59 protein-coding genes (2 of these 59 only partly in view) are annotated in these 57671 nt (G+C 53.3%); 25 read left to right on the forward strand and 34 right to left on the reverse strand.

Translation table 11 applies throughout. The features are described from left to right. Together manY and manX are read right to left on the reverse strand one after the other, a co-directional pair. Positions 1-4, reverse strand: the 5' end (the start) of a protein-coding gene (gene manY / locus ACLJPE_RS02085) for a PTS mannose transporter subunit IIC (RefSeq protein WP_000406918.1). The gene continues 797 nt to the left of window position 1, outside the view; the window shows 4 of its 801 coding nt (coding positions 1-4); its start codon is at positions 2-4; its stop codon lies off the left edge, out of view. 52 nt (positions 5-56) lie between these two features. After that, positions 57-1025 (reverse strand): PTS mannose transporter subunit IIAB, encoded by a 969-nt coding sequence (gene manX, locus ACLJPE_RS02090; protein ID WP_000150523.1) that lies wholly within the window; start codon positions 1023-1025, stop codon positions 57-59. A 317-nt stretch (positions 1026-1342) separates the two neighbouring features. Between manX and ACLJPE_RS02095 the strand changes: the two genes are divergently transcribed. Beyond that, positions 1343-1510, forward strand: coding sequence for a protein YoaL (locus ACLJPE_RS02095; RefSeq protein WP_370739650.1), 168 nt, complete (start codon positions 1343-1345; stop codon positions 1508-1510). Next, complete coding sequence (yoaE, locus tag ACLJPE_RS02100; RefSeq protein WP_000421815.1) at positions 1498-3057, forward strand: CNNM family cation transport protein YoaE; 1560 nt, start codon at positions 1498-1500, stop codon at positions 3055-3057. The genes ACLJPE_RS02095 and yoaE overlap by 13 nt, the downstream gene beginning before the upstream one ends. A gap of 21 nt (positions 3058-3078) precedes the next feature. Here the strand turns inward: yoaE and ACLJPE_RS02105 are convergent, their stop codons facing one another. From ACLJPE_RS02105 to pabB, 4 genes are all read right to left on the reverse strand, one after another. After that, positions 3079-4680, reverse strand: a complete 1602-nt coding sequence (locus ACLJPE_RS02105; RefSeq protein WP_001192519.1) for an EAL domain-containing protein — start codon at positions 4678-4680, stop codon at positions 3079-3081. Between the two features lie 137 nt (positions 4681-4817). Further along, positions 4818-6182: an L-serine ammonia-lyase gene (sdaA, locus tag ACLJPE_RS02110; protein ID WP_001530748.1), complete on the reverse strand. Its 1365-nt coding sequence runs from the start codon at positions 6180-6182 to the stop codon at positions 4818-4820. 263 nt (positions 6183-6445) lie between these two features. Continuing rightward, on the reverse strand, positions 6446-7024 hold the full coding sequence (locus tag ACLJPE_RS02115) for a CoA pyrophosphatase (RefSeq protein ID WP_000381544.1): 579 nt from the start codon (positions 7022-7024) through the stop codon (positions 6446-6448). A gap of 3 nt (positions 7025-7027) precedes the next feature. Next, complete coding sequence (gene pabB, locus ACLJPE_RS02120; protein ID WP_000978466.1) at positions 7028-8392, reverse strand: aminodeoxychorismate synthase component 1; 1365 nt, start codon at positions 8390-8392, stop codon at positions 7028-7030. Between the two features lie 80 nt (positions 8393-8472). Between pabB and ACLJPE_RS02125 the strand changes: the two genes are divergently transcribed. Further along, positions 8473-8652 (forward strand): YoaH family protein, encoded by a 180-nt coding sequence (locus ACLJPE_RS02125; protein ID WP_000457328.1) that lies wholly within the window; start codon positions 8473-8475, stop codon positions 8650-8652. A gap of 5 nt (positions 8653-8657) precedes the next feature. Here the strand turns inward: ACLJPE_RS02125 and ACLJPE_RS02130 are convergent, their stop codons facing one another. After that, positions 8658-9002 (reverse strand): RidA family protein, encoded by a 345-nt coding sequence (locus ACLJPE_RS02130; RefSeq protein ID WP_000029550.1) that lies wholly within the window; start codon positions 9000-9002, stop codon positions 8658-8660. 131 nt (positions 9003-9133) lie between these two features. Between ACLJPE_RS02130 and ACLJPE_RS02135 the strand changes: the two genes are divergently transcribed. The 5 genes from ACLJPE_RS02135 to rnd all read left to right on the forward strand — a co-directional run bounded on the left by ACLJPE_RS02135 (position 9134) and on the right by rnd (position 15540). Continuing rightward, entirely contained in the window at positions 9134-11044 is a 1911-nt protein-coding gene (locus tag ACLJPE_RS02135; RefSeq protein ID WP_000128807.1) for an ATP-dependent DNA helicase, read from the forward strand. 57 nt (positions 11045-11101) lie between these two features. Then, complete coding sequence (tsaB, locus tag ACLJPE_RS02140; protein WP_001221017.1) at positions 11102-11797, forward strand: tRNA (adenosine(37)-N6)-threonylcarbamoyltransferase complex dimerization subunit type 1 TsaB; 696 nt, start codon at positions 11102-11104, stop codon at positions 11795-11797. 71 nt (positions 11798-11868) lie between these two features. Beyond that, the gene (locus ACLJPE_RS02145) at positions 11869-12450 is read left to right on the forward strand and encodes a Slp family lipoprotein (protein ID WP_000290595.1); all 582 of its coding nucleotides are present in this window, start codon (positions 11869-11871) and stop codon (positions 12448-12450) included. 204 nt (positions 12451-12654) lie between these two features. Next, a complete protein-coding gene (gene fadD, locus ACLJPE_RS02150) occupies positions 12655-14340 on the forward strand; it encodes a long-chain-fatty-acid--CoA ligase FadD (protein WP_000758418.1) in 1686 nt (561 codons plus the stop codon). 72 nt (positions 14341-14412) lie between these two features. Further along, entirely contained in the window at positions 14413-15540 is a 1128-nt protein-coding gene (rnd, locus tag ACLJPE_RS02155) for a ribonuclease D (protein WP_001109124.1), read from the forward strand. A 121-nt stretch (positions 15541-15661) separates the two neighbouring features. Here rnd and minE read toward each other — a convergent pair whose 3' ends face one another. The 3 genes from minE to minC are packed head-to-tail and all read right to left on the reverse strand — an operon-like array spanning position 15662 to position 17475. Continuing rightward, complete coding sequence (minE, locus tag ACLJPE_RS02160; protein WP_001185666.1) at positions 15662-15928, reverse strand: cell division topological specificity factor MinE; 267 nt, start codon at positions 15926-15928, stop codon at positions 15662-15664. 3 nt (positions 15929-15931) lie between these two features. Further along, positions 15932-16744: a septum site-determining protein MinD gene (gene minD, locus ACLJPE_RS02165; RefSeq protein ID WP_000101047.1), complete on the reverse strand. Its 813-nt coding sequence runs from the start codon at positions 16742-16744 to the stop codon at positions 15932-15934. Between the two features lie 23 nt (positions 16745-16767). Continuing rightward, entirely contained in the window at positions 16768-17475 is a 708-nt protein-coding gene (gene minC / locus ACLJPE_RS02170) for a septum site-determining protein MinC (protein WP_000072527.1), read from the reverse strand. Between the two features lie 125 nt (positions 17476-17600). Here minC and ACLJPE_RS02175 point away from each other — a divergent pair, with 125 nt between their 5' ends. The 5 genes from ACLJPE_RS02175 to ACLJPE_RS02195 all read left to right on the forward strand — a co-directional run bounded on the left by ACLJPE_RS02175 (position 17601) and on the right by ACLJPE_RS02195 (position 19997). Continuing rightward, positions 17601-17894 carry a YcgL domain-containing protein gene (locus ACLJPE_RS02175; RefSeq protein WP_001537109.1) on the forward strand — a complete coding sequence of 98 codons (294 nt, stop codon included), beginning with the start codon at positions 17601-17603 and terminating at the stop codon, positions 17892-17894. Positions 17895-17943: 49 nt separating this feature from the next. Next, positions 17944-18603, forward strand: a complete 660-nt coding sequence (locus ACLJPE_RS02180; RefSeq protein WP_001519895.1) for a fumarylacetoacetate hydrolase family protein — start codon at positions 17944-17946, stop codon at positions 18601-18603. 92 nt (positions 18604-18695) lie between these two features. Further along, the gene (locus ACLJPE_RS02185) at positions 18696-19142 is read left to right on the forward strand and encodes a YcgN family cysteine cluster protein (RefSeq protein WP_001285703.1); all 447 of its coding nucleotides are present in this window, start codon (positions 18696-18698) and stop codon (positions 19140-19142) included. 351 nt (positions 19143-19493) lie between these two features. Beyond that, positions 19494-19631, forward strand: coding sequence for a hypothetical protein (locus tag ACLJPE_RS02190; protein ID WP_001519337.1), 138 nt, complete (start codon positions 19494-19496; stop codon positions 19629-19631). A gap of 192 nt (positions 19632-19823) precedes the next feature. Further along, complete coding sequence (locus ACLJPE_RS02195) at positions 19824-19997, forward strand: GnsA/GnsB family addiction module toxin (protein WP_001083582.1); 174 nt, start codon at positions 19824-19826, stop codon at positions 19995-19997. Between the two features lie 71 nt (positions 19998-20068). Here ACLJPE_RS02195 and ACLJPE_RS02200 read toward each other — a convergent pair whose 3' ends face one another. The 3 genes from ACLJPE_RS02200 to nhaB form a co-directional block, all read right to left on the reverse strand. After that, entirely contained in the window at positions 20069-20410 is a 342-nt protein-coding gene (locus ACLJPE_RS02200; protein WP_000018967.1) for a DUF1971 domain-containing protein, read from the reverse strand. Between the two features lie 109 nt (positions 20411-20519). Next, a complete protein-coding gene (gene dsbB, locus ACLJPE_RS02205) occupies positions 20520-21050 on the reverse strand; it encodes a disulfide bond formation protein DsbB (protein WP_000943475.1) in 531 nt (176 codons plus the stop codon). Positions 21051-21191: 141 nt separating this feature from the next. Further along, positions 21192-22736: a Na(+)/H(+) antiporter NhaB gene (gene nhaB, locus ACLJPE_RS02210; protein WP_000406443.1), complete on the reverse strand. Its 1545-nt coding sequence runs from the start codon at positions 22734-22736 to the stop codon at positions 21192-21194. Positions 22737-22955: 219 nt separating this feature from the next. Between nhaB and fadR the strand changes: the two genes are divergently transcribed. After that, positions 22956-23675: a fatty acid metabolism transcriptional regulator FadR gene (gene fadR, locus ACLJPE_RS02215; protein WP_000234826.1), complete on the forward strand. Its 720-nt coding sequence runs from the start codon at positions 22956-22958 to the stop codon at positions 23673-23675. Between the two features lie 46 nt (positions 23676-23721). Here fadR and ACLJPE_RS02220 read toward each other — a convergent pair whose 3' ends face one another. After that, complete coding sequence (locus ACLJPE_RS02220; protein WP_000190831.1) at positions 23722-25254, reverse strand: SpoVR family protein; 1533 nt, start codon at positions 25252-25254, stop codon at positions 23722-23724. Between the two features lie 322 nt (positions 25255-25576). On the opposite strand from ACLJPE_RS02220, the gene ACLJPE_RS02225 reads away from it, so the two are divergent. Both ACLJPE_RS02225 and dadX read left to right on the forward strand, forming a co-directional pair. Continuing rightward, complete coding sequence (locus tag ACLJPE_RS02225; protein WP_001266935.1) at positions 25577-26875, forward strand: D-amino acid dehydrogenase; 1299 nt, start codon at positions 25577-25579, stop codon at positions 26873-26875. A 13-nt stretch (positions 26876-26888) separates the two neighbouring features. Next, complete coding sequence (gene dadX / locus ACLJPE_RS02230) at positions 26889-27959, forward strand: catabolic alanine racemase DadX (protein ID WP_000197909.1); 1071 nt, start codon at positions 26889-26891, stop codon at positions 27957-27959. A 62-nt stretch (positions 27960-28021) separates the two neighbouring features. Here dadX and ACLJPE_RS02235 read toward each other — a convergent pair whose 3' ends face one another. Continuing rightward, complete coding sequence (locus ACLJPE_RS02235; RefSeq protein WP_000338376.1) at positions 28022-29755, reverse strand: potassium/proton antiporter; 1734 nt, start codon at positions 29753-29755, stop codon at positions 28022-28024. A 96-nt stretch (positions 29756-29851) separates the two neighbouring features. Further along, on the reverse strand, positions 29852-30766 hold the full coding sequence (gene ldcA, locus ACLJPE_RS02240; RefSeq protein ID WP_000051617.1) for a muramoyltetrapeptide carboxypeptidase: 915 nt from the start codon (positions 30764-30766) through the stop codon (positions 29852-29854). Positions 30767-30936: 170 nt separating this feature from the next. On the opposite strand from ldcA, the gene emtA reads away from it, so the two are divergent. Then, entirely contained in the window at positions 30937-31548 is a 612-nt protein-coding gene (gene emtA / locus ACLJPE_RS02245) for a membrane-bound lytic murein transglycosylase EmtA (protein ID WP_000776974.1), read from the forward strand. 13 nt (positions 31549-31561) lie between these two features. Here emtA and ycgR read toward each other — a convergent pair whose 3' ends face one another. Next, the gene (gene ycgR / locus ACLJPE_RS02250; protein ID WP_000017411.1) at positions 31562-32296 is read right to left on the reverse strand and encodes a flagellar brake protein YcgR; all 735 of its coding nucleotides are present in this window, start codon (positions 32294-32296) and stop codon (positions 31562-31564) included. Positions 32297-32464: 168 nt separating this feature from the next. On the opposite strand from ycgR, the gene ACLJPE_RS02255 reads away from it, so the two are divergent. Then, positions 32465-32719, forward strand: a complete 255-nt coding sequence (locus tag ACLJPE_RS02255) for a GlsB/YeaQ/YmgE family stress response membrane protein (protein WP_000511320.1) — start codon at positions 32465-32467, stop codon at positions 32717-32719. 62 nt (positions 32720-32781) lie between these two features. Here the strand turns inward: ACLJPE_RS02255 and ACLJPE_RS02260 are convergent, their stop codons facing one another. From ACLJPE_RS02260 to hyaA, 11 genes are all read right to left on the reverse strand, one after another. After that, on the reverse strand, positions 32782-34494 hold the full coding sequence (locus tag ACLJPE_RS02260; RefSeq protein ID WP_000612818.1) for an alpha,alpha-trehalase: 1713 nt from the start codon (positions 34492-34494) through the stop codon (positions 32782-32784). Positions 34495-34707: 213 nt separating this feature from the next. Beyond that, positions 34708-35982: a Glu/Leu/Phe/Val family dehydrogenase gene (locus ACLJPE_RS02265; RefSeq protein ID WP_001519734.1), complete on the reverse strand. Its 1275-nt coding sequence runs from the start codon at positions 35980-35982 to the stop codon at positions 34708-34710. Between the two features lie 394 nt (positions 35983-36376). Beyond that, positions 36377-36466: a cytochrome bd-II oxidase subunit CbdX gene (gene cbdX / locus ACLJPE_RS02270; protein WP_000270306.1), complete on the reverse strand. Its 90-nt coding sequence runs from the start codon at positions 36464-36466 to the stop codon at positions 36377-36379. 12 nt (positions 36467-36478) lie between these two features. Beyond that, a complete protein-coding gene (gene appB, locus ACLJPE_RS02275; protein ID WP_000888110.1) occupies positions 36479-37615 on the reverse strand; it encodes a cytochrome d ubiquinol oxidase subunit II in 1137 nt (378 codons plus the stop codon). An 11-nt stretch (positions 37616-37626) separates the two neighbouring features. Further along, entirely contained in the window at positions 37627-39171 is a 1545-nt protein-coding gene (gene appC, locus ACLJPE_RS02280; protein WP_000263601.1) for a cytochrome bd-II oxidase subunit 1, read from the reverse strand. A gap of 74 nt (positions 39172-39245) precedes the next feature. Then, a complete protein-coding gene (locus ACLJPE_RS02285) occupies positions 39246-40094 on the reverse strand; it encodes a hydrogenase expression/formation protein (RefSeq protein WP_000063367.1) in 849 nt (282 codons plus the stop codon). Then, entirely contained in the window at positions 40091-40495 is a 405-nt protein-coding gene (gene hyaE, locus ACLJPE_RS02290; RefSeq protein WP_001262570.1) for a hydrogenase-1 operon protein HyaE, read from the reverse strand. The genes ACLJPE_RS02285 and hyaE overlap by 4 nt, the downstream gene beginning before the upstream one ends. Beyond that, positions 40485-41081 (reverse strand): hydrogenase 1 maturation protease, encoded by a 597-nt coding sequence (gene hyaD, locus ACLJPE_RS02295; protein WP_000993804.1) that lies wholly within the window; start codon positions 41079-41081, stop codon positions 40485-40487. Before hyaD ends, hyaE begins: the two co-directional genes overlap by 11 nt. Further along, positions 41078-41809 (reverse strand): Ni/Fe-hydrogenase b-type cytochrome subunit, encoded by a 732-nt coding sequence (hyaC, locus tag ACLJPE_RS02300; RefSeq protein WP_000147031.1) that lies wholly within the window; start codon positions 41807-41809, stop codon positions 41078-41080. Before hyaC ends, hyaD begins: the two co-directional genes overlap by 4 nt. Positions 41810-41827: 18 nt before the next feature. Then, positions 41828-43621 carry a Ni/Fe-hydrogenase large subunit gene (gene hyaB / locus ACLJPE_RS02305; RefSeq protein WP_000070982.1) on the reverse strand — a complete coding sequence of 598 codons (1794 nt, stop codon included), beginning with the start codon at positions 43619-43621 and terminating at the stop codon, positions 41828-41830. After that, a complete protein-coding gene (gene hyaA / locus ACLJPE_RS02310) occupies positions 43618-44736 on the reverse strand; it encodes a hydrogenase 1 small subunit (RefSeq protein WP_001058312.1) in 1119 nt (372 codons plus the stop codon). Before hyaA ends, hyaB begins: the two co-directional genes overlap by 4 nt. A gap of 493 nt (positions 44737-45229) precedes the next feature. Between hyaA and ACLJPE_RS02315 the strand changes: the two genes are divergently transcribed. Beyond that, a complete protein-coding gene (locus ACLJPE_RS02315) occupies positions 45230-46495 on the forward strand; it encodes a DUF4427 domain-containing protein (protein ID WP_039514070.1) in 1266 nt (421 codons plus the stop codon). A gap of 158 nt (positions 46496-46653) precedes the next feature. Here the strand turns inward: ACLJPE_RS02315 and ychF are convergent, their stop codons facing one another. Beyond that, a complete protein-coding gene (gene ychF, locus ACLJPE_RS02320; RefSeq protein WP_023251757.1) occupies positions 46654-47745 on the reverse strand; it encodes a redox-regulated ATPase YchF in 1092 nt (363 codons plus the stop codon). A 116-nt stretch (positions 47746-47861) separates the two neighbouring features. Beyond that, positions 47862-48446, reverse strand: a complete 585-nt coding sequence (pth, locus tag ACLJPE_RS02325; RefSeq protein WP_000985595.1) for an aminoacyl-tRNA hydrolase — start codon at positions 48444-48446, stop codon at positions 47862-47864. Positions 48447-48721: 275 nt separating this feature from the next. Between pth and ychH the strand changes: the two genes are divergently transcribed. Continuing rightward, positions 48722-49000 (forward strand): stress-induced protein YchH, encoded by a 279-nt coding sequence (gene ychH / locus ACLJPE_RS02330; protein ID WP_000823878.1) that lies wholly within the window; start codon positions 48722-48724, stop codon positions 48998-49000. 44 nt (positions 49001-49044) lie between these two features. On the opposite strand, the gene dauA is transcribed toward ychH, so the two are convergent. The 4 genes from dauA to lolB all read right to left on the reverse strand — a co-directional run bounded on the left by dauA (position 49045) and on the right by lolB (position 53539). Beyond that, positions 49045-50730, reverse strand: a complete 1686-nt coding sequence (gene dauA / locus ACLJPE_RS02335; protein ID WP_023251758.1) for a C4-dicarboxylic acid transporter DauA — start codon at positions 50728-50730, stop codon at positions 49045-49047. Positions 50731-50854: 124 nt separating this feature from the next. Beyond that, positions 50855-51802 (reverse strand): ribose-phosphate diphosphokinase, encoded by a 948-nt coding sequence (prs, locus tag ACLJPE_RS02340; protein WP_001518537.1) that lies wholly within the window; start codon positions 51800-51802, stop codon positions 50855-50857. Between the two features lie 265 nt (positions 51803-52067). Then, positions 52068-52919: a 4-(cytidine 5'-diphospho)-2-C-methyl-D-erythritol kinase gene (ispE, locus tag ACLJPE_RS02345; RefSeq protein ID WP_023212657.1), complete on the reverse strand. Its 852-nt coding sequence runs from the start codon at positions 52917-52919 to the stop codon at positions 52068-52070. Continuing rightward, entirely contained in the window at positions 52916-53539 is a 624-nt protein-coding gene (gene lolB / locus ACLJPE_RS02350) for a lipoprotein insertase outer membrane protein LolB (protein ID WP_000174484.1), read from the reverse strand. Before lolB ends, ispE begins: the two co-directional genes overlap by 4 nt. Before the next feature lie 313 nt (positions 53540-53852). On the opposite strand from lolB, the gene hemA reads away from it, so the two are divergent. The 5 genes in view from hemA to sirB1 are tightly spaced (at most 40 nt apart) and all read left to right on the forward strand, a layout consistent with a single transcriptional unit that may run on beyond the window. Beyond that, a complete protein-coding gene (hemA, locus tag ACLJPE_RS02355; protein WP_000173208.1) occupies positions 53853-55109 on the forward strand; it encodes a glutamyl-tRNA reductase in 1257 nt (418 codons plus the stop codon). A gap of 40 nt (positions 55110-55149) precedes the next feature. After that, positions 55150-56232 carry a peptide chain release factor 1 gene (gene prfA / locus ACLJPE_RS02360; RefSeq protein WP_000804708.1) on the forward strand — a complete coding sequence of 361 codons (1083 nt, stop codon included), beginning with the start codon at positions 55150-55152 and terminating at the stop codon, positions 56230-56232. Continuing rightward, entirely contained in the window at positions 56232-57065 is an 834-nt protein-coding gene (gene prmC / locus ACLJPE_RS02365; protein ID WP_000347310.1) for a peptide chain release factor N(5)-glutamine methyltransferase, read from the forward strand. Before prfA ends, prmC begins: the two co-directional genes overlap by 1 nt. Continuing rightward, positions 57062-57451, forward strand: a complete 390-nt coding sequence (gene sirB2, locus ACLJPE_RS02370; protein ID WP_000150667.1) for an invasion regulator SirB2 — start codon at positions 57062-57064, stop codon at positions 57449-57451. The genes prmC and sirB2 overlap by 4 nt, the downstream gene beginning before the upstream one ends. 3 nt (positions 57452-57454) lie before the next feature. After that, on the forward strand, positions 57455-57671 hold the 5' portion of the coding sequence (gene sirB1 / locus ACLJPE_RS02375; protein ID WP_023232890.1) for an invasion regulator SirB1. Its footprint extends 593 nt past the window's final position; the window shows 217 of its 810 coding nt (coding positions 1-217); its start codon is at positions 57455-57457; its stop codon lies beyond the right edge, outside the window.

Here is a 57671-nt window from a genome sequence, read left to right on the forward strand (position 1 = left end):
CCATTGTACTTCTCCTATTGCTATCTTAAGTGTGAAAGCTAATTAAATGCCGGCGGTTATTTCGCCACTTTGGCAATTAAATCCATCATTTTCAGTTTCGGATCGGTGGAAACTTTACGCACCTCAAGCTCGATGCCGCGCTCGTTGAGCTTTTTAAAGGCTTCGATATCCTTTTCATCGACGGAAACGGCGTTGTTCACCTGCGTTTTACCTTGACGATAGGCCATACCGCCAATGTTCACGGAAGTGACTTTCACGCCGCCCTCAACGATGCGCTCGACGTCGGTAGGATTGGTAAACAGAAGCATCACGCGTTCACCGGCGTATTTCGGGTTATTGTAGACGCGAATCATCTTCGCGACGTCAACCACATGCGCCGTAACGCCCGGCGGCGCAACTTGCGTCAGCAGCGTTTTACGTACGGTATCCGCCGCGACTTCATCGCTCACAACAATAATACGGCTGACATTGGTCTCTTTGGTCCAGCGGGTAGCGACCTGACCGTGAATGAGGCGGTCATCAATACGGGCAAGCCCGATAACCATATAATCATTCGGGCCCATCGGTTTTGCCGGCGTGGCCGCTTTTGGCGCGGCGGCGACTGGCGCTGGCGCGGCTTTTTCTACCGGTTTCGCTTTCAGCGCTTTTACGCCTTCACGACCGGTTTCTACCGCCAGTGCGACCAGCTCGTCAAAGCTCGGATCGTCGTCACGAGCCATAAACGTTTCGACCAGCATCGGGATGTTGACGCCGGCAATAACTTCATAGCGCTCTTTATCGACGACAATGCGGCTGGCAGCATTAAACGGACTGCCTCCCCATGTATCAACGAGAAATAGCACGCCTTTACTGGTATCGAGTTTAGCCAACTGAGCGTTGTACTTTTCGATCAGCGTTTCGGCATTTTCGCCTGGAACGAAATCGATCCAGCCGACGTTTTCCTGCTCGCCTAACAGCATTTCGGCTGTTTTAAGTAACTGCTCTGCAGCCCAACCATGTGTGCCTATAACAATAGCAATGGTCACTTGCTACCTCCTTTATTATTGTCAACACATCAACTTGACAGATGTATTTTTTGAATCGCCGTCCGCAAGCGAATCGATTCAGATGAGGGTTACAACGAAAAACGCATGATTTTCGTGAATTATTTTAGATATCGAAAAAAATATTTTGTGTGATGGAGATCCGTAATTTTGTTTTCGATAATGAGAAATTTCGAAGTGTAAAATATCCTGGTTACATCTCTTTGCAAAGGAAGGTAAATCTTTGCCAAAAACCAGTTGTCTCTGTTATGTTTAGCTTCCGTTTAATTAGAATGGGGTATAGGGCAGCAGCCCGTTGTATGGATCGTCACCGACGTCATTTCACTCTTTGGCCGTTTTGCGCCTGTCAATCTGGCATATCTTGCCATAGCCTTACTTTGTTTATTGCGTTACCGCCTGCATCCTTTGAGATGTTGTGGGCGCCGTTTAGTCATTCCTTAAGCAGGAGCTTGTCATGGAATTATTAATGGATCCCTCAATTTGGGTGGGTTTACTCACGCTCGTCGTCCTGGAAATTGTCCTGGGTATCGATAACCTGGTCTTTATCGCGATCCTCGCCGATAAATTGCCGCCAAAGCAGCGTGACAAAGCGCGTCTTATCGGGCTCTCGCTGGCGCTGATTATGCGTCTGGCGCTGCTGTCCATTATTTCGTGGCTGGTGACCTTAACAAAGCCACTCTTTACCGTCTGGGATTTTACCTTCTCCGGCCGCGATTTAATTATGCTGCTGGGCGGTATATTCCTGCTGTTTAAAGCGACCACCGAGCTGCATGAACGTCTGGAAAACCGCGAGCATGACACCGGACACGGTAAAGGCTATGCGAGCTTCTGGGTGGTAGTCACGCAGATTGTCATCCTGGATGCGGTCTTCTCGCTGGACGCCGTGATTACGGCGGTAGGTATGGTAAACCATCTGCCGGTTATGATGGCGGCGGTGGTGATTGCGATGGCGGTGATGCTACTGGCGTCAAAACCGCTGACCCGTTTTGTCAACCAGCATCCGACGGTGGTGGTGCTCTGTCTGAGCTTCCTGCTGATGATCGGCCTGAGCCTGGTGGCGGAAGGGTTTGGTTTCCATATTCCGAAAGGCTACCTGTACGCGGCAATTGGTTTCTCGATCGTTATCGAGGTGTTTAACCAGATTGCGCGCCGCAACTTTATTCGTCATCAGTCCACGTTGCCGCTGCGCGCGCGTACTGCGGACGCTATCCTGCGTCTGATGGGCGGTAAACGTCAGGCGAGTACACAACATGAGACGGATAGCCCGGCCGCGATATCGGTGTCGGAAGGCGCCTTCGCCGAAGAAGAACGCTACATGATTAACGGCGTACTGACTCTGGCGTCGCGCTCCCTGCGCGGCATTATGACGCCGCGAGGCGAAATTAGTTGGGTGGATGCGAATCTCAGCGTAGCTGAAATCCGTCAGCAGTTACTCTCTTCTCCGCATAGCCTGTTCCCGGTATGTCGGGGCGAGCTGGATGAAATTATCGGTATCGTTCGCGCGAAAGAGTTGCTGGTGGCGCTGGAAGAGGGCGCGGACGTTGCGGCTATCGCCGCGTCTTCCCCGGCGATAGTGGTGCCGGAAACGCTTGATCCTATCAATCTGTTAGGCGTTTTGCGTCGTGCGCGCGGCAGTTTCGTTATCGTCACTAACGAGTTCGGCGTGGTGCAGGGGCTGGTTACGCCGCTGGATGTGCTGGAAGCGATTGCCGGTGAGTTCCCGGATGCCGATGAAACGCCGGAAATCGTTGCCGATGCCGAGGGCTGGATAGTGAAGGGCGGCACCGATCTCCATGCGCTACAGCAGGCGCTGGAAGTTGACCATCTGGTGAACGAAGAGGGCGATATTGCGACGGTCGCGGGGTTAGTGATCGCCGCTAATGGCCATATTCCTCGTGTTGGCGATGTCATTGATGTTCCGCCCCTGCGGATCACCATTGTCGAGGCCAACGACTATCGTGTCGATCTGGTTCGGATTGTTAAAGAACAGCCTGCCCACGACGAAGAGGAATAACGTCACACGCAGGAACCAAGTCTATAGATGCGGCATCGCGGACATAATCTGTCCGTTATGCCGGGCGGGCGGCGGCGCGCTGCCCGCCAGCCACTGTGGAAATTCGCTAATGGGCATCGGCTTCGCATAGAGATAGCCCTGTAACATTTGCACGCCATGCTGGCGCAAATGCTGTGCCTGCGTCTGGTTTTCGACCCCTTCCGCCACCAGTTCAATATTCAGTCTCTGCCCTAGCGCGATAATAATATCGGTCACCGTTGAATTGACCGCATCGGTACCGATGGCCGCGGTGAAGGATTTATCGATTTTCAAAATATCCGGCCGCAGTTTTTCCAGCCAGGAGAGCGAGCTGTTTCCTGTGCCAAAATCATCGATGGCTAACTTCACGCCTTTACGATGCAGTTCGCGCATCAGGCGGTAATCAACGTCAAGCAACGCGTCGCGTTCCGTGAGCTCCAGCACCAGTTGCTGAACAGGTTCCGCACTAAACCAGTACTGATTAAGATCCTTGAGAAGCACGCCGTGTCGGAAATGGCTTGCCGCCACATTGATGCCGATATGAAACTGATGGTTGATGGGGAAGTAGTGCCGCTGCCGAATGGTTTCCGCAATCACATAGCGGGTCAGCGGCGCTATCAGGTTATGCTCCTCGGCGATAGGAATAAAAACATCCGGTGAGATCCAGCCCTGGCGCGGGTTATTCCAGCGTAACAGGATCTCAACGCCGGTACACTGCTGCGTGCGGGCATTAAGCAACGGCTGACAAAATAGCTCAAACTCCCGTTCGGCAAGGGCCAGATTAATCTCCCAGGAAAAGCTCATTCTGCTGGCCGTTGCCAGCCAGGCGATATAACCGATCAACAGGCTAAGCAATACGGCCAGCGGTAACTGCGTCGGGAGATGTTTGAACGCCAGTACGCCTGCCGACGGCCCGCTGACGCTGATAGTAAAAGGGAAATGCCGCGATGAAAGCTGGTAACGCTCTTCATCTTTTTTTAATTCCGGAAGAGTATCGACCACGCCCCGACCATATAACAGGTGCCGTTTGCCGACCGTCAGGCTGGCGCTGGTAATTTGCGGCTGCTGCGGCTCAAGTAGCATAGTCGCCAGCAAGTCAATATTCACAATTTCCATCACGCCATCCTGGCCATCGGCAGAGGCGGGATACCACTGAATGAGGATCGGGCTTCCCTTGAGTAACGATTGGTCCGTGGAAAGTAGCAGCAGATCGCCAGCTGCGGGAAGATCGGGCTGAAGCTGGCGTATGGGAGTGTTACGGGCGCCAAAAATGCTTGAGCAGTAGAGAATTCCCTCTTTTACCAGCCCGATAGAACGAATGGTTTGCAGGCGGGCGGCTTGCTTACGCAACGGCAAATGCGCGGTCGCGCACGGAAGCTCAAGTAAGGGTAGCAGTATGTTTCGTCCGACCAGGAGAGGATGCAGCACATTATCCAGCGCATCAACGGCATGATTCGCGAATGCAACCGTGCGATGGTGATTTAAGTTCCGCTCCGAAATAAATCGGATGCTCAGCGTAAGAATGAGCGTGACCAGTGCACAAATCGTGCAAACAATGAAACGATTACGGCGATAATGATTGATGATCCGTTGTGCTGTTTGCATGCGGGCCGCCCAATAAGCGTTGGCGACAAAAGCCAACCGCGACACAGCAAGTGTAGTGGGGAAACGTGGAGTCGACGAGGAAGAGATAAAAATTTCGCCCATCCGTAGCAGATGGGCGAAGGGAGGGGAAACGGCGTTTAATCACACTGGACTTTAATGGCCAACCCGCCGCGCGATGTTTCGCGGTATTTTGCGTTCATGTCTTTTCCGGTCTCGTACATCGTTTCGATGACTTTATCCAGCGAGACGCGCGGCGCGCTGGTTCGACGCATAGCCATACGCGCAGCATTGATCGCTTTAACTGAAGCAATGGCGTTACGCTCGATACACGGTACCTGCACCTGACCGGCAACCGGGTCGCAGGTCAGCCCCAGGTTATGCTCCATGCCGATTTCAGCGGCAACGCAAACCTGTTCCGGGCTGGCGCCCAACAGTTCAGCAAGGCCTGCCGCCGCCATCGAACAGGCGACCCCGACTTCACCCTGACAGCCGACTTCCGCGCCGGAAATAGACGCGTTCATCTTATACAGCGCGCCAATAGCGCCTGCCGCCAGGAAGTAGCGGGTGTAAATATCCGGGCTGACAGACTCAATAAAATGGTCGTAGTAAGCCAGTACCGCAGGAACGATGCCGCATGCGCCGTTGGTTGGCGCCGTCACGACGCGACCGCCTGCGGCGTTCTCTTCGTTCACCGCCAGAGCAAACATGTTCACCCAGTCAATGACGTTCATCGGATCGTTGGAAAGCTTATCGCTGGAAACCAGCATACGACGCAGCGCAGAGGCGCGACGCGGTACGCGCAGCGGCCCCGGCAGAACGCCTTCGGTATTCATACCGCGATCAATACAGGCCTGCATGGTCTGCCAGACGTGACCGAAATACTCTTCAATCTCTTTCTTGCTATGTAGCGCCAGTTCGTTTTGCATCACCATGCCGGAGAGTGAAAGGCCGGTGCTGTTGCAATACTCCAGCATTTCTTTCGCCGATTTAAACGGATAAGGTACAGTAACCTCATTCGTCGCTTCTTGGCCGAAATGCGCTTCATCAACGATAAAGCCGCCGCCGATGGAATAGTACGTCTTGCTATAAATGACCGTGTCGTTATGCCAGGCGTGGATCTGCATCCCGTTTTCATGCAGCGGCAAATTGCCGTTGTGAAAACGCATTCCGTCATCTTTCGGGAAGTCGACTTCGTGACGTCCCTGGGCCAGTAACAGACGCCCGCGCGTTTCGACGTCGCGAATAAAACCGGGGATACTATCAATATCCACGGTAGCGGGTTCATTACCCGCCAGACCCATAATAATGGCGATATCGGTATGGTGACCTTTCCCCGTCAGCGACAGCGAGCCGTAGACATCGACAGCGACGCGGGTAACGTTATCCAGTAATCCTTTTTCGACCAGGTCATCGACGAACTGTTTACCGGCCTTCATCGGGCCAACAGTGTGGGAAGAGGAGGGGCCAATCCCTACCTTAAACATGTCGAATAGGCTAATCACGATAATACTCCTGACAGGGCAACCGGGGCTTCCGGTTACGATGTTATAACTGCGCATAGTGTAAGAGGGAACGCTGGCATCAGCTTAACTATTCACATGAATTAAACTAATGAATAACCGCGTTTTTACTAATATTGCGACAGTAATCTCAAGTCGTGTCTTGCGCACGTAAAGTTAAGTATATACACGTTGCCCTTCAGGCTGCCTCTTTGGGGGAGGCGATTGTTACCGCCTTGAGGCAACGTGAATGGCGTTGTGTACAGTCAGGGCTTCACTCCGATTTGCAGCGCCAGCTCACGAAGAATGTTTGCGGTCATGCCCCAGACGAAATAATGCTCATACCAGGAGAGCCATACGCGGTGCGAATTGCCGCGACGGTAAACATCAAGCGGATGATATCGACCCAGTTGCAACGCTTGCGCCAGCGGCATTTCAAACACCGCAGACACTTCGTCTTCACTGGCGCGCCAGGGGAGATTTGGCGGAATAATGCCGACCACCGGGGTGACCTGAAAACCGGTCACGCTGTCTACCGGCGGTAAAACGCCAATCACTTCCACGGCTTGCGGCGGGATGGCGACTTCCTCCTGCGCTTCGCGAAGCGCTGCGGCGATAAGCGAAGCATCGGTACTGTCCACGGCCCCGCCGGGAAAGGCGACCTGTCCGGCGTGTTTGCGCAAATGAATAGCCCGCTGGGTCAACAGCAGCCCCGGCTGGGGGCGGCGAACCACAGGGATCAGTACGGCGGCCTGACGTTGATTCAACGTTTCATGAGTCATCTGCGGGCGCAAAAGCTGAAAGCGCGATAAGAAATGATCGAGCGTCAGACGGCTGGTATCCACGTATTAGTTCTCCAGTGGGTGCAGGATACGATTAACTTTATCAAAAGTTTCCTGATATTCCGCTTCTTCGTTGCTATCGGCCACGATACCGCCGCCGGCTGAGCAATAGAGTTGGCCCTGCGTTGCCGTGACGGTGCGGATAGTAATACTGGTATCCATCTTGCCGCAGAAACTCAGATAACCGATGCTACCGCACCAGGCGTTGCGTCGCTGCGGCTCCAGTTCGTCGATAATTTCCATCGCCCGCACTTTAGGCGCGCCGGTAATAGAGCCGCCGGGGAAAGCCGCGCGCAGCAGGTCGGTAGCATGAAGCGAGTCCGGTAAACGGGCGGTAATGGTGCTAACCAGATGGTGAACGGCAGGAAATGGTTCGACGACGAACAGTTCTGGCACTTTCACCGAACCCGGTACGGCGACCCGGCCAATATCGTTACGCATCAAATCGACGATCATCAAATTTTCAGCGCGATCTTTTATTGAGTTGGCCAGTTTCTGCGCCTGCTGACGATCCGCCTGCGGATCGTTAAGCCGTGGAAGCGTACCTTTGATCGGGCGCGTCTGGATATGACCATTCTCCAGTTGGATAAAACGCTCGGGAGAAAGGCTCAATATGGCGCCGTCATGTAAACGAAGAAAGGCGCTAAACGGGGCGCGATTGGCGCGGTTAAGGCGTTCGAAAGCCTGCCATTCATCACCCTCGTAGCTCGCCTGAAAACGCTGGGAAAGATTGACCTGATAGCAGTCCCCGCTGTGCAGCCAGGCCTGCACCTGACGAAACTTTTCGCCATACTCGCAACGCGTCATATTGGATTGCCAGGCCGAGGTAAGCCTGAAGGGCGTGCGGGTCGGCGCGAGCTGGCTGGTGAGCCAGCGATATCGGGCGTCTGCATCGTGATAGCTTATCAGCGACACTACCTGTTTATGGTGATCGACAATCAGCGCCCAGTCGTAAAGGCCAATCGCCATATCGGGTAAAACGATATCGCGCGCAGCAGTATCGGGCAGAATTTCGAAACGCCGCCCTAAATCATAACCAAACAGACCCAGCGCGCCGCCCTGAAAGGGTAAGTCAGGGTCAGGCTGAGGATGAAAAGGCAGCGCCTCCAGTTGAGTCTGCAAAACGTGTAACGGATCGTCGAGAGTGACGGTAGTCGTGCGCGCAGTACATACCGTGGTTTCCTGGGCGCGCGTGGTCAGTGTGGTGACAGGATCGGCGACCAGAATATCAAAGCGGTTATAGGGATGAATAGCATCACCTGAATGCAGCAGCATCGCCCAGGGCAAATGGTTTACGGGCGCAAAATAGTGTTCAGCGGCGTCCGGACGCCAGGGTAAGGTGATAACAGTGGGAGATAACGTCTTCATCATTCCTGACTCGTTACAACACTACTGGCTTACCGCCGGGTAGCGTGAAATAATTAGCGCTAATAATTTAGCAGGAGTTAATCATGTTTGCAGGTTTACCTTCACTCAGTCATGAACAACAGCAAAAAGCCGTAGAACGTATCCAGGAATTGATGTCGCAAGGTATGAGCAGCGGAGAAGCGATTGCCCAGGTGGCGGGCGAACTTCGCGCCAACCATACCGGCGAACGGATAGTGGCGCGTTTTGAGGATGAAGACGAATAACCGGCTTATACCGCCGCGACAATCTTAATCTCAACTTTATATTTCGGGTTCATCAACCCGGCCTGTACGGTACAGCGTACCGGCGCATGGCCTGCGACGACCCACGCATCCCACGCCTTATTCATGGCGGCAAAATCCGCTTTATCGCTCAGGAAAATAGTGGCATCCAGAATACGTGACTTACTGGAGCCCTGTTTTTCCAGCACCGCATCAATTTGCGCCAGAGTATTCGCCGTTTGCTCAAAAGCATCGGCGTCCAGGTTTTCCGGCACGCCGGTATACCACAGCGTATTATTGTAGATCACCACGTCTGACCAACGATCTTCGGCATCAATACGCACGATAGACATTACTTATTCCTCATTTGCTTTCCATTTGAATGGCTCAAGACTGCCACAATGTGGCGCCGCCGTCACCTCTGTAACTGGCGTAAGCCTTTCTACCCTGACATAATCCCCTGTGCAAATTAACAGGGGGCAGTGTGACGGACGATTTTGCAGCAGATGGCCAACTGGCCAAAGCGATAACCGGTTTTAAACCGCGCGAACCACAGCGACAAATGGCGGTTGCCGTAACACAAGCGATTGAAAATGCGCAGCCTCTGGTTGTTGAAGCCGGCACCGGAACCGGGAAGACCTATGCTTACCTCGCTCCGGCGTTGCGCGCCGGGAAAAAAGTTATTATTTCGACCGGGTCGAAAGCGTTGCAGGATCAACTCTACAGCCGCGATCTGCCGACGGTAGCAAAAGCGTTGGCGTTTACCGGTAAGACGGCCCTGTTGAAAGGACGTTCAAACTACCTCTGCCTGGAGCGTCTGGAACAACAAGCGCTGGCGGGCGGCGATTTACCGGTACAAACGTTAAGCGACGTGATATTGCTGCGCTCCTGGTCAAATCAGACGCGGGATGGCGATATCAGCACCTGCGTCAGCGTGGCGGAAGATTCCCAGGCCTGGCCGCTGGTCACCAGTACCAACGACAACTGCCTTGGCAGCGATTGCCCGCTCTATAAAGAGTGCTTTGTGGTGAAAGCGCGTAAAAAGGCGATGGACGCGGATGTGGTGATTGTAAACCACCACCTTTTTCTTGCGGATATGGTGGTTAAAGAGAGCGGGTTTGGCGAACTTATCCCTCAGGCTGAAGTAATGATCTTCGATGAAGCCCACCAACTGCCTGACATCGCCAGCCAGTATTTCGGACAATCGCTCTCCAGCCGTCAGTTGCTGGATTTAGCAAAAGACATCACCATCGCCTACCGGACGGAACTGAAAGACACTCAACAGTTGCAAAAATGCGCCGATCGCCTTGCCCAGAGCGCCCAGGATTTTCGTCTGCAACTGGGGGAGCCCGGCTACCGGGGAAATTTGCGTGAATTGTTAGCCGACTCACGTATCCAACGGGCATTTTTACTGCTGGATGATACGCTGGAGCTTTGTTACGACGTGGCAAAGCTGTCGCTGGGCCGTTCGGCGCTGCTGGATGCGGCTTTTGAACGCGCCACGCTATACCGTTCACGGCTGAAACGCTTAAAAGAGATCAATCAGCCGGGATACAGCTACTGGTATGAGTGCACCTCGCGCCATTTCACCCTGGCGCTGACGCCGCTCACCGTGGCGGATAAATTCAAAGAGGTGATGGAACAGAAGCCCGGTAGCTGGATTTTTACCTCGGCCACGTTGTCGGTAAATGATGATCTTCACCACTTTACCGCCCGTCTGGGAATTGAACAGGCAGAATCCATGCTGCTGCCCAGCCCATTCGACTATACGCGCCAGGCGTTACTCTGCGTACCGCGTAACCTACCGCAAACCAACCAGCCCGGCGCGGCGCGACAGTTGGCGGCTATGCTCAGGCCGATTATCGAAGCCAATAACGGGCGATGTTTTATGCTGTGCACCTCACACGCCATGATGCGCGATCTGGCGGAGCAGTTTCGCGCCACCATGACGCTGCCAGTGTTGTTGCAAGGGGAAACCAGTAAAGGCCAACTGTTACAGCAATTTGTTAGCGCCGGCAACGCGCTGCTCGTCGCCACCAGCAGCTTCTGGGAAGGGGTGGACGTGCGCGGCGATACGTTATCGTTGGTGATTATCGACAAATTGCCGTTTACCTCCCCGGACGACCCGCTGTTAAAAGCGCGAATGGAAGACTGTCGTTTGCGCGGCGGCGATCCGTTTGATGAGGTTCAACTGCCCGACGCGGTGATTACACTGAAGCAGGGGGTGGGGCGGCTGATTCGCGATGCGGACGATCGCGGGGTGTTAGTGATTTGTGATAACCGGCTGGTGATGCGGCCCTATGGCGCCACGTTTCTCGCCAGCCTGCCTCCTGCGCCGCGCACGCGTGATATCGCCCGTGCCGTTCGCTTTCTTGCGATTCCATCCGCCGAGTAATTTGTTACGGAGTATGGTAAGATGCGCGCTATTTTATTGATCTAAGCACGAAACCTCATGCGAATTCTGGCTATCGATACCGCCACAGAGGCCTGTTCTGTCGCCCTGTGGAACAACGGTACTATCAATGCTCACTTTGAGCTTTGTCCACGAGAACACACTCAACGTATCCTGCCCATGGTGCAGGAGATTCTGGCCGCCAGCGGCGTCTCGCTCAATGAGATAGATGCGCTGGCGTTTGGGCGCGGCCCGGGCAGCTTTACCGGCGTGCGTATCGGCATTGGTATTGCGCAAGGGCTGGCGTTAGGGGCAAATCTGCCGATGATCGGTGTTTCGACGCTTGCCACGATGGCGCAGGGCGCGTGGCGTAAAACCGGCGCGACCCGCGTACTCGCCGCGATTGACGCGCGGATGGGCGAAGTGTACTGGGCGGAATACCAGCGTGATGCGCAGGGCGTCTGGCAGGGCGAAGAGACGGAAGCGGTGCTGAAACCGGAACGGGTCGGTGAGCGGTTGAAACAGCTTTCCGGCGAGTGGGCGACCGTAGGAACGGGTTGGTCCGCATGGCCCGATCTGGCGAAGGAGTGCGGCCTGACGCTTCATGATGGGGAGGTGTCGCTCCCGGCAGCGGAAGATATGTTGCCCATCGCCAGTCAAAAGCTGGCGGCAGGAGAGACCGTTGCCGTGGAACATGCCGAGCCGGTTTATTTGCGTAACGAAGTGGCGTGGAAGAAACTTCCCGGCAAAGAATGACTCTCACTACTATTACCCCCCATACTTTATGCTGTGGGGTGGAATAGAGGTCGAGAAAAAGGAGTCGCATCATGGCGGTTCAAAAACGGTTAATAAAAGGGGCGCTGGCGTGCGCTTTTGCGCTTATGCTGAGTGGTTGCGTGACTATCCCGGATGCCATTAAAGGTTCGAGTCCGACGCCGCAGCAGGATTTGGTGCGGGTGATGAATGCGCCACAGCTCTATATCGGGCAAGAGGCGCGTTTCGGCGGTAAAGTTGTGGCGGTACAAAATCAGCAGGGAAAAACCCGGCTTGAAATCGCGACCGTACCGCTCGATAGCGGCGCGCGTCCTGTTCTGGGCGAAGCCTCGCGCGGCAGAATTTTTGCCGATGTGAACGGTTTTCTGGACCCGGTGGACTTCCGTGGCCAGTTAGTTACCGTTGTCGGCCCGATAACCGGCACGGTTGACGGTAAAATCGGCAATACGCCGTATAAATTTATGCTGATGCAGGTTACCGGCTATAAACGCTGGCATCTTGTTCAGCAGGTCGTCATGCCTCCACAGCCGATCGATCCGTGGTTTTATGGCGGACGCGCCTGGCCTTATGGCTATGGCGGTTGGGGATGGTATAACCCTGGACCCGCAGAGGTTCAGACGATAGTAACAGAGTAACCCTTTGTTTTATCAATAAAAGAAACAGCGGCTGGTCCGCTGTTTCTGCATTCATAGAGACATAATAAAAATAAATAGTGACGCGCTTCGCAACCTTTCAGTTGCGTAATTAATAAACTGGTACGCTGAGTTAATATAATGTTAACGACTTGTTTATTAACTGGGGTTGTGATGACGACGAACACTCATTTTAGAGGTGATGCATTGAAGAAGGTTTGGCTTAACCGTTATCCTGCTGATGTTCCGGCGGAGATCAACCCTGACCGTTATCAATCCCTGGTTGAACTGTTTGAACATGCGGCGACGCGCTATGCCGATCAGCCTGCGTTCGTCAATATGGGGGAGGTAATGACCTTCCGCAAATTAGAAGAACGTAGTCGGGCATTTGCGGCTTATTTACAACAAGGGCTGGGACTCAAAAAAGGCGACCGTGTGGCGCTGATGATGCCAAACCTGTTGCAATATCCTGTCGCGCTATTTGGTATTTTACGCGCCGGCATGATTGTGGTGAACGTTAACCCGCTTTACACGCCGCGCGAACTTGAGCATCAGCTTAACGATAGCGGCGCGGCGGCAATTATTATTGTTTCTAACTTTGCCCATACGCTGGAAAAAGTGGTCGAGAAAACGTCAGTACAGCACGTTATTCTGACGCGGATGGGCGACCAGCTTTCTACCGCCAAAGGTACGGTTGTCAACTTTGTCGTGAAATACATCAAGCGTCTGGTGCCAAAATACCACTTGCCAGATGCGATCTCGTTTCGCAGCGCGCTACAGCATGGCTACCGTATGCAGTATGTCAAACCCGAGGTTGTCGCTGAAGATCTGGCTTTCCTGCAATATACCGGCGGTACGACGGGCGTGGCGAAAGGCGCGATGTTGACCCACCGCAATATGCTGGCGAATCTGGAGCAGGTGAAAGCGACCTATGGGCCGCTGCTGCACCCGGGGAAAGAGCTGGTAGTGACCGCGCTGCCGCTGTATCACATTTTTGCCTTAACCATGAACTGTCTGCTTTTTATCGAGCTGGGTGGGCAAAACCTGCTGATTACCAATCCGCGTGATATCCCCGGCCTGGTCAAGGAGCTGGCGAAATATCCATTTACGGCGATGACTGGCGTTAATACGCTATTCAACGCTCTGCTCAATAATAAAGAGTTTCAACAGCTGGATTTTTCTTCGCTGCATCTGTCAGCCGGCGGCGGGATGCCGGTACAAAATGTCGTTGCGGAACGTTGGGTAAAGCTGACCGGGCAATACCTGCTGGAAGGCTACGGGCTGACCGAGTGCGCCCCGCTGGTGAGCGTCAACCCGCATGATATTGATTATCACAGCGGCAGTATCGGCCTGCCAGTACCTTCAACAGAAGCCAAACTGGTGGATGACGATGACAACGAAGTCGCGCCGGGTGAGGCCGGAGAGCTTTGCGTGAAAGGCCCGCAGGTTATGCTGGGATACTGGCAGCGTCCTGACGCGACGGATGAAATCATTAAAGATGGCTGGCTGCATACGGGCGATATTGCGGTTATGGATGAAGACGGCTTTCTGCGGATTGTCGATCGTAAGAAAGATATGATTCTGGTTTCTGGTTTCAACGTTTATCCAAACGAAATTGAAGATGTGGTGATGCAGCATTCTGGCGTGCAGGAAGTCGCGGCGGTTGGCGTGCCTTCCGGTAGTAGCGGCGAAGCGGTGAAGCTTTTTGTGGTTAAGAAAGATCCGGCATTGACTGACGATGCGTTGATCACCTTCTGCCGTCGCCATCTGACCGGATATAAGGTGCCCAAACAGGTCGAGTTTCGCGAGGAATTACCAAAATCTAACGTTGGGAAAATTTTACGACGAGAACTGCGTGACGAAGCCCGTGGCAAAGTAGACAATAAAGCCTGAGCGTTAAGTCAGCTAACGAGAGACGCCGGTTAAGCCGGCGTTTTTTTTGGCGCGAACCAAAGAGAACACGATTTGAATTACCAAATGATTGAAACGGACGATGCGCTGGCGAGCCTGTGTGAGGCTGTCCGCGCATGTCCGGCTATTGCTTTAGATACGGAATTTGTCCGTACCCGCACCTATTACCCGCAGTTAGGATTGATCCAGTTATTTGACGGGGCAAATGTCGCCCTGATCGATCCGCTCGGCATCAGCGACTGGTCGCCGTTAAAAGCGGTGTTGCGCGATACGGGAATCACCAAATTTCTGCACGCGGGTAGCGAAGATCTGGAAGTATTTCTGAATGCGTTTGGCGAACTGCCGGAACCCCTGATTGATACGCAAATCCTGGCGGCGTTTTGCGGGCGCCCGCTGTCGTGGGGGTTTGCGGCGATGGTAGAAGAGTATACGGGCGTGGCGCTGGATAAAAGCGAGTCTCGTACCGACTGGCTAGCCCGGCCTTTAAGCGAACGTCAGTGTGAATACGCGGCGGCGGATGTCTGGTATCTGTTACCGATCGCCAAAAAGCTGATGATTGAAACTGAAGCCGCAGGATGGCTGCCTGCCGCGCTTGATGAATGCCGATTGATGCAGCAGCGTCGTCAGGAGATTCAGGCGCCGGAAGAGGCATGGCGGGATATCACTAATGCCTGGCAACTGCGTACCCGCCAGTTAGCCTGTCTGCAACTTTTAGCTGACTGGCGGCTGCGTAAGGCGCGTGAGCGCGATATGGCGGTGAACTTTGTTGTGCGTGAAGAAAACCTGTGGGCGGTCGCGCGTTATATGCCGGGCAGTCTCGGTGAGCTGGATAGCCTGGGGCTTTCCGGCAGCGAGATTCGTTTTCACGGCAAGACGTTGATATCGCTGGTGGCGAAAGCACAGGCGTTACCGGAAGAGGCATTGCCGGAGCCCCTGTTGAATCTGATGGACATGCCGGGCTATCGCAAAGCGTTTAAGGCCATCAAAGCGCTGGTGGCGGAGGTGAGCGCGTCGCATCACGTCAGCGGCGAGCTACTGGCATCGCGTCGGCAGATTAATCAGTTGCTTAACTGGCACTGGAAATTAAAACCGCAAAATGGGCAACCGGAATTGATTTCCGGCTGGCGCGCCGAACTGATGGCGGAGAAGTTAACTCTTCTGTTGCAGGAGTATCCGCGTTAACGACGGTAATTGCCGGGAAAACGGCCAGTGAAATAAATGTCCGTATTCGGAATAATGTAAAAAAATAAAAAAGGCAGATTCTTCTGCCTTTTTTAATCCAGGAATTTTCCCATAAAAGAGCTTATTTTGACTCTTCGGCTTCCGGCAGCGTTACGTTAAGTTCAAGGATGGAGATATCACCATCTTTTTGCTCAAGCTGGACGGTAACCATTTCCGGATCGATTTGTACGTATTTACAAATGACCTCAAGAATATCTTTACGTAACTGCGGTAAATAATGCGGTTCGGCATCGCTACGGCGACGTTCCGCGACAATGATTTGCAACCGCTCTTTTGCAATATTAGCGGTACTCTTTTTCCGCGAGAGAAAAAAATCCAGTAATGCCATAATTTATCCTCCGAACAGGCGTTTGAGGAAACCTTTCTTCTCTTCTTCAATGAAGCGGAAAGGACGTTCTTCTCCCAACAGACGATCTACGGTATCTGCATAGGCTTTACCCGCATCCGCAGTGGCGTCAAGAATCACCGGTTCGCCCTGGTTCGATGCGCGCAGTACGGATTGATCTTCCGGGATCACACCGACGAGTTTAATACGCAGAATCTCCAGTACATCTTCCATGCTGAGCATGTCGCCTTTATTGACGCGGCCTGGATTGTAGCGCGTCAACAGGAGATGTTCTTTAATCGGTTCTTCGCCATTTTCTGCGCGACGAGATTTCGATGCCAGAATACCCAGAATACGGTCCGAGTCACGGACAGAAGAGACTTCCGGGTTGGTCGTGATGATCGCTTCATCGGCAAAATAGAGCGCCATCAGCGCCCCGGTTTCGATACCCGCCGGCGAGTCGCAAACAATGAACTCAAAGTCCATTGCTTTCAGTGAGTCCAGTACCTTAGCGACGCCTTCGCGCGTTAGCGCGTCTTTATCCCGGGTCTGCGACGCCGGAAGAATGAAGAGATTTTCAGTACGCTTATCTTTGATCAGCGCCTGATTCAGTGTCGCATCGCCCTGAATGACGTTTACAAAATCGTAAACGACACGACGTTCGCACCCCATAATCAGATCGAGGTTACGCAGTCCGATATCAAAATCAATGACGACAGTTTTCTTTCCCTTCTGGGCCAAACCTGTAGCGATGGCCGCGCTGGAGGTGGTCTTGCCAACGCCCCCTTTACCCGAAGTAACAACAATAATGCGTGCCATAAAAATTCCTTGTTAAAAAGGGATCAATTCAACGGTTGAACTGTCAAAGCGTTGTCTGCTAAACGCAGGCGCGCCGCTTTGCCATAAAATTCTGCCGGGATTTTATCACTCAGCCAGTAAACACCTGCGATAGAGACCAGTTCTGCCGTCAGATGGGTACAAAAAATTTGCGCTTCCCGATCGCCGCTCGCTCCTGCCAGCGCGCGACCTCTCATCATGCCATAGACATGGATATTGCCGTCAGCGATAAGCTCTGCGCCAGCGCTGACGTGACTTGTAACAATCAGATCACATTGTGGAGCATAAATGCGCTGACCGGAACGAACCGGAACATCAATTAATCGCGTTTTTGTGATGGGATTAGCGTTTTGCGGCGGTTCGCTGGGCGTTGCCGGCTCAACGGGCGCAGGCCGAACCGCTTTCTCTTTACCTTCAGTCAGTAAAGGAAGACCCATCCGATCGATTTCTACTTTCAGGCTGGCGTCTTTACAGCCGCTCACGCCGATAATGCGTAAGCCGGTTGAGGTCACGATCTTATGCAGTTCCGGCCAGTTTACCGGGCTTTCAAGACCGCTAACGTTAATAACGACAGGGGCGTGTTTTAAAAACGCAGGAGCCTGCGCTATTTTGTCTTCTAACGCCTGACGAATAACCTCTGGTTCCGCTTCATGCAAATGAACCACTGATAAGGTGAAGCTACTGCCTTTAAGCTCGATTGGCGTGTTTGACATCCTGGCCTTACTCAATTTGCTATTTATCATCTCCGATACGGAGTGATATTCCGAAGTCCAGAAGGCATGTTATAGTCAGTATTATATTGAGGCAAGTCACCATCCCGTTAATTCAGAGTAAAAGTATGTTTTGTGTGATCTATAGAAGTAGCAAGCGCGATCAAACCTATTTGTATGTCGAAAAAAAAGACGATTTTTCGCGGGTGCCTGAAGCGTTGATGAAAGGATTCGGTCAGCCGCAGTTAGCGATGATGCTGCCGCTTGATGGACGTAAAAAATTAGTCAATGCCGAGCTCGAAAAAGTAAAACAGGCGTTAAGCGAGCAGGGCTATTATTTACAATTGCCGCCGCCGCCGGAAGATTTGCTGAAACAACATCTTTCTTCGGTGGGACAAAATACGTCGCACGCTGACCGTTAAACGGTATTCGGCGCCGCGCCTGAATTCCATCATGATCTTAGGGGAAAATATGTATCAACATCGTAACTGGCAAGGTGCCTTGCTTGATTACCCGGTAAGTAAAGTGGTCTGCGTGGGCAGTAATTACGCAAATCACATCAAGGAGATGGGCAGCGCGACGCCGGAAGAACCCGTGCTTTTTATCAAGCCGGAAACCGCATTGTGTGATATTCGCCAGCCGCTGGCGATTCCGGCGGATATGGGCGCTGTTCATCATGAAGTTGAGCTTGCTGTGCTGATTGGCGCAACGCTCCGCCAGGCGACCGAAGATCATGTACGTAAAGCGATAGCTGGTTATGGCGTGGCGCTTGATTTAACCCTGCGCGATATTCAAGGGAAAATGAAAAAGGCCGGACAGCCCTGGGAAAAAGCCAAAGGTTTTGATAACGCATGTCCGATTTCAGGCTTCATCCCTGTCGCGGCCTTCTGCGGCGATCCGCAAAATACGGTTATCGGACTTAACGTTAATGGCGAGGTTCGCCAGCAAGGGTCGACCGCGGATATGATTCATCCTATTGTGCCCCTTATCGCCTATATGAGCCGCTATTTTACGCTCAAAGCCGGGGACGTGGTGCTAACCGGCACGCCGGCAGGCGTGGGGCCATTATTAAGCGGCGATGAGCTGGACATTCGTTTTAATGGCGAAACGTTGTCTACCCGCGTTCTGTAAAATCTGCTTGCCGCCTTCAGCGGCGGTAAAACTTGCATCTGCAGGCCAGACTGGTTATAAGGTGCAGCTTTAGTGCAATGGCGGATACTTTAATGAGCGATACACCTTTCTGGCAACGTAAAACCCTGGATGAAATGACCGATGCCGAGTGGGAGTCGCTGTGCGATGGCTGCGGTCAATGCTGCCTGCATAAGCTGATGGATGAAGATACAGATGAAATCTACTTCACCAACGTGGCGTGCAGGCAATTAAATATCAAAACGTGCCAGTGCCGTCATTATGAACGCCGTTTTGAATTTGAACCCGACTGTATCAAACTCACTCGCGAAAACTTGCCAGACTTTGAATGGTTGCCGATGACCTGCGCCTACCGTTTGTTGGCGGAAGGTAAGCCCTTGCCGACGTGGCATCCGCTGCTGACTGGATCGAAAGCCGCTATGCATGGCGAGCGAATTTCTGTCCGTCATATCGCGGTTAAAGAATCCGAAGTACGGGACTGGCAGGATCATATTTTAAATAAACCGTCGTGGGCAGAATAAGTCTTCGGCAAAACGGCTGATTGTTTACAATTCTTTAATTTACGCCGGGCGGCCCCTGAAATCAGGAATTGCGTGCAAATTCCGTCACCTGGCGTTATCACTGCCTTCTATTCTTCCCTGACGCGCCTTGTCGCTGCGCTCGCGCACGTATGGCGGCGACTCTATACTTTCAAAGCAGTATATCGCTGCCTATCCTGAGGAGTTACCCCATGAATAACCAACCGTTGCGCGTTTCAAAGGATCAGCCCAGGAAGCCTGATAAGACACCCGAAGACGAAGGAAAAAATCCAAAGAAAAACCAAAAGTAGTGCTGTAGGGTATCTTTAATAACTATGGTTCGTTGGAGGCTTTATGTCTGAACGTCCTGATTTAGTCGATCCATTACCAGAGGATGAGCCGCTTCCTGGTGAAAATATTCCGGATACACCAGAGGGAGACGATCCTCTCGACCCGGATACCCAGAATGAGGTTGAAGATCCTCGTAGATAGCGTCTTGTGCTATTAACCAACCGCCTGATGCACCGTCTGTGCCAGGCGGTTTTTTGCATCTTCTAAAGCGAAACATCCTGATAATCCTCAGAAAGATAGCCTATAATTTTTTGTACGTTAAAATAGTAGCGCGTCCATGACGACACTGTCTTATTTGCGCTTAGCCGTTTGCGAGCTCAAAGGAGGAAATCAATGAACAGCGAAGAGTTGACACATAAAGCAGAAGAGGAAATCGCGGCACTCATTAGCAAAAAGGTTGCCGAACTACGGAAGAAAACCGGGCAAGAGGTTTCCGAAATAGAGTTCGCGCCGCGAGAAACGATGAAAGGGCTTGAGGGATACCACGTTAAAATTAAACTACTCTAGCGTTTAATTAGCGCCATCAATTACCTGGCTACTGGGCGGGACGCCGCCCAGTGGTGACTGGTTTACCGATGTCAGGCTTTTTTCTGTTGATACATTTCCTCGCCCTGATGGTCTTCCTCTACCCAAAAATGAATGTTGAACCGCGCATCATCGCTCAGCTCTACCCGATGCCAGTATTGCGGCGGACTGGTGGCGAATTGCCCGGCATTAATCACCACTTTCACTTCTGGTTCTGTCGCGGTTTCATTCGCAAAACCATAGTAGGTCACGGTGCCTTCCATCACGCAGAGTTGTCCGAAAACGCCTGCCGCTGTGTTGTGATGAGAGAGCAGTGCCGCCGGAACATTTTCTTTGGTGAAAAAGGGGGTAGAGCGTTTAACTTTCCAGTTTGCCGGGATGCGTAAGTGGGACATAAGACATCTCCCTGATGTGGTGATTAAAAGATGCATTTAATATACACCTTTTAATCGCTGGCAAACAACGCTTCGGGCAAAAAAAAACGCTCCAGAAGGAGCGTGTGTATCAACGACCGAACAGGTCGCGTTTTTTAGGCTTAAATGCCTGGGCTATGACGACGGCTATCGCCACCACAAGGTAAGCGGCAAAGATCCCCAACAGCCATTGCGGCATCTCCAGCGTTAAAAACGACCACTGGCGTTCGGCGCAATCACCGGATGCCACAAACACCTGCGGCAGCCATTTACCCAACGGCAACCAGTCTGGAAAGCGCGCCATAAAGTCACAGGTCATGAACGGCGAGGGATGCAACTGAATCATCGTATGTTCATACGCCAGTTGTAGACCCCGCCAGGCGCTGTAAATCCAGATAACCATTGCCACGTATCGCAGCGGTGTTTTCGGCGCTATTGCGCCGACCAGACCCGCGCCCATCACGCCAAACAGGGCGCAACGCTCGTAAATACATAGCACGCAAGGTTTAAGTAACATGACGTGCTGGAACCACAGCGCCACCATTTCCAGCGCCAGGGCGGTAAACGCCATCAGTAACCATGCGCCCCGACCCCGTGAGCACTGGTTTAAAAATCGCAACATAATAATTTCCCTGCAACATGCGTAGAGACCGCAGTGTAAACCAATTCAATTCGTGCGCCACTAGCGGGAAATGAAATAATGTGTAATTGGATAATTATCAGGCAAAAATCGGAGCCGGGCGGTGTATTGCCCGGCCAAACGTTACGAAAGCGTTGCTAACCATCCTGCCTGAGTCATCCATTCGGTGACCGGCGCAAGAGTGAATTCGACGCACAGTAGCCCTATCAGGGTCAGTACGATAGTGTACGGTAACGCCATCCAGACCATACGGCCATAGGAGAGACGGATTAACGGCGCCAGCGCGGAGGTCAGCAGGAATAAGAATGCCGCCTGACCATTTGGTGTCGCTACCGATGGCAGGTTAGTACCGGTATTGATGGCCACAGCTAACAGCTCAAACTGTTTTAAGCTGATAGCGCCGTTTTCCATTGCCGCCTTCGCTTCGTTGATATAAATAGTGCCGACAAAGACGTTATCCGAAATGGAAGACAACAGGCCGTTAAAGAGATAGAACAGCGTTAGCTGCGCGTGTTCAGAGGCTTGCAAGACAAACTGAATAATCGGCGCGAAAAGATGTTGATCGATAATAACCGCCACAATGGAGAAGAAAACGGTTAACAGCGCAGTAAACGGCAGCGACTCGGTAAACGCTTTGCCGATGGCGTGTTCATCGGTTACACCCGTTAACGCGGTGGCCAGAATAATAACCGACAGACCAATCAGCCCCACCTCCGCGAGATGGAGGGCGAGGGCGGTAACCAGCCAGACGCCAATAATTGCCTGGACTATTAGTTTAATTTTATCCTGGCGGGTGCGCTTCTTACGGCTTTGATCGTCGAATTGCTGCAAGACGTCGCGGACTTTTTCGGGCAACGTTTCGCCATAGCCAAACCAGCGCATTTTCTCGACCAGCATACAGGTTAACAGTCCACATATCAGTACCGGGACGGTGACAGGCGACATCCGTAAAAAGAAGTCGCCGAAATGCCAGCCAGCCGCTTTAGCGATGATCAGGTTTTGCGGCTCCCCGACCATGGTCATGACGCCGCCCAGCGCCGTCCCCACGCCCGCATGCATCATCAGGCTACGCAAGAATCCGCGGAATTGCTCCAGCACCGTTTTGTAATGCGGATCGATATGGCTATCGTCCAGCATATCGTTCTCTTCGCCGCGCGATGAGGCCACACGATGGTAAATCCCGTAAAAACCGACGGCGACGCTGATCACCACCGCAACGACGGTAAGCGCGTCAAGAAAAGCCGACAAGAACGCGGCGGCGACGCAAAAGGCCAGCGACAGAACCATCTTCGAGCGGATACTGAGTAACAGACGGGTAAAAATAAACAGCAATAACTGCTTCATAAAGTAGATGCCTGCCACCATAAACATCAGCAGCAGCAAGACTTCCAGGTTGGCGGCAACCTCTTCACGTACATGGGCGGCGCTGGTCATGCCGATGATGACGGCTTCAATGGCCAGTAACCCGCCGGGCAGCAGGGGGTAACACTTTAACGCCATCGCCAGGGTGAAGATAAACTCTGCCACCAGCAGCCAACCGGCAACAAAGGGATTAGCTAAGAAAATGAATGGGTTAACAATTAAAAAGACAAGTAGTGCCAGTTTGTACCAGTCGGGCGACTGGCCTAAAAAGTTGCGCCACATGGCGCGACCCCATGAGATCTCCATGAAATTTTTCCTTACCTAGAAAAATGAAATAGCGTTTTTATGTTTAAACACAGAGAGTAGCGAGCGCGACGAATGCAAGCAAGTCCTTAACGATATTGGCAGGTGATATCAGAAATGGTGCCTTGATCCCCTTTTTCTTCATTGCGTCCGCTATCAGGTGTTACGCCCGTCTGGTATGATGAGTGCAACTATGTTTTGCTGTGTAATGGAAATCTCACTATGGTCATTAAGGCGCAGAGCCCGGCGGGTTTCGCGGAAGAGTATATTATTGAAAGTATCTGGAATAACCGCTTTCCTCCTGGCACTATCTTACCGGCAGAACGAGAACTCTCCGAACTGATCGGCGTGACGCGCACGACATTACGCGAGGTGTTACAGCGGTTGGCGCGAGATGGCTGGCTGACCATTCAGCATGGCAAACCGACAAAGGTTAATAATTTTTGGGAAACGTCAGGGCTGAATATCCTTGAAACGCTGGCCCGCCTTGATCATGAAAGCGTTCCGCAACTGATCGACAATTTGTTGTCGGTGCGTACCAATATTTCTACTATCTTTATTCGTACCGCGTTGCGTCAACACCCGGATAAGGCGCAGGAAGTGCTGGCCACAGCCCACGAAGTGGCCGACCATGCCGATGCATTCGCCGATCTGGACTATAACATCTTTCGTGGTCTGGCATTCGCCTCCGGCAATCCTATTTACGGCTTGATCCTGAACGGCATGAAAGGGTTATACACCCGCATTGGTCGCCACTATTTCGCCAATCCGGAAGCGCGCAGTCTGGCACTGGGTTTCTATCATAAATTATCGTCGTTATGCGAGCAGGGCGCGCACGACCAGGTGTATGAAACGGTGCGGCGTTACGGGCATGACAGCGGCGAGATTTGGCATCGGATGCAGAAAAATCTGCCCGGCGATTTAGCGATTCAGGGACGATAATCCCGCGATGCCCGGTAAGCGCAAACACTACCGGGCAGCATCTCGATTACAGCATGTTCATGCGCGGCGGACAACGCTCCAGCAGTTCTACGCTGCCATCCTCATTTTGTTGCTCCAGCATCACATCAAAGCCCCATAACCGATGCACATGTTTCAGCACCTCTTTGCGGCCTTTATCCAGCGGCGCGCGGTTATGCGGGATATAACGCAACGTTAGCGATCTGTCGCCACGTAAATCCACATTCCAGACCTGAATATTCGGCTCCAGGTTGCTCAGGTTATACTGTGACGACAGTTTTGATCGAATCTCCCGATAACCTTCTTCGTTATGAATGGCGGAGATCTCCAGATAATTATGCCTGTCATCATCAAGTACCGTGAAGAAACGGAAATCACGCATCACTTTTGGCGACAGGAACTGACTGATAAAGCTTTCATCTTTAAAATCGCGCATGGCGAAGTGCAGCGTTTCCAGCCAGTCGGAACCGGCAATATCCGGAAACCAGTATTTATCTTCATCCGTGGGCGACTGACAAATACGTTTGATATCCTGGAACATGGCAAAGCCGAGCGCATAGGGGTTAATTCCGCTATACCAGGGGCTATTATAGGGCGGCTGGAATACGACATTGGTATGGCTGTGTAAAAACTCCAGCATAAAGCGTTCCGTCACTTTGCCTTCATCATAGAGATGGTTCAAGATGGTGTAGTGCCAGAAGGTCGCCCAGCCCTCGTTCATGACCTGCGTCTGTTTCTGCGGATAAAAATACTGGCTGACTTTACGCACGATGCGCAGAATTTCGCGCTGCCACGGCTCGAGCAACGGGGCGTTTTTCTCCATAAAATAGAGCAGGTTTTCCTGCGGTTCAGCGGGAAAGCGGCGTGCTTCGGCGACAGTTTTTTCTTCCTCGCGTTTTGGCAGCGTGCGCCACAGCATATTCACCTGGCTTTGTAGATACTCTTCCCGGCTTTTTTGTCGCGCTTTCTCTTCCTGCAACGAGATTTTCTGCGGGCGCTTATAACGATCGACGCCGTAATTCATCAGCGCGTGGCAGGAGTCGAGCAGTTTTTCTACTTCATCCACTCCGTAGCGTTCTTCACAGCGGGTAATGTAATTTCGGGCGAAAATCAGGTAATCGACGATAGAGCTGGCATCCGTCCAGCTCCGGAAGAGATAATTATTTTTAAAAAAGGAGTTGTGTCCGTAACAGGCGTGCGCCATGACCAGCGCTTGCATGGTGATGGTGTTCTCTTCCATCAGGTAGGCAATGCAGGGATTAGAGTTGATCACAATTTCATAAGCCAGTCCTTGTTGACCATGCTTATACAGACGTTCCGTCTCAATGAACTTTTTGCCAAACGACCAATGCGGATAGTTGATCGGCATCCCGACGCTGGAGTAGGCGTCCATCATCTGTTCGGAAGTGATGACTTCAATTTGGTGCGGGTAAGTATCCAGTTGGTAGAGTTTCGCCACGCGGTCTATCTCTGCCAGATAGACATCCAGCAGATCAAATGTCCAGTCGGGTCCATCGCTCAAACGTGTGGTGTCCTTGTTCATGGAATCAATCGTTGCCATTCGCGCACCCTCATTGTTGGCGACGCTCTCTGTATGGAGCGCCTCCTTTCAAGCATAGAACACCATGTTAAAAAACGACTTGATCGTGAAAACTTTTCTTTGCGATTTCCTCCACATTGAACGGCAAAAAATCGGGTATTGGCATCATTTTATGCTGTATAGCCATGCCGCGTAGCAGGAGATCCCAAACCAGTGGGATCGCTTGTCTTTAGGGGATATGTGAAGCACGTCACCATAAAAAAGTCATATGTTGAATAATATTTTCATCTGGGTTATCAAGATGTAATCAGAAGATTGTTCTTTTACTATTAACGGAGTGGCTATGCGAGTTGTCATCCTGGGGAGTGGCGTAGTTGGCGTGACCAGCGCCTGGTATTTGAGTCAGGCGGGGCATGATGTCACCGTCATCGATCGCGAATCCGGCCCGGCGCAAGAAACCAGCGCGGCGAATGCCGGACAAATTTCACCGGGATATGCGGCACCCTGGGCGGCCCCTGGCGTACCGCTGAAGGCGATAAAATGGATGTTCCAGCGCCATGCGCCGCTGGCGGTACGTCTGGATGGCACTCCGTTTCAACTGAAGTGGATGTGGCAAATGCTGCGTAACTGCGATACCCGGCATTACATGGAAAATAAAGGCCGCATGGTGCGCCTGGCGGAATATAGTCGCGACTGCCTGAAAACGCTACGCGCCGCGACCGGTATCGAATATGAAGGCCGCCAGGGGGGAACGCTGCAACTCTTTCGCACCGCGCAACAGTATGAGAACGCCACCCGTGATATCGCCGTGCTGGAAGATGCCGGGGTGCCGTATCAGCTCCTGGAAGCCAGCCGACTGGCGGAAGTTGAACCCGCTCTGGCTGAGGTTGCGCATAAATTAACCGGCGGACTGCGCTTACCGAATGATGAAACCGGGGACTGTCAGCTCTTTACCCAGCGTCTGGCGCGCATGGCGGAGCAGGCGGGCGTAACCTTTCGCTTTAATACTCCCGTGGAAAAATTACTGTACGAAAATGATCAGATTTACGGCGTGAAATGCGCCGATGAGATCATTAAAGCAGATGCGTATGTTATGGCGTTTGGATCGTATTCGACGGCGATGCTTAAAGGCATTGTTGATATCCCGGTGTATCCGCTGAAAGGCTATTCATTAACCATCCCAATCGTCGAGCCAGACGGCGCGCCGGTATCGACGATTCTTGATGAAACCTACAAAATCGCTATTACGCGTTTTGATAAGCGTATTCGCGTGGGGGGAATGGCGGAAATCGTGGGCTTTAATACCGACTTACTGCAACCGCGCCGCGAGACGCTGGAGATGGTTGTGCGCGATCTCTTTCCGCGCGGCGGTCATATTGAGCAGGCCACATTCTGGACCGGCCTGCGCCCCATGACGCCGGACGGCACGCCGGTAGTAGGACGTACCCGTTATAAAAATCTGTGGCTTAATACTGGACACGGCACGTTAGGCTGGACGATGGCCTGCGGTTCAGGCCAGTTGTTAAGCGATATCTTGTCGGGTCGTACGCCAGCGATACCCTACGACGATCTGAGCGTGGCGCGATACCGTTCCGATTTTACGCCCACCCGCCCGCAACGTTTGCATAGCGCGCATAACTGATAAAGGAAGTGAAATGACCCGCCCTATACAGGCCAGCCTTGATTTACAGGTAATGAAACAAAATTTGGCTATTGTGCGCCGGGCGGCCCCAGAGGCGCGCGTCTGGTCGGTAGTGAAAGCCAACGCCTACGGCCACGGTATTGAACGCGTCTGGAGCGCGCTGGGCGCCACAGATGGTTTCGCTATGCTCAACCTTGAAGAGGCGATTACCCTGCGTGAACGCGGGTGGAAGGGGCCGATATTGATGCTGGAGGGGTTTTTCCATGCGCAAGACCTGGAGGCGTATGACACTTATCGGCTGACCACCTGCATCCACAGTAACTGGCAGTTGAAAGCGCTGCAAAATGCGCGGCTTAACGCGCCGCTGGATATCTATGTCAAAGTCAACAGCGGCATGAACCGACTCGGTTTTCAGCCTGAGCGGGCGCAGACCGTCTGGCAGCAATTGCGGGCAATGCGCAATGTCGGTGAAATGACCCTGATGTCACATTTTGCTCAGGCCGATCATCCGGAAGGTATCGGGGAGGCGATGAGACGAATTGCGCTGGCGACGGAAGGCCTTCAATGTTCATACTCGTTATCAAATTCGGCAGCGACGCTGTGGCATCCCCAGGCGCATTATGACTGGGTCAGGCCGGGCATTATTTTGTACGGCGCGTCGCCGTCAGGACAGTGGCGGGATATTGCCGATACCGGGCTAAAACCCGTGATGACGCTGAGTAGCGAAATTATTGGCGTGCAGACGCTGAGCGCGGGTGAAAGGGTAGGCTATGGCGGAGGGTATTCTGTGACTCAGGAACAACGCATTGGCATCGTCGCGGCGGGTTATGCCGATGGCTATCCACGCCATGCGCCGACCGGGACGCCCGTGCTGGTGGACGGTATCCGTACCAGAACAGTAGGCACCGTTTCAATGGATATGCTGGCGGTGGATTTGACGCCGTGTCCGCAGGCGGGAATCGGCACGCCGGTTGAATTATGGGGCAAAGAAATTAAGGTCGATGATGTCGCCTCTGCGGCAGGCACGCTGGGCTATGAGCTACTGTGCGCCGTAGCGCCGCGTGTGCCGTTTGTGACAACGTAACCTAATTCAGGCTAAGGCGTCGACCGGTCCACTTGGGGGCGGGTCGACGTTGTCCGACGACCTTATTCTGCTTCGTCTTCGGCGACGCGTACCCCAATCTTGCGTACCACGTTATCTTCTTTTTCAGCTACCGTCCAAATCATGCCGCCAAACTCCACCTGATCGCCGACGACCGGCGCAGCGCCCAGCAGTTGCTGTATGATTTCACCCAGGGTTTGTTGTTTATCCCGGTATTCCGTTCCTTCTTCCAGCCCGTAGATAAGCGCCACGTCGGCGAATTTCGCATTCGCTTCGAGGATAAAATCGCCAAAGAAACGCTGATCTAACGAAACCGGCGGCGACTGGCTAAACAATTTGCCCAGCGCTGGCAGATCGCGCTCCCGGCCAATCACGCAGAGTACGTCGCCTTCCTGCAGACGAGTACTACCCGTGGGGTGAAACAGTTCATTATTGCGAAATAGCGCGGCAATGCGGGTTTCGTTCGGCATATGCAGGTCGCGCAACGCCGCGCCGACGCACCATTTGTCGGCGCTCAACTGATAGATGAATTGCTCCCACGGATTATCAGGATGGATGTCAAGCCCCACGCGCGATACTGGCCAGCCAACCGGAGGCACGACCACTTTGGCTCTTTTCGCCGCCCATGACAGCGATGTTCCCTGCAGGAGCAGTGACACCAGTACCACAAAGAAAGCGACATTAAAGAACAGGCGAGCGTTTTCAAGCCCGGCCATCATCGGGAAAACGGCGAGAATAATCGGCACCGCGCCGCGCAGTCCGACCCAACTGATGAAAATGCGCTCCCGAAGATTGAAGCCGCGAAATGGCAGCAGGCCGGTAAACACCGACAGTGGGCGGGCGAAGAAAATCATCCAGATAGAGAGAATGAGCGCAGGGACGGCAATCGGCCACAGATCGGAAGGCGTCACCAACAGCCCCAGGACCAGGAACATCGCGATCTGCGCCAGCCAGGCCAGTCCGTCAAAGTTTTGCAGGATGCCGTAACGGTTGCGAATCGGGCGGTTTCCTAACAGGAATCCGCACAGATAGACCGCGAGAATACCGCTGCCTTCAAGCGCGGTCGTCAAAGCAAAAATCAGAATACCGCCGCTGAGCGCCAACATCGGATACAGGCCGCTGGGCAGAGAAATGCGGTTGATCATCTGCTGTAGCAGGTAACCGCCGCCGAGACCAAAAACAATACCGAGACCGAACTGCTGGATAATATGGACGGCAAACATCCAGTCCAGACCGGTTTCATGTTTCTGGATCATCTCAATTAATGTAATGGTCAGAAAAACGGCCATCGGGTCGTTACTTCCCGATTCGATCTCCAGCGTGGAGCCTACACGTTCGTTTAGCCCTTTGCCGCCAAGCAGAGAAAAGACCGCCGCGGCGTCAGTGGAACCGACTATCGCGCCAATGAGCAGACCTTCAATAAGATCCAGATGAAACAGCCAGGCGGCCATCATACCTGTTAAACCCGACGTGATCAGTACGCCGAGCGTCGCCAGCGACAGCGCGGGGCCCAGCGCTACCCGGAAAGAGCTGGCCTGGGTGCGCATGCCGCCATCGAGTAAAATAATCGCCAGCGCCAGGTTACTGACCATATAAGCGAAAGGATAATTATCGAAAGGAATACCGCCAATGCCATCCACCCCCGCTAACATCCCAATGGCGAGGAAAATGACCAGAATCGGGATACCCAGTCGCGATGAGAATGAACTTAACAGGATACTGCTGGTTACAAGGATGGAACCTAAAATAAATAGACTAATAATTGTTGCAGCATCCAACGTTTTATATCTCCTGACTCACACGACTTCGTATTATTTAACATTAACATAATAACGGCCAGGGCAGCGTTTTACTTAGCCTGTCGGGGACTTTTTTTACAATTGCAGCGTAGGATGGCCAGATAAAGTGAGTTGAGTCCCCTGGCGCGTATTTTTAAGCGTCGCGTTTGCCCCGATAGGGAGCGTCACCGTACGCTGTTCATGCCCGAAGTCGAGACCGGTAATCAGCGGAACGGACAGACGGGAACGTAAAAACGCGTAGACGCTCTCCAGAGAATAGCCAGCGTCATACTCGTTGGGCGCCGCGCCGCTAAAGCTGCCGAGAACGATGGCGCTCTGACGGTTTAAAATTCCGGCGTACTCCAGTTGCAAAAGCATACGCTCCACCCGGAAAGGATGCTCATTGACATCTTCCAGCACTAAAATTCCTTTATCGATAGTCGGCATCCAGGGCGTACCGATAAGGGAAATCAACATCGCCAGATTTCCGCCCCATAAGGTGCCCTGTGCGTTGCACTGAGGGCCGTCGCCTTGCCACTCTACGGTAAATTGCGCCTTGCGTAGCGCCAGCCAGAAATGTTGCTCGGTGAACGTATTCAGCGTTTCGGCGCCAAAATTTGCCGCCAGCATAGGACCGCTAAAGGTGATGACATTGGCCTGCGCCAGGAGTCCAGCCTGAATCGCCGTAAAATCGCTATGACCGCAAATCAGTAAGGGATTGCGCTGTTGCCTGGAGGCGAGCGACTGCCAGTCGATACGATCCAGCAAGCGGCTGGCGCCATAGCCGCCGCGAACCGGCATGACGATCGTATCCGGCGAAGTTAGCGAGGCCAGCGAATTAACATCGGCCAGCCGTTCCGCGTCCGTACCGGCAAAACGCTGATAGCGGCGACGAATCACCTCGTCATTCTCCACCTGATGACCCGCGTCAGTCAGGCGCTGAACGCCGCGTAACGCGGCCTGTTGGTTAATACAGTAGCCCGAGGGGGCGATTAAATGAAACAGAGACATGGTAATTCCTTGCTGACAATAGAATGCAAATGTATATCATGCCGCATATATTAGGCGATGTCCCTCGTTGTGCGACGTTTCTGGATGCGCACCAGGGAGGCAACCTAAGTACCTGGCCGGGGCGGTATGACCTCTTCGGCAGATAAGTTACGGCTATAAGGATAGATGACGTGAAATTAAGATGGTTTGCTTTTTTGGTAGTAATACTCGCTGGCTGTAGCTCAAAACAGGATTACAGGAATCCGCCGTGGAATGCCGAAGTGCCTGTAAAGCGTGCGATGCAGTGGATGCCCATCAGTGAAAAAGCCGGGGCGGCATGGGGGGTTGATCCGCATTTAATCACCGCGATTATCGCCATTGAATCCGGCGGCAACCCTAACGCGGTCAGTAAATCCAATGCGATTGGCCTGATGCAGTTAAAGGCGTCGACCTCCGGGCGCGACGTTTACCGTCGCATGGGCTGGCGTGGCGAACCGACCACCAGCGAGCTGAAAAACCCTGAGCGTAACATCTCAATGGGCGCGGCGTATCTGAGCATTCTGGAAAATGGGCCGCTGGCCGGCATCAAAGATCCGCAGGTGATGCAATATGCGCTGGTCGTCTCTTATGCTAACGGCGCAGGCGCGTTATTGCGTACTTTTTCATCCGACAGGAAGAAGGCGATAGAAAAAATTAACGATCTGGATGCGGACGAGTTTTTTGAGCATGTTGTTGATAATCATCCCGCGCCGCAGGCGCCGCGCTATATCTGGAAGCTTCAGCAGGCGCTGGACGCCATGTAGTTTAGTGTGAAGATTATTCTCGCACTTTATTCGCTCTTTCTCGGGCCTCGCGCTCAAGCGAAAAAATAATCCGCTGCAACTCCCGCTCCACCGCCGGGCTAACGTTAAGGAAACGAAAGCTCAGGCGGGGAGTGGTGATCGTTTCATTTTTCCCATCAATCACCTTACGCTCGCTGATGGCGATAAGCTGGGCGTCAACGTGAAAAATCCCCCATTGCCCCATGTTCAGTTCAACCTGCGAAAAGCGCGCGCCTTCTGTTAGCCCGTCGGGGATGGCGGATTCCAGTAGCGCGCCCATGCCGCCCAGGGAAAGATCAAACAGGCGAAAACGTAACGTATGGGTGTCCGGTAGCGTGGTGACGCCGTAATAAGGCGGATACAGCGGCGCGCCAATGCGAAAATACTCCCGGCGCTGGACAAACCACAGTGACGACGGCAGGGGCGTGATAAAGGCCGGCAGCCGCTGATATTCACCTGTAACGAGTTGCGGCAACGTGAACTCGACTTTTGCGCCCTGCGTTTCTGCGATAATGGCTACCTGCCCGGCACGTAATACGGCGCTATTTTCATATTCCTGGCTGCCGTAATCTACGATGAGTTTTTCCGGGTCTACCGCCAAAATTTTACTGATGAATTGACCATGCGCCCATGAAATACGCAGTGGAACCTGATTTTTATTTAAATCCCGTAGCACGCCTAATATCGCTAATGGATTTTTTTTCAGGAACTGCTCATTGTAACCACTCACACGAAATAACCCCTGATACGCAGACTATCGTTGGGTTATCGGCATCGGTAGAAAGAACTTAATAGCGATAAATAAATTTTTATGTCCGCGAGATAAATCAGTGTTCAGAAATGCGACGCTCGACTTTGCCTATACTTAAAACGTTTTTACTGGAAAGAGGGTTTGCAAATGGGAATTATCGCCTGGATTATTTTTGGTTTGATTGCCGGCGTTATCGCCAAATTGCTTATGCCGGGGCGCGATGGCGGGGGATTTATCCTGACCTGTATTCTCGGTATCGTCGGGGCGGTCGTTGGCGGATGGCTGGCGACGATGTTTGGTATTGGCGGCAGTATCAGCGGCTTTAATCTGCACAGTTTCCTGGTCGCCGTGGTGGGCGCGATCGTGGTGCTGGTGATTTTCCGCCTTCTGCGACGCGGCTAACCGCTGCAAAACGTTTAAGCGTTGACCCGGTCAGCACCGGGTCAACCTACTATAAACACGCGTTACTGCGTCGCTGCAGACGGCGTTTTTGTCGGCGTTGCGCTTAACGATGCCGGACGAGTAGACGGTACGCTATCACACGGTTTTTCCTGCGGACAAATCAGATCGAGCATTTTCAGCGTCACGCCGTTGGTCCAGCCAAAGCCGTCCTGAAGGGGATATTCGCCGCCGCCACCGCCGGTTCCGGTACTGCTGACATCATATTTTTCGACCAGTTTTTTCTCGCGATCGTAGGTGTGCTGCACATTGGTTAAAAAGCGCCAGGTGACTTCCATTGCCACGTCATCCTGCCCATAATTTTGCAATCCTTCGGCAGCGACCCATTGTAACGGCGCCCAGCCGTTTGGCGCATCCCACTGCTGTCCGCTTTTAACCGAGGTGGTAGCCAGCCCGCCAGGCTGTAGCAGATGCGCCTGGGCCGCCGCCGCCACTTTCGCGGCGCGATCTTTCGCGGCGGCGTTTACATAGAGCGGGAACAGCGCGGCAGCGGTGAGTTGGTTGCGGATTTTATTGTTCTGCAGATCGTAGTCGGCATACCAACCCTCTTTGTTATTCCACAGATGCATTTCAATGGCTTTTTGCCGCGCGTTGGCCAGCGCGTCATATTGCGAGGCTTTGGCCCGATCGCCCGCCGCAGCGCTGGCGCGGGCGAGGGTCTTCTCCAGCTGATACAGCAGAGCGTTAAGATCGACAGGGACAATCGTGGTGGTGCGAATGGTACTGAGCTGCTGCGGATTATCCATCCAGCGGGAGCTGAAATCCCAGCCAGAGGCGGCGGCAGAGCGGAGGTCTCGATAGATCTCCGTTGCCGGGCGGTTGGGGTTGCTTTTGGCGGTAGCGATATCTTCAACCCAGGATTCAGGGCGGGGCGTATCCCGATCGTCCCAGTAGCGGTTGAGAACGCTGCCGTCCTCCAGTTTGACGACGCGTTGGTTTTGTTGCCCTGGCTGCAATGTCTCAACGCCCTCCATCCAGTAGGCGTACTCTTTTTGCAGTTGCGGCAGGTATTCTTTCAGCGCATCGTCACCTTCATGTTCCGCCAGTAACTCAACCATAAACGCAAAGAAAGGCGGCTGCGAACGACTCAGGTAGTAGGTACGGTTGCCGTTGGGAATATGCCCCCAGGCGTCAATTTCGTAACCAAAGTTCGCCACCATATCCGCCACCTTATCCCAGTGCCCGCTTTCCGCCAGCCCCAGCATCGTAAAGTAGCTGTCCCAGTAGTAAATCTCTCTGAATCGCCCACCCGGCACGACATAGGATTCAGGCAACGGCAAGAGCGAGTCCCACTTTTCGACGTTTTTAGTTGAACGGGTCAGCACCGGCCACAGGCCATCAATATGTTCACGCAATGACTGCCCGGCAGGCGGGACATATTTTTCACCCGCTTTCGGCAGGGTGAAGTTAACATCAACAAAATGACGCAAATCGAAGCCGGACTGGTTCCGCTGCATACGATAATCCGCAAGAATCATGAGCGGATCGCTATTAGGTATGGCGTCAGCAAAGGTTTTCTGATCGGGGAAGAGTTTTGCATTCTGGACATCATTAAAGAGCGGGCCAAGCAAAATATCCGGCGGCTGCGGAGTTTCAGTGTCGGAAGACGGGTCTGCGGCAGTCGCCGAAAACGATGCAAACGTCAGCAGCGTCCCTGCCAGCGCCAGTTTTATGGCTTTCTGCAGTAGAACAGAACGGCGAATCTCTGGGGGTATCATCAAGTTATCTCCTTAGCGGTGAGCCAAAGCCAACGGCATTTACCATGACAAAACCTTAGTCTACGATGACCAGATACGCGTGATTGAACCGCTATTTTGCGAACAAACAGACATTTTATTGAGACAGAATTTATCGGCGCGCGCGTGGAAAACGGGGTATACAGACAAAAAATCCACGCCGGGACGTGGATTTTAGCGCAATGATTTGTCGCCTTAACCTGGATAGATACCGCGATCTTTACGGGCCAGCAGAATGCGCTCACAGGCGACAATATAGGCTGCGGTGCGCAGAGAACAGGATTTCTCAGTCGCTTTCTCCCAGACATGGACGATAGCGTCGGTCATGATTTTGTCCATGCGCGCGTTGATCTCTTCTTCGCTCCAGAAGAAGCTGGCCATATCTTGTACCCATTCGAAGTAGCTGACGGTTACGCCGCCTGCGTTACAGACCACGTCAGGCACCACAAGGATACCACGGCTGGCCAGAACATCATCAGCATCCGGATAGGTCGGGCCGTTAGCCCCTTCCAGCACCAGCTTACACGTCAGGGCTTCCGCGCGCTGACGAGTTATCTGGCCTTCAAGCGCCGCCGGGATCAGAATATCCATCTCCAGACGCCAGAACGCATCGCTGGCGATAGTTTCCGCGCCCGGGAAACCAGCTATCTGTTTGTGTTCTGTCTGCCATGCCGTGAGCGCCTTCATGTCAATACCGGTGGCGTTAAACAGCGTTGCGGTATGATCCTGAATCGCCACGACACGGGCGCCAGCGCCTGCAAACAGACGCGCGGCTTCGCTGCCGACGTTACCAAAACCCTGAACCGCAACGCGAGCGCCTTCAACGGCGATATTCGCCCGACGCGCGGCTTCCAGCCCGCTGACGAAAACGCCGCGCCCCGTCGCTTTTTCACGGCCCAGCGAACCGCCAAGATGGATAGGCTTACCGGTGACGACGCCAGTGACCGTCGTGCCATGATTCATGGAATACGTATCCATCATCCAGGCCATCACTTTACCGTTGGTGCCGACATCCGGCGCAGGAATATCTTTCTGCGGCCCGATGATAATGCCGATCTCGCTGGTATAGCGGCGGGTCAAACGCTCCAGTTCACCTTCCGACAGCGAGAACGGATCGACGCGGATGCCGCCTTTGGCGCCGCCGTACGGCAGATTCAGCGCGGCACATTTGATGGTCATCCATGCTGACAGGGCCATCACTTCATTGAGATCAACGTCAGGATGGTAGCGAACACCGCCTTTACCCGGACCTCGGGAGAGGTTGTGCTGCACGCGATATCCTTCGAAATGACGAATAGTGCCATCATCCATTTGTACCGGAATATCGACGATCAGAGCGCGTTTTGGGTGGCGCAGAGTATCCACCCAGGGGGATAACTCGCCCAGATAAGGGGCCACACGCTCGATTTGTTGCAGGTAGGTATTCCAGGCAGATGTGCTGCTATCTGAAGCGTAAGATAACTTATCCATGATAAACCTTAGTGATAAAAGTAATATGTTCTTTAATTGACCGTGGTACATAGTAGATCACACCATGTAGCGATAAATTTAACACTTTTTTAAACAATTAACTCAGATCAAAAATGGCAGGCAGTTGGATTTTCGTTATGATTTTGGATGGGAAGTGGTTAACTATCCTATATAAGAGGTGATATATCGCTAATTATGCAATTAATTGCTTAAATATGCGTAATATGTGCAAGGCGGCTATTTGTCATAATTATGACGCACCTCTAAAAGTAAACATTATGATAACGACATGTATCAATGTTATGTCGTCCTGTCGGCGGGGAAACGTCTTCACCAGGCGCGTAAAAAGATAAAAATAACCGGAGTCAGACGGCGCTGACCCCGGTTTACCTCTTTATTGTTGACGCGACTCAAGCCATACCAACACCAGTGTCGACAGTGAGCACATCAGCAGAATGCCGACAAACCACAGTAAATACCACATCGCTTCCGCTCCCTAATAAAGTTCATGATCGTTGCGGCGGAGGGTCTCCAGGTTGATACGCCCCAACATTTTGTAATAGCTCCACAGCGTATAGAGCAGTACGATCGGCAGAAAAATCAGCACAATCACCAGCATGATTTCGAGCGTCATCTGGCTGGAGGTGCTGTCCCACACCGTCAGGCTGGAGAGAGGACTAACACTCGACGGCATCACAAAAGGAAATAGCGTTATGCCGGCGGTAAAGATGACGCAGGCCTGGGTCAGGGAAGCGAACAGAAATCCACGAATAGTCTGACCGCGAAGGCAGGCATAGAAAGCCAGAATCGGCAGGATCATACCGAGCAACGGGATGATGAGCAGTAGCGGCGAGCGTATAAAGTGGTTCATCCATGCGCCAGGGAGTATCGCCACGCCTTTTAAGAGCGGATTGGAAGGGCCGTTGGCATCTTGCGTGAGTAAGACAAAGCCATCAACGCCGGCCCACAGCCAGTAACCGGCCAGCAGGAAGCAGATCACGATCAGCAGCGCGCTGTGGCGGGTGGCCGACAGAGCCCGTTGACGAATAACGCCCTCCGTTTTCAACTGTAACCAGACGCCTCCTTGCATAATCACCAACGACAGACTCAATAATCCACACAGTAGGGCAAAGGGCGAGAGTAACTGCCAGAAGGTGCCAAAATAGTCAACATGAAGCTGCGGCGTGAAGGCAAACGGCACGCCTAAAAACAGGTTGCCGAACGCGATACCGAATACGACTGGGGGAACCAGGCTGCCAATAACCAGACCGGTATCCCACAGCGCGCGCCAGCGGGCATTGGCGATTTTTCCCCGATAATCAAAGGCCAGCGGGCGAAAGAAGAGGGCACACAGCACCAGGATCATCGCCACATAAAAACCGGAAAACGCGGCGGCATAGACCCGTGGCCAGGCGGCGAATAATGCCCCGCCCGCGAGAATCAACCATACCTGGTTTCCTTCCCAGTGGGCGCCGACGCTATTGATCAACACCCGGCGTTCGTCATCGTTGCGCGCTATCAGCGGGAGCAGGCAACCGACACCCATATCAAACCCGTCAGTTACCATAAATGCCACCAGGATAACGCCGATCAGCAGCCACCAAATGAACCGCAACGTTTCATAATCCAACATGATTGTCTCCTTTATCCCTGTTGTTGCGCTTGTTGTTGATGTTGCATGGCGCTTGGCCCAAGACGCGCGTACTTCTGCATCAGATAGACTTCCGCGATTAAAAACAGGGTGTAAAGTCCGAGGATAAGTCCCATTGAGAAGGCCAACTGGCCCGGCGTCAGCGCGGAGTGAGCGTACCAGGTCGGCAGAATGTCCTGAATCGCCCAGGGCTGACGGCCAAACTCCGTCATAAACCAACCGGCTTCAATGGCAATCCACGGTAACGGCAGGCTCCAGAGCGTCATACGCAATACCCAGCGATGCTGGTCGATACGCATTCGCAGCGTCTGTATCAACGCAATCAACATCACCACTAACAGCAGCGAACCGCAGCCGACCATAATACGGAAACTCCAGAACACCGGCGCCACCTGAGGAATAGCGCCACGCTGGGCCGCACGATACTGCTCCGGCGTCACATGGTTCATATCCGGGGCATATTTCGCCAGCAGAATGCCGTACCCCAGATCGCCCTCAACGGCGTGAAACGCATTCAGTACCTGCGGCGAGCGATTGCCTTGCGCTATCTCCTGCATGAGTAGCCAGGCCTCCCGGCCACGCTTCAGGCGCGGCAGAGTGTCGTCCATCAGGTTTTTTAACCCCGGAACCGGCGTATCCAGCGAATGGGTGGCCAGAATACCCAGCAGAGCGGGGATCTTCACGGCAAACGCATTACGCTCCTGTTCCTGCTGCGGCCAGGCAATCAGATGAAACGGCGCGGGCGCGGGTTCGGTTTGCCATTCGCCTTCCATCGCCGCCAGTTTCACCGGCTGAATTTGGGCGACCTCGTAGGCCGAACTGTCCCCCAGTTGCAGGGTTCCCAGAATGGCCAGGGTGCCGAATACTGAGCCGATAGCAAACGAGCGCAAGGCCACTTCACGCTCGCGGCCACGTAGCAGATACCAGGCGCTGATGGACATAATAAACATGGCGCCGGTGACATAACCGGACATGACGGTATGGACGAATTTCACCTGGCTCACCGGGTTAAAGACCAGATCGCTGAAGCTGCTCATTTCCATCCGTAACGTATCGATGTTGAAATGAGCGCCGGTAGGATGCTGCATCCAGCCATTGGCATTCAGAATCCATAATGCTGAAATATTGGAGCCGAAGGCCACCAGCCAGGTGACCAGCAGGTGTTGGTATTTATTCAGCCGCTGCCAGCCGAAAAAGAACAGGCCGACAAAAGTGGATTCGAGAAAGAAGGCCAGTAACGCTTCCATCGCCAGCGGCGCGCCGAAAATATCGCCCACATAGTTGGAATAGAGCGACCAGTTAGTCCCGAACTGAAACTCCATGGTCAGGCCGGTAGCCACACCGAGAGCAAAATTGATCCCGAAGAGCTTGCCCCAGAAACGCGTCATATCGCGGTAGACGGTTTTCCCCGTCACCACATAGATCGTCTCCATGACGGCCAGCAAAAAAATCAGCCCAAGCGTAAGAGGAACAAATAAAAAGTGATACAGCGCGGTCAGCGCAAACTGCCAGCGCGATAAGTCAATGACATCCCACATGCTAACTCCTGTAGGCAGAAAGAGAGTAAAAAGCTAATCAGTACCGGACACCGGTTACGTTCCTGTTGAGAGCGTTAGCGCGTCTCCAGCCATCGGCAGACTTCATCCAGGCGCTGGCGCGAATCGGCCAGATCTTCCGGTGCCGCCAGTACCAGCTCCGGCAAAGGACAAATCTCATAGCTATCGAGCAACGGCCCTTTAAGGGCGTCCAGACAGCGCACATGCCAGAGATGGCGCAATGCTGTGGCGTTGATTTGGCTTTCGCCATACCCGGAGATGCGAATTTGGATGTTCCCGTGTCCGCATAAACGCGCCAGAAAAAGACGATCGGCCTCGCTGAGTGGCAGTTGGGTCAAATTGATGCTGTGAGGTTGCAACGCCGGATCGCGTACGTGCGCCAATAACTCATGGGCCAGCGGCAGTCCATTCATCAGGCCAGCGACAGGCGGAGGCAGCAGAGAGTCGTCAGGCAGCGTATCGGCAGTCGCCGCTTGCCACAATGTCAGGGGCGCGCTACCCGCTTCCAGACGATCCGTCAGCAGGCGTCGGTTATGCAGATGGCGTACCCGCCACAGGCCGCAGAAGATGGTCTCCTGGATCTCGCTTTCACTCCCGTCCGGATGCTGAATGCGTACCGAGACTTCGCCTTCTCCCAATAACGTATTGAGGAATGAGAGATCATCGGCATTCAGGGGAGATAACTCCCATCCCAGCACGTCGCCGACTTCCGGAATGCACCGGGCAAGCTGACCTCGCAGATCGGTCAACAATGCCATCACCGCCGGGCTGTGAGCGCAGCGCTCCAGCGCCGCCATACTTGGGTCGCCATTGACCTGACAGGTGAGCGGTAAGGGATTCATCGAGAAACTGGCGTCATCAGGCTGCGTACCTGGCCCCAGCAGATGAAAAAAGGCGTTGCTCATTGTGCTGTCTCCTGCGCTGCGGGAGTGTCAACCATCGAACGCATCAGCGTGAGCAGTTCAGCCCAGGGATGAATGCCGCTGAGCGCGCCGCGTAACTCGCCGTCTGTAAAAACCAACGTCGCCGGAAACCGACGAACATTAAAGCGATCGCCGATAGCTTCGCTTTGTTCAAGGTCGGCCACCGCCACCTGCCAGTCAAACTGCGGGAACTCACGCAGGAGTTCGGCAATCATCACCGGGTTATCGCTGACTTCCGGCGTACGCCGCGGATCGCTACTTAACAGGATGACGCCATCTCCAACCAGTTTGATCCAGTCGTCTACCGTGGAAGCCTCTACCGGTTGCCATCCCCGGGTTAACAGGCGTTGCCATAGCGCAGAGAACGGGGTGTCATTCGCCACTTCTTTTGCCCTCCAGACGTGTCTGATACTGACGTATGCGCACTCCCTCATAATTTTCCATCGACAGGCATTTATAGTTCAGGCAGCGTGCGACCTCGTTTGCCTGCGGTACGATCCCCCAGGCGGCCAGTTGCTCCAGGGCGGCCTGTTCCGCCGCCGGTAGCTGGCTGCGAGCTATTTCGCTCAGGCTACCGCCGTAGTCGTCCAGTAGCGCCGGTTGCAGGCCGACCAGCGCAATGTGACAGGGCAGATGCCCGCGGATGTCGGCCAGCGCCAGAACTTCGGAAAAACTGTTTTGATGCAGGCTCATTTTTTTGGCGCTGAGATACGCGGGGATTTTCTCGCCGGCATAGGTTCGCAGGCTGCCCGGCGCCAGGCCATAATCGATCGCGTCAAGGAGCAGGAGATGGCTGGCTTGCTCTACATAACCTAACAGGTTTAGCCCTTGCGTACCGCCGTCCACAATTTCTACCTCTTCAGGCCAGTGATATCGGGCATACAAACGCTCCGCGACCCGGATACCGAATCCTTCATCGGCCCACAGCAGGTTTCCTAACCCCATCACCACTACGCGTTGCGCATTCATGAGGGCTCCTTGTCGTGCGGTTTGGGGAATTTGTGGCTGCGATAGCCATTGATCATGGTGGAGATCACCGTATCGTCGGACATAATGTCTTCCCGGATAGCGAGGTAAACGTGCCCGACGATGAAGGCGGCGATCAGCCACATGCCCAGTCGGTGCCAACTGTGAATATCGATGGAGTTGCCGCCGGTCCAGTAGAAAAATTCAACTACATAGCGGAACGGCGCAAAGATGGCGTACTGGCTATGCTCGCCAAACAGAGCGAAACCGGTGAGGATCATAAATACCGATAACAGGAAATAGCCGAACATCGCGGCCTGCGCGACAGGGTTATGTCCGATGTCGCTCCCCGGTTTTTTCTCCAGAAACAGATACCAGCGGACCACGGAGAAAGCGCCTTGCCACCAACTGCGACGCCAGACCGGGACGATAAACAGCTCTCGCGAATAGCGGTTGCCGACACAGGCCCAATAAATTCGCCCCAGCAGTAACACGGTAAAGATCATCGCGGCGGCAAAGTGGATCAGCCGGATATAGCCCATGTAAAACAGATAGGTCGCCTCGCCACTCACCGACGGCAGCGGTCGGCCAATGAAGTAGCCTGTTACCATCAGTACCAACATGCAGGCCACCGTTAGCCAGTGCCACAGGCGTACCGGCGCTTCAAACACATAGTGGCTGACGGCAGTATCACGCGCCTCCCCGACGCGTGGAGATAGCTTTCCAGTCATCGTTCTTTTCCTTAACGCTTAGCGTACCTGGACGGCAATCAGTTCGCTGCCGTCGTCGCCGAGCACGTGGGTTGAACAGGCGAGGCAGGGGTCGAAGCTGTGCAGCGTCCTCAGGATTTCTAACGGTTGGTCGGGAATCGCCATTTGCGTTCCCATCAATGCCGCTTCATAGGCGCCGATCTGTTTTTTAGGATCGCGCGGGCTGGCGTTCCAGGTGGTGGGAACCACGCACTGATAGAGTTCAATCTTCTGATCGCGTATTGACGCCCAGTGTCCCAACGCTCCGCGAGGCGCTTCGGTAAAACCGATGCCGCGGCAGTGCTGCGGCCAACTGGCCGGTTCCCATTTCTCGGTATTGGCGGTGGCCAGGTCGCCGTTTTTCAGGTTGGTCATAAGCCTGTCGAAAAAATACTGCAGCTTACCGACGGCCCATTGCGCTTCGTGCGCGCGGCATAAAATACGGCCAAGCGTAGACTGGATACCGGAGAGCGGCAGTTTAAGGGCGGACATCATGCGATCTACCGACTCTATGGTGGCGGCGTCCCCTTTGTGGTACGCGATAAGCGTTCGGGCAAGCGGGCCGACTTCCATGGCATGACCCCGCCAGCGCGGCGCTTTAATCCAGGAGTAACGTTCCTGCTCGTTGAGCTGCTGGATATGCGTATCGCTGCCTTTGACATCACCCGGGTTGTACCAGGGATCGGTAATGCCGTCAAAAGGATGACGCCCCAGCCGATCGTCCGGATAGCGGTACCAGGCGTGATCCACAAACTCCTGTATCTGCTGCGGATCGGCCAAATCTACCGGCATGACATTTTTAAAATCGCCATTGACCACCGCGCCGCCCGGCATTAACAGGCTTTGCTGGCTGAAGTCGTTGGCAATGTCCGGAAATGCGCCGTAACTCAGCACGCATTTATCCGACAGACCGGTGCCAATTTGACTCCATGCTTTATTGAACTGGCCGATAGCCAGCGCGTCCGGAACCATCACGTTGTTAATGAAGTCGGCGGTGCGGGTGATGATCGACTGCACCAGGTTGAGGCGCTCCATATTGATAGCCCCGACCGCGCCGCTTTGATCGAGATTGATCGCGCACGGCATCCCGCCGACGATCCAGTTAGGATGGGGGTTCTTACCGCCAAATATGGTATGGATTTTGACGATCTCGCGCTGGAAGTCGAGGGCTTCAAGATAGTGGGCAAAACCCATCAGATTAGCCTCTGGCGACAATTTGTACTGTGGATGTCCCCAATAGCCGTTACGGAATATCCCAAGCTGGCCGCCATCGACAAATTTCTTCAATCGATTTTGTACGTCAAAGAAGTAGCCCGGCGATGACATCGGCCAGGCGGAAAGGCTTTGCGCCAACTGCGAGGTGGCGCGCGGATCGGCTTTCAGCGCATTCAGAACATCAATCCAGTCCATGCCGGCTAACTGATAAAAATGGACCAGATGATCGTGACACCACAACGTAGCCAGCATGATGTTACGTATAATATTGGCGTTATCCGGCACCTGGATACCAATCGCATCTTCGATAGCGTACACCGATGCCAGAGCATGTACCCCGGTACAGACACCACAAATACGTTCAACAAACGCCCAGGCGTCACGCGGGTCACGGCCTTGCAGAATGATCTCCAGCCCGCGGAACATCGTGCCGCAGGAAACGGCATTGGTAATGACGTTTTGCTCATCAATGTTCACTTCGCAGCGCATATGCCCTTCGATGCGGGTAATCGGGTCCACGATCAGACGACGGCCGGCGTCGTTAACGGTATAACCCTGGGTTTGATACTGGTTACTCATGCCTGTTTATCCTCATTGTCCGGCTGTTGTTCGGCTTGCGCTAACTGTTGTTTGTGGCGTTTACGTTGGTTGAGCGCGCTGGCGACAGCGTGACCGCCAACGCCCGCCGCGACCACGCCCAGCGCGGTCAGCCCCACCGTATCGGCGGTTGAATGGGTACCCATCTGGGGAATATCCACCACGCGGCTATAAAACGAGCCGCGATCCCAGAAACCATTTTCTGAACATCCCAGACATCCGTGACCGGACTGGATAGGAAAGGAGACGCCGTCATTCCAGCGTGTGGAGGAGCAGGCGTTATAGGTGGTTGGTCCTTTACAGCCCATCTTGTACAGGCAGTATCCCTTGCGGGCGGCGTCATCATCCCAGCTCTCGACAAATTCACCGGCGTCAAAATGGGCGCGGCGGTAGCATTTATCGTGGATACGCTGACCGTAGAACATTAGTGGACGGCCCATGCGATCGAGTTCCGGCAGACGATCAAACGTCACCATATAGGTGATAATGGCGCTCATGACATCCGGGATTGGCGGACATCCAGGGACCTTCACGATCGGCTTGTCGGTGATCACTTTATCGATAGGCGTTGCCTGGGTCGGATTGGGGCGGGCGGCCTGGACGCAACCCCAGGAAGCGCAGTTTCCCCAGGCAATAATAGCGCTGGCGCCCGCGGCGGCTTTCTTCAGTTTTTCAATAAACGGGCGACCGCCGCTGATACAGAACATCCCTTGTTCTCCTAACGGTGGATTGCCTTCCACCGCCAGAATGTATTTCCCGGCGTAGCGAGTGGTAATATCGTCAAAGACTTCTTCGGCCTGTGCGCCGGCGGCGGCCATCAGGGTGTCGTCATAATCGAGGGAAATCAGCGAGAGGATCACATCTTTGGCTAGCGGGTGCGAGGAACGGATAAAGGATTCGGTACAGCAGGTGCATTCCAGTCCATGAATCCAGACCACCGGAATCCGCGGTTTATTCTCCAGCGCCCAGGCGATCTTTGGCGTCATTCCGGCGCCCAGTCCCAGCGATGTGGCGGCAAGGCTACAGAATTTGAGAAAGCTGCGTCGGGTCACTCCCTTACGACGCATGGCTTGATAAAAGGTCTCCTCGTTATTCATAACGCGTATTTTTTCTCCTTTTTGCACCACGCTCCGCCAGGGGCATAAGGCGCTTTTGCGGGTCCGTTGACGTTCCGCCAGCAAGGCAAATCATTGTGTTACGCGCGAGCGCGGAAACGAGCCCGATTCACTTTGCACCGGCGTATATCGCCAGAAATAATGTGAAAAAAGCGTATCGGATTAACGATAAGAAACAATGTGAAGTGTGTGGGTATAGCTTATAGCGGTATATTTATACCCATTATCGGTTTTTCGGCGAAAGGGCCGTGGCGGGGAAGGACGGTTGAGCTTGTTCCAGGATGAGGTTTCAGCGAGTGACCTCGGGTAGATTTAGCCTGGTCTCGCCATTTCAGGGATACGTAAGTTGATGCAAAAGGAGGGAGGATTTGATGTCATCGTTAAAAGAAGCATACTTCGTGATGATTTTTATATAAAATGGTGGTGCTGGTTTTAAAGGAATGCAAAAAAGAGACTGTTTGAAAGAGGGCGTCCCATGAAAAATAACATCAGATTTGACTTGTCCGATTATTTGATTCATTTTTTTCGGGACGTTGATTTAGAGACCGGTAGCCATATTTATTTGCCTGAGCACTGTGGTTTTAATAATCAGCATCACGCATGTTTCATTGATGCTAAATATTTACTTAGATTATCTTTACGCAGTCATAAAATTTTCTCTTCCTGGTCATACCGAAATGGGCAACGAACCGTATATGGCGACTCCCCGGTGGTATGCTTTACAGATATGCCGATTGCAGCTTATTTAGAAACTGGTGTTCGCCGATTAGAACGAAATGAAAAAATCGGTTTATATGCAATCGTTTTACCTAAAGAGCAAATGTTTAATTATGGGGCAAGGCCAGTCATATATGGGTTAGATCAGCATAACAATGCTCGATACTCGCAAGGCAGAAACGGGGAACGTATTCTTGATGAAACGGTTCTTCCTTTGATTGAACAATATAGATATGTTACTTATGTTCCAGGTAAGGTTGACTGGACACATGAACGCGAATGGCGATGGCCATATCGTGGCGATATTAAAAATTTCCTTAATCATATTAAAGAGTATGGTATTCCGGAAGACATTGAAAATACCCCAAGGTTTGATTTTAAATCAAGCGAAATAAATGGTGCTGGAATAATCGTCCCGTTTGCAGAAGATATCCCTACCGTAGCTCACGATATTTTAACTTTAATTGACCGGGGTATCATTGGAAGAAATACTTTCAAATTCATTATAGCTGTAGAGAGTTTACAATCATGGACCCAGCTCTCGGAACCGGGCGCGTTACTGTCTTGTATTAATGATAATACTTTCGGATTTGAATCTTTTTTTGATTTATCTGCATCTAAAGTAAAAAATTATGCTGATTCTATCAATGATTATGTAAGTGAATTATATTCAAAAAAAGATTTTTTAAATGATAATTATGCAGTGGAATTTGGAAATGCCTGGGTCTGGATTCATGATAACCAATCCCAGGTGGTACGGGCGTTACTGCAGGCTGGAATGATCAAGGTTAATAAAGAAGGGCGGTACTTATTAGATGTTAATTTGGCTTCTGTTGATTGGCCATTAAGAAGGAAACAAGCTTTCGCAAGTCATGTTGCGGGATGGCTCAAACATCGTTTTGATATCGAAGCGGGAGGGTATTCCGTTCAGGGAAAAGATCATTATGATGCGATCCCAAGTTATGAGACGCCGCTAAAGGACCAGCACCCTTTTTATAATCATACAGTGAATGTCGACTGGTAATTAAGAAAAGAACTTACCCTGTTAGCTCTGCGTTAATTGAGCCTGTCAGCATGAGTTGAGATATTATGAAATAAAAAATCCACGCGGCTGCGTGGATTTTATGACTTTCTTTGCCTCTCATGAGGTTCAATGAAACCTCATGAGACAACAAATGTTATTTAGACGTTGAACAGGAAGTTCATTATATCGCCATCTTTAACGATGTAATCTTTGCCTTCCGCTCGCATCTTACCGGCTTCTTTCGCGCCTTGTTCACCTTTATAGGTAATAAAGTCGTCAAAGGCGATAGTTTGGGCGCGGATAAAGCCTTTTTCGAAGTCGGTATGGATTTTACCTGCCGCCTGCGGCGCGGTTGCGCCAACCGGAATGGTCCATGCGCGAACTTCTTTCACCCCGGCGGTAAAGTAGGTCTGGAGGTTCAGCAGGCGATAACCTGCGCGAATAACGCGGTTCAGCCCCGGTTCTTCCAGACCCAGTTCAGCCATAAATTCGTCGCGCTCGTCATCATCCAGCTCAGCAATATCAGCTTCGACGGCGGCACACACCGGAACCACGACCGAACCTTCTTTGGCGGCGATTTCGCGAACCTGGTCGAGATACGGGTTATTTTCAAAACCGTCTTCATTGACGTTAGCGATATACATCGTCGGCTTCAGCGTCAGGAAGCTTAAATAACGGATAGCCGCTTTATCTTCGTCCGTCAGGTCCAGCGAACGCAGCATCCCCGCTTCGGCCAGGTGCGGCAGGCATTTTTCCAGCGCGGCCAGTTCCGCTTTGGCGTCTTTATCGCCGCCTTTGGCTTTCTTCTGTACGCGATGGATAGCGCGCTCGCAGGTATCGAGGTCAGCCAGCGCCAGTTCGGTATTGATAACATCAATATCTTCTGTCGGATTTACTTTACCCGCCACGTGGATGATATTGTCGTTCTCAAAGCAGCGAACCACGTGACCGATAGCTTCGGTTTCACGGATATTGGTCAGGAACTGGTTACCCAACCCTTCGCCTTTGGACGCGCCTTTCACCAGACCGGCGATATCCACGAACTCCATCGTGGTTGGTAGAATGCGTTGCGGTTTAACAATCTCAGCCAACTGGTCCAGACGCGGATCGGGCATCGGCACGACACCGGTATTCGGTTCGATAGTGCAGAACGGAAAGTTTGCCGCTTCAATACCGGCTTTTGTCAGCGCGTTGAACAGGGTGGATTTCCCGACGTTGGGCAGACCGACGATACCGCATTTGAATCCCATGATTTAACTCACCTTAATATCTTAATAATCAACCTGTTATAGAAAACAGATTGCAGAAATGGAAATAACTTCGCCTATTATACACGGCGTGCGGCAAAAATGCCGCACATCACTGGTTATTGCGCCTTAAAGGTATGCAAACGGCTTGTTGCTTTGGCCAGACCCTCTTTGAACCACAATTCCGTACAGCGTGCCGCTTCGTCAATGGCCTCATCAATTAATTTTTGTTCAGAAACAGGGGGTTTACCCAGCACGAAACCAACAACTTTATTTTTATCGCCTGGATGACCAATTCCAACGCGTAAGCGGTGAAAGTTGGGATTATTGCCCAGCTTGCTGATGATGTCTTTCAGACCATTGTGGCCGCCGTGGCCGCCGCCAAGTTTAAATTTCGCGACGCCCGGAGGGAGATCCAGCTCGTCGTGAGCGACCAGAATTTCGTCCGGCTGAATACGGTAAAAACTGGCCATTGCGCCAACTGCTTTACCACTGAGGTTCATGAACGTGGTGGGTACCAGCAGGCGAACATCTTCCCCTTCCAGCGTGATGCGTGAGGTATAGCCAAAGAATTTAGGCTCTTCACGCAATGGCGCACGCAGGCGCTCCGCCAGTAAATCGACGTACCATGCGCCTGCATTGTGTCGCGTCGCGGCATATTCCGCGCCGGGATTCGCCAGACCAACAATCAATTTAATTGCCACGTTTTTTGTCCTGAGTAGATCCATAACTGGCGCGTAGTTTACTGTCTGTCTGCCCGCTTGACAAAACACAGCGACACTCTGAAGTAAATTAAATAATTGCCAGCATTGATTATTAAAAATGTAAACTGTTCAGTGTGTTATTTGTAAAGTTTTGTTAAATGAAACTTTACATTTGTGATCACAGCCGCACTTACAAACGAAAGTGTTGTCTATACTTTACACATAAAGTTTAGGGGGATTTCCTAAAAACAACCCAAAAGTTCCGGAGGTGACATATGAAACGCAAAAACGCTTCGTTATTCGGTAACGTGCTGATGGGGTTGGGGCTGGTCGTGATGGTTGTCGGCGTGGGTTACTCTATTTTAAACCAACTGCCGCAGTTTAATTTGCCGCAATTTTTTGCGCATGGCGCAATACTGAGCATTTTTGTCGGTGCAGTTCTTTGGCTGGCGGGGGCTCGTGTAGGGGGGCATGAGCAGGTGAGCGACAAATATTGGTGGGTACGTCACTATGACAAACGTTGCCGCCGTAACGACAATCGTCGTCATAGCTAACCGGTTCAGGCCCGGTAAGCGTTATCGCCACCGGGCATTGTCCATTAACTGAGTAAATCCGCTAACGCCTCCGTCCTGTTCGGGAAGAAGGTCAGACGCCCAGGAATAGGTTTGATACCGGCACGCGCCATTGTGCGCAGCGGTTGGAACTCCAGGTTACTGATACGCAATTCGCAACCCTCCGGCAGACGCTTCACAAAACGCTGAAAAGCATCAAGCCCGCCTGCATCCAGTACTGGCACTGCGTCCCATTTCAGAACGACGATACGTTTGCCCTTAATACGTGACTCAAGGTCGGTAAACAGCCCTTCCGCCGCAGCGAAAAAGAGCGGCCCGATAACACGCAGCACCAGCACATCTTCAGGCACATCGACATTGACCGGCGCAAGTCGAGTCATTCGCGCAATACGGCGCATAAACAGCAGGGAAGCAAGGACAATCCCCACGCTGATGGCGATGACCATATCAAACAGAACCGTTAATGACATGCACAGCAGCATAACGATAATGTCGTCTTTCGGTGCATGGCGTAACAGATCCACCACTTTATGGGCTTCACTCATATTCCATGCCACCATCAGCAGTAGCGCCGCCATCGCGGAAAGCGGCAGCCAGGAGAGTAGCGGGGCTAAGACCAGTAGCGCCAGAATAACCAGGATAGCGTGAATTACCGCTGAGACGGGAGAGGTCGCGCCAGCGCGGACGTTGGCGGCAGAGCGGGCAATCGCGGCGGTGGCGGTGATGCCGCCAAAGAACGGCGCGATCATATTCCCCAGCCCCTGGCCGATAAGTTCGCTGTTAGCTTTATGTTTGGTGCCGGTCATGCCGTCCAGCACGACGGCGCAGAGCAATGATTCGATTGCCCCCAGCATTGCCATTGAGAAAGCCGCTGGCAGCAGCGCGCGCAGTGAATCCCAGCTTAGCGTGAAATCGGAGCCTGGAAGACTCCACGGCAGCATCAGTTGCGGCAGGAGCTGCGGGATGCCGTTGCCCTGAGTGCCGTCAGCCAGAACGTAATGGAACTGTGAGCCGATAGTCGCCACATTGCCGCCCAGCAGATTAACAATCCCCATTACGGCGCAACCGGCCAGCAGCGCGGGAAGATGTCCTGGCAGACGAATACCGAGACGCGGCCAGAAAATCAACGTTCCCAGCGTTACCACGCCAATGGCGGCATCGCCAATATTGACGGTGGGCAACGCCATAAACAGCGCGCCGACTTTCTGCAAATAGTGCTCTGGCACATGGGCCATCTGCAGACCAAGAAAATCTTTAATCTGCATGGTACCGATGGTAATACCAATCCCTGAGGTAAAACCCAACGTGACCGACACCGGGATATATTCAATCAATCGCCCCAGTCTCGCCAGGCCGAAAAGGATCAGGAAGAAGCCCGACATCAGCGTGGCGACCAGTAGGCCCGCCAGACCAAACTGTTGCGATACCGGATACAAAATCACCACAAACGCGGCGGTAGGGCCGGAAACGCTAAAGCGCGAGCCGCCGGTTAGCGCGATCACGATCCCGGCGACAGCGGAGGTATAGAGGCCATATTGCGGCGCAACGCCACTGCCAATTGCCAGCGCCATCGCCAGCGGGATAGCAATAATCCCGACGGTGATCCCGGCTATCACATCACGGGTGAACCGGGAGGCGGTATATTTTTCTTTCCAGCAAGCATCGATGAGAGCGCGGAAAGGCATCACATGTGAGGAAAATAATTTGTTCACAATAATGTTTCATCCATGAGCGCATCATCTGTCAACTAAATGGCAGGTGAAGGAGGCATAAGTCATACAAAAGGGTGTTACAGACAAAAAAACCCGCCGCAGCGGGTTTCAGATCCGGGTTCGATCAATGCTCGAACATGGCGGAAATCGATTCTTCGTTGCTGATACGGCGAATCGCTTCGGCCAGCATACCTGACAGGGTCAAGGTACGCACGTTCGGCAGCGCTTTGATTTCGTCGGTCAGCGGAATGGTGTCGCAGACAACGACTTCATCAATAACGGAGTTGCGCAGGTTGTTTGCCGCATTGCCTGAGAAGATCGGGTGCGTCGCGTAGGCAAACACGCGTTTAGCGCCACGTTCTTTCAATGCTTCTGCTGCTTTGCACAGAGTACCGCCGGTATCGATCATATCATCAACCAGCACGCAGTCACGGCCAGCGACGTCGCCGATGATGTGCATCACCTGAGAAACGTTCGCGCGCGGACGACGTTTATCAATGATAGCCATATCGGTATCGTTCAGCAGCTTAGCGATAGCGCGGGCACGAACCACGCCGCCAATATCCGGAGAAACCACGATCGGGTTATCCAGATTCAGTTGCAGCATATCTTCGAGCAGGATTGGGCTACCGAACACGTTATCAACCGGAACGTCAAAGAAGCCCTGGATCTGTTCAGCATGCAGATCTACGGTGAGAACGCGGTCAACGCCGACGCTGGACAGGAAGTCAGCGACAACTTTTGCGGTAATCGGCACACGGGCGGAACGTACGCGACGGTCCTGACGTGCATAGCCAAAGTAGGGGATAACGGCGGTGATACGACCTGCGGAAGCACGACGCAGGGCATCAACCATAACGACCAATTCCATCAGGTTGTCGTTGGTTGGGGCACAAGTGGACTGGATGATGAAAATATCACCACCGCGTACATTTTCGTTGATTTGTACGCTGACTTCGCCGTCGCTAAAGCGACCTACGGCGGCGTCGCCGAGAGAAGTGTACAGGCGGTTGGCAATACGTTGTGCTAGTTCCGGGGTGGCGTTACCAGCAAAAAGCTTCATATCAGGCACGAGAAGAACCTCAGGCATGCGTCCATTGGTGGAAAAGATTTGCCGAAAACTGTGCGGGCTAGGCAAAATCCTATCCAGGCGGTGTATTAAAGAGCGCGATGCAACGTCTGGAACAAGGTGACGTTGTCACCGAAGCTCAGCTTGCCCGGCTTACTCGTCTTCATTCACGTTTCATGTGCGCTGGTATCGATGTCTCACACCGGTCAAATACGGCATATATGACCGGCGACTCGTCATTTCGCCATCTTCCTGAAACCCGAATGCGTTAGAGTAACTCTCGATGCAATGGGGAGAGGTTGACACCCTTCGCCACAAAAGCATTGAGCCATTCCGGGGCTTGCTCAAGCACCTGGCGAGCACAAGACTCTGTATCGAATTCAGCAAAGACACAGGCCCCTGTCCCAGTCAGGCGCGATGGCGCGTATTCTAACAGCCAGGAAAGCGCCGCATCAACCTCGCGAAAACGTTTTCTTGCGATAACCTCGCAATCATTGCTGAATTCACATTTTAGTAACGTATCTATTGACCTTTTTGGCGTATTACGCGGCAATTGAGGATCTTTAAAGATAACCGGTGTCGGAATGCTTACGCCAGGGTGCGCGACCAGATACCATTTTTCCGGCGGATTCACCGGCGTTAATATTTCGCCTACGCCTTCGGCAAACGCGGCGTGGCCACGAACAAAGACCGGGACGTCGGCGCCGAGCGTTAGGCCGAGCGTCGCCAGTTCATCAATGGAAAGCCCGCATTGCCAAAGATGATTGAGCGCCACCAGAACGGTCGCGGCGTTAGACGAGCCGCCGCCCAGACCGCCGCCCATGGGAAGGCGCTTCTCAATGCTGATATCCGCGCCGCTTCCGGCGGGCAGGCGCCCACTCTCCGAGGCGGCTTTCATCAACAGCCGCGCGGCGCGGACGATCAGATTGTCTTCATTTTCAACGCCGGTAACCGGCGTTAATAAATGGATTTCGCCATCGTGACGCGGTTCGATGTGGAGTGTGTCGCCATAATCCAGAAACTGAAACAGCGTCTGCAGCGTGTGGTAGCCGTCTGCACGCTGTCCGGTGATATATAAAAACAGGTTTAATTTTGCCGGAGAAGGCCAATGGGTCATCATTTCACAATCCAGTTATCCATTTTCAGCTTAATGCGCTGACTGCCGTCTGAAAGCTCCATATTGGCAGGCATGGCAGGCTGCGTTTTGCTGTCATAGCCACCGTAAACCACTTTCCAGTTTTTACCATCCTGGCGGTAGTTCACTTCGCTCAGGCGGTACTGGTCGTCCAGTTTGTAGTCGGTGGCATCGCCAGGCAGGCCGAGGATCCACTGCCGCAGGCTGTTTAACGGAATCGGCATCCCGGTGAGTTTGCCGATCATCTCTTCGGCGTCATCGGCGGTATAACGCTGGCCTTTGTTATCCACCAACTGGACGTTGCCCGGCTGGGCGTTAAGCTCCAGCTCGGTGCTGCCCAGCGGGTTGGTAAGCAGCAGGCGGTAGCGATCCTGTCCGGTCTGTTGCCAGAAGAAGCGCGCATAGACTTTCTGATCATCTGAGATGTAAGCAAAGGCGCCGCGCGTCTGGTATTGATTCAGATGACGCACCTCTTGCTGATGCTGGCGCCACTGAGGGGAATCCGGGCTCTTGCCCGGGCCTTTATGCCCAGGAAGCGTACAGGCGGTGAGAACCAGGCTTGCTAACGGCAGTAGACGAATCAGGCGAAAATCGGGCAGGGTCATAGTGATGACGAATCCTTGTGATACGGTGCAATAATTGCCTGATGGCGTTACGCTTATCAGGCCTGAAAACTGAACCTGCAGGCTGTAAAAACGTTCGCGCCGCGATTCGGCAAATTTTTGCTATCGGTTACAGTTATAGCCTTTAATGCTAGCGCCGCCTGGTGACATCGTCTACTTTCAAGTTGTCTTAAATCATCAAATTAGCGAGCGCTGCCAATTACTCCAAAAGGGGGCTCTCTCTTTTATTGACCACGCGCATCCTGTATGATGCAAGCAGACTAACCATATCAACGCTGGTACTACTCCCGCAGACATGACCCTTTTAGCGCTCGGTATTAACCATAAAACGGCACCTGTATCGCTGCGAGAACGCGTAACGTTTTCGCCGGACACGCTTGATCAGGCGCTGGACAGTCTGCTTGCGCAGCCAATGGTGCAGGGCGGGGTCGTGCTGTCAACTTGTAACCGTACAGAGTTGTATTTGAGCGTGGAAGAGCAGGATAACCTGCAGGAAGCGCTGATCCGCTGGTTATGCGATTACCATAACCTGAACGAGGACGATCTGCGCAACAGTCTGTACTGGCATCAGGACAATGACGCCGTCAGCCACCTGATGCGCGTCGCCAGCGGTCTGGATTCACTGGTGCTGGGCGAACCGCAAATCCTCGGTCAGGTGAAAAAAGCGTTTGCGGATTCGCAAAAAGGCCACCTTAACGCCAGCGCGCTGGAGCGAATGTTTCAGAAGTCTTTTTCCGTCGCCAAGCGAGTGCGGACTGAAACCGATATCGGCGCCAGCGCCGTCTCCGTCGCGTTTGCCGCCTGTACGCTCGCCCGCCAAATCTTTGAATCGCTCTCGACGGTCACTGTACTGTTAGTTGGCGCGGGCGAAACTATTGAACTGGTGGCGCGTCACCTGCGCGAGCATAAAGTACAAAAGATGATTATCGCCAACCGAACCCGCGAGCGCGCGCAAGCCCTGGCGGATGAAGTAGGCGCTGAGGTTATCTCGCTCAGCGATATCGACGCCCGTTTGCAGGATGCCGATATTATCATCAGTTCGACCGCTAGCCCGCTGCCGATTATCGGTAAAGGCATGGTGGAGCGCGCATTAAAAAGCCGTCGCAACCAGCCGATGCTGCTGGTGGATATCGCCGTACCGCGCGACGTTGAGCCGGAAGTCGGCAAACTGGCGAACGCTTATCTTTATAGCGTCGATGATTTACAGAGCATCATTTCGCACAATCTGGCGCAGCGTCAGGCTGCGGCGGTGGAAGCGGAAACGATTGTTGAGCAGGAAGCCAGCGAGTTTATGGCCTGGCTACGCGCCCAGGGGGCCAGCGAGACCATTCGGGAATACCGTAGTCAGTCGGAGCAGATTCGTGACGAACTGACTACCAAAGCGCTGTCGGCCCTTCAACAGGGCGGCGATGCGCAAGCCATCTTGCAGGATCTGGCATGGAAACTGACCAACCGCCTGATTCATGCGCCAACGAAATCACTTCAACAGGCTGCCCGTGACGGGGATGACGAACGCCTGAATATTCTGCGCGACAGCCTCGGGCTGGAGTAGCAGCACACACCACACTTTTTTACAGGGTGAATTTACGCCTATGAAGCCTTCTATCGTTGCCAAACTGGAAGCCCTGCACGAACGCCATGAGGAAGTTCAGGCGTTGCTGGGCGATGCGGGAATTATCGCCGACCAGGACCGCTTTCGCGCATTGTCGCGCGAATATGCGCAATTAAGCGACGTTTCTCGCTGTTTTACGGACTGGCAACAGGTTCAGGACGATATCGAGACGGCTCAGATGATGCTCGACGATCCTGAAATGCGAGAAATGGCGCAGGAAGAACTGCGCGAAGCGAAAGAAAAAAGCGAACAACTGGAGCAACAGTTACAGGTACTGCTGCTGCCGAAAGATCCGGACGATGAACGAAACGCGTTCCTTGAGGTTCGCGCCGGCACCGGCGGCGATGAAGCCGCGCTGTTTGCCGGCGATCTGTTCCGCATGTACAGCCGTTATGCCGAATCGCGCCGCTGGCGCGTGGAGATCATGAGCATGAGCGAAGGCGAGCATGGCGGTTATAAAGAGATCATCGCCAAAATCAGCGGCGACGGCGTGTATGGCCGACTGAAATTTGAGTCCGGCGGACACCGCGTACAGCGTGTTCCGGCGACCGAGTCGCAGGGGCGTATCCATACCTCCGCCTGTACCGTCGCCGTGATGCCGGAGCTGCCGGAAGCCGAGCTGCCGGATATTAACCCGGCGGATCTGCGCATTGATACGTTTCGTTCTTCCGGCGCGGGCGGTCAGCACGTTAACACCACCGACTCCGCTATCCGTATTACCCACTTGCCGACCGGCATCGTGGTGGAATGCCAGGACGAGCGTTCGCAGCATAAAAACAAAGCGAAAGCGCTCTCGGTGCTCGGGGCGCGTATTCACGCCGCCGAAACGGCAAAACGCCAGCAGGCCGAGGCGTCAACGCGCCGCAACCTGCTTGGCAGCGGCGATCGCAGCGATCGTAACCGGACCTATAATTTCCCGCAGGGGCGCGTGACCGATCATCGTATTAATCTGACGTTATATCGCCTTGATGAAACGATGGAAGGTAAGTTGGATATGCTGATTGAGCCGATTGTTCAGGAACATCAGGCTGACCTGTTAGCCGCGTTGTCCGAGCAGGAATAATGGATTTTCAGCACTGGCTGCATGAGGCGGTAAACCAGCTCCGGGACAGCGACAGCCCCCGGCGCGACGCCGAGATCCTGCTTGAGTACGTTACGGGCAAGGGGCGGACGTATATCATGGCCTTTGGCGAAACGCCGCTTACTGACGTCCAGCAACAACAGCTCGCGGATCTGCTGCAGCGGCGTAAACAGGGCGAACCCATTGCGTACCTGACGGGCTTACGCGAATTCTGGTCGCTGCCGCTCTTCGTTTCTCCCGCCACGCTAATCCCGCGCCCGGATACCGAATGTCTGGTGGAACAGGCGTTGGCGCGATTGCCGGTCAAAACCTGTCGTATTCTGGATTTAGGCACCGGAACTGGCGCGATTGCGCTGGCGCTGGCCTGCGAGCGACCGGATTGTGAGGTGACTGCGGTCGATCGTATGCCTGATGCGGTTGCGCTGGCGATACGCAACGCGGAACATTTGGCTATCCGGAATGTGCGTATACTGCAAAGTTGTTGGTTCAGCGCGCTATCGGGGCAGCAGTTCGACATGATTGTCAGCAATCCGCCCTACATTGACGCGCAGGACCCGCACCTTAGCGAAGGCGATGTACGCTTTGAACCGCGCTCGGCGTTGGTGGCGGACGAAAACGGTATGGCGGATCTTACGCATATTATCGATAACGCCCGCCAGATGTTAACGCCCGGCGGCTTCCTGCTGCTGGAACACGGTTGGCAGCAAGGCGAAGCGGTAAGAGCGGTTTTCAGGCGGTCTGGTTACTCGGATGTAGAAACGTGTCGTGATTATGGCGGTAATGAACGCGTGACCTGCGGACGTTTTACGCCATGACAATTGCGATGCTGCTCACGCTTCATCTTATCTGTGTTGCGCTCTCCGTCAGTTTGTTTGTCGCTCGTTACTGGTGGCGCTATTGCGGCCATGCGTTGGCCGCCGCGCGCTGGACACGAATCGTGCCTCCCGTCATAGATACCCTGTTACTGCTTAGCGGTATTGGGTTAATCGTTAAAACGCACATCCTGCCATTCACGGAGTCGGGCTCATGGCTGACTGAAAAACTGTTTGGCGTTATCATCTACATCGTTTTGGGTTTTATTGCGCTTGATTATCGTCAGGCGCGCAGCCAGCAGGCGCGTTTTATCGCTTTCCCGCTGGCGCTGGTGGTGCTGTACATCATCATTAAACTCGCCACCACAAAAATACCGTTACTGGGGTAAGTCATGAGGTCGTTAGCTGATTTCGAATTTAACAATGCGCCGCTGTGTGATGGCATGATCCTGGCATCAGAGATGATTCGCCTGGATTTTCCCACGCAGTTTGTCTACGACGAACTGGAACGTCTGGTCAGTCTGGCGCAGGAAGAAATTAGCCAGCTCCTGTCTCAGGATGAGCAACTGGAAAAATTGCTGGCTCTTTTTTACGGCGAGTGGGGGTTCA

Origin of the sequence: Salmonella sp. SAL04196, from assembly GCF_046550835.1 — a bacterium.
Lineage (GTDB): Bacteria > Pseudomonadota > Gammaproteobacteria > Enterobacterales > Enterobacteriaceae > Salmonella > Salmonella enterica.

Excerpts from the sequence above, each read along its gene's own strand:
- ACLJPE_RS02095 (WP_370739650.1), top strand. The coding sequence starts at position 1,343 with ATGGATCGTCACCGACGTCATTTCACTCTTTGGCCGTTTTGCGCCTGT.
- yoaE (WP_000421815.1), top strand. The coding sequence starts at position 1,498 with ATGGAATTATTAATGGATCCCTCAATTTGGGTGGGTTTACTCACGCTC.
- ACLJPE_RS02105 (WP_001192519.1), bottom strand. The coding sequence starts at position 4,680 with ATGCAAACAGCACAACGGATCATCAATCATTATCGCCGTAATCGTTTC.
- pabB (WP_000978466.1), bottom strand. The coding sequence starts at position 8,392 with ATGATGAAGACGTTATCTCCCACTGTTATCACCTTACCCTGGCGTCCG.
- ACLJPE_RS02125 (WP_000457328.1), top strand. The coding sequence starts at position 8,473 with ATGTTTGCAGGTTTACCTTCACTCAGTCATGAACAACAGCAAAAAGCC.
- ACLJPE_RS02130 (WP_000029550.1), bottom strand. The coding sequence starts at position 9,002 with ATGTCTATCGTGCGTATTGATGCCGAAGATCGTTGGTCAGACGTGGTG.
- tsaB (WP_001221017.1), top strand. The coding sequence starts at position 11,102 with ATGCGAATTCTGGCTATCGATACCGCCACAGAGGCCTGTTCTGTCGCC.
- ACLJPE_RS02145 (WP_000290595.1), top strand. The coding sequence starts at position 11,869 with ATGGCGGTTCAAAAACGGTTAATAAAAGGGGCGCTGGCGTGCGCTTTT.
- minE (WP_001185666.1), bottom strand. The coding sequence starts at position 15,928 with ATGGCATTACTGGATTTTTTTCTCTCGCGGAAAAAGAGTACCGCTAAT.
- minD (WP_000101047.1), bottom strand. The coding sequence starts at position 16,744 with ATGGCACGCATTATTGTTGTTACTTCGGGTAAAGGGGGCGTTGGCAAG.
- minC (WP_000072527.1), bottom strand. The coding sequence starts at position 17,475 with ATGTCAAACACGCCAATCGAGCTTAAAGGCAGTAGCTTCACCTTATCA.
- ACLJPE_RS02175 (WP_001537109.1), top strand. The coding sequence starts at position 17,601 with ATGTTTTGTGTGATCTATAGAAGTAGCAAGCGCGATCAAACCTATTTG.
- ACLJPE_RS02180 (WP_001519895.1), top strand. The coding sequence starts at position 17,944 with ATGTATCAACATCGTAACTGGCAAGGTGCCTTGCTTGATTACCCGGTA.
- ACLJPE_RS02185 (WP_001285703.1), top strand. The coding sequence starts at position 18,696 with ATGAGCGATACACCTTTCTGGCAACGTAAAACCCTGGATGAAATGACC.
- ACLJPE_RS02190 (WP_001519337.1), top strand. The coding sequence starts at position 19,494 with ATGTCTGAACGTCCTGATTTAGTCGATCCATTACCAGAGGATGAGCCG.
- ACLJPE_RS02195 (WP_001083582.1), top strand. The coding sequence starts at position 19,824 with ATGAACAGCGAAGAGTTGACACATAAAGCAGAAGAGGAAATCGCGGCA.
- ACLJPE_RS02200 (WP_000018967.1), bottom strand. The coding sequence starts at position 20,410 with ATGTCCCACTTACGCATCCCGGCAAACTGGAAAGTTAAACGCTCTACC.
- dsbB (WP_000943475.1), bottom strand. The coding sequence starts at position 21,050 with ATGTTGCGATTTTTAAACCAGTGCTCACGGGGTCGGGGCGCATGGTTA.
- nhaB (WP_000406443.1), bottom strand. The coding sequence starts at position 22,736 with ATGGAGATCTCATGGGGTCGCGCCATGTGGCGCAACTTTTTAGGCCAG.
- fadR (WP_000234826.1), top strand. The coding sequence starts at position 22,956 with ATGGTCATTAAGGCGCAGAGCCCGGCGGGTTTCGCGGAAGAGTATATT.
- ACLJPE_RS02220 (WP_000190831.1), bottom strand. The coding sequence starts at position 25,254 with ATGGCAACGATTGATTCCATGAACAAGGACACCACACGTTTGAGCGAT.
- ACLJPE_RS02225 (WP_001266935.1), top strand. The coding sequence starts at position 25,577 with ATGCGAGTTGTCATCCTGGGGAGTGGCGTAGTTGGCGTGACCAGCGCC.
- dadX (WP_000197909.1), top strand. The coding sequence starts at position 26,889 with ATGACCCGCCCTATACAGGCCAGCCTTGATTTACAGGTAATGAAACAA.
- ldcA (WP_000051617.1), bottom strand. The coding sequence starts at position 30,766 with ATGTCTCTGTTTCATTTAATCGCCCCCTCGGGCTACTGTATTAACCAA.
- ACLJPE_RS02255 (WP_000511320.1), top strand. The coding sequence starts at position 32,465 with ATGGGAATTATCGCCTGGATTATTTTTGGTTTGATTGCCGGCGTTATC.
- ACLJPE_RS02260 (WP_000612818.1), bottom strand. The coding sequence starts at position 34,494 with ATGATACCCCCAGAGATTCGCCGTTCTGTTCTACTGCAGAAAGCCATA.
- ACLJPE_RS02265 (WP_001519734.1), bottom strand. The coding sequence starts at position 35,982 with ATGGATAAGTTATCTTACGCTTCAGATAGCAGCACATCTGCCTGGAAT.
- cbdX (WP_000270306.1), bottom strand. The coding sequence starts at position 36,466 with ATGTGGTATTTACTGTGGTTTGTCGGCATTCTGCTGATGTGCTCACTG.
- appB (WP_000888110.1), bottom strand. The coding sequence starts at position 37,615 with ATGTTGGATTATGAAACGTTGCGGTTCATTTGGTGGCTGCTGATCGGC.
- appC (WP_000263601.1), bottom strand. The coding sequence starts at position 39,171 with ATGTGGGATGTCATTGACTTATCGCGCTGGCAGTTTGCGCTGACCGCG.
- ACLJPE_RS02285 (WP_000063367.1), bottom strand. The coding sequence starts at position 40,094 with ATGAGCAACGCCTTTTTTCATCTGCTGGGGCCAGGTACGCAGCCTGAT.
- hyaD (WP_000993804.1), bottom strand. The coding sequence starts at position 41,081 with ATGAATGCGCAACGCGTAGTGGTGATGGGGTTAGGAAACCTGCTGTGG.
- hyaC (WP_000147031.1), bottom strand. The coding sequence starts at position 41,809 with ATGACTGGAAAGCTATCTCCACGCGTCGGGGAGGCGCGTGATACTGCC.
- hyaB (WP_000070982.1), bottom strand. The coding sequence starts at position 43,621 with ATGAGTAACCAGTATCAAACCCAGGGTTATACCGTTAACGACGCCGGC.
- hyaA (WP_001058312.1), bottom strand. The coding sequence starts at position 44,736 with ATGAATAACGAGGAGACCTTTTATCAAGCCATGCGTCGTAAGGGAGTG.
- ACLJPE_RS02315 (WP_039514070.1), top strand. The coding sequence starts at position 45,230 with ATGAAAAATAACATCAGATTTGACTTGTCCGATTATTTGATTCATTTT.
- ychF (WP_023251757.1), bottom strand. The coding sequence starts at position 47,745 with ATGGGATTCAAATGCGGTATCGTCGGTCTGCCCAACGTCGGGAAATCC.
- ychH (WP_000823878.1), top strand. The coding sequence starts at position 48,722 with ATGAAACGCAAAAACGCTTCGTTATTCGGTAACGTGCTGATGGGGTTG.
- ispE (WP_023212657.1), bottom strand. The coding sequence starts at position 52,919 with ATGATGACCCATTGGCCTTCTCCGGCAAAATTAAACCTGTTTTTATAT.
- lolB (WP_000174484.1), bottom strand. The coding sequence starts at position 53,539 with ATGACCCTGCCCGATTTTCGCCTGATTCGTCTACTGCCGTTAGCAAGC.
- hemA (WP_000173208.1), top strand. The coding sequence starts at position 53,853 with ATGACCCTTTTAGCGCTCGGTATTAACCATAAAACGGCACCTGTATCG.
- prfA (WP_000804708.1), top strand. The coding sequence starts at position 55,150 with ATGAAGCCTTCTATCGTTGCCAAACTGGAAGCCCTGCACGAACGCCAT.
- prmC (WP_000347310.1), top strand. The coding sequence starts at position 56,232 with ATGGATTTTCAGCACTGGCTGCATGAGGCGGTAAACCAGCTCCGGGAC.
- sirB2 (WP_000150667.1), top strand. The coding sequence starts at position 57,062 with ATGACAATTGCGATGCTGCTCACGCTTCATCTTATCTGTGTTGCGCTC.